This window comes from Leifsonia sp. Root112D2, from assembly GCF_001424905.1.
Lineage (GTDB): Bacteria > Actinomycetota > Actinomycetes > Actinomycetales > Microbacteriaceae > Root112D2.
In genome coordinates, this window is the sequence record NZ_LMCU01000001.1 from 1193177 (window position 1) to 1247232 (window position 54056).

63 protein-coding genes (1 of these 63 cut by a window edge) are annotated in these 54056 nt (G+C 64.5%); 39 read left to right on the forward strand and 24 right to left on the reverse strand.

The genetic code is table 11. The annotated features are described in order from the left end of the window. Positions 1 to 120 precede the first annotated feature (120 nt). From ASC63_RS05475 to ASC63_RS05500, 6 genes are all read left to right on the forward strand, one after another. Positions 121 to 1326, forward strand: a complete 1206-nt coding sequence (locus ASC63_RS05475; protein WP_055810627.1) for a CaiB/BaiF CoA transferase family protein — start codon at positions 121 to 123, stop codon at positions 1324 to 1326. Then, positions 1323 to 2468: an extracellular solute-binding protein gene (locus ASC63_RS05480; RefSeq protein ID WP_235491878.1), complete on the forward strand. Its 1146-nt coding sequence runs from the start codon at positions 1323 to 1325 to the stop codon at positions 2466 to 2468. The genes ASC63_RS05475 and ASC63_RS05480 overlap by 4 nt, the downstream gene beginning before the upstream one ends. Next, positions 2449 to 2910, forward strand: coding sequence for a MaoC family dehydratase (locus ASC63_RS05485; protein WP_235491883.1), 462 nt, complete (start codon positions 2449 to 2451; stop codon positions 2908 to 2910). The genes ASC63_RS05480 and ASC63_RS05485 overlap by 20 nt, the downstream gene beginning before the upstream one ends. Before the next feature lie 45 nt (positions 2911 to 2955). Next, positions 2956 to 3969, forward strand: a complete 1014-nt coding sequence (locus tag ASC63_RS05490; RefSeq protein ID WP_055810629.1) for a LacI family DNA-binding transcriptional regulator — start codon at positions 2956 to 2958, stop codon at positions 3967 to 3969. A 231-nt stretch (positions 3970 to 4200) separates the two neighbouring features. Then, complete coding sequence (locus tag ASC63_RS05495) at positions 4201 to 5196, forward strand: aldo/keto reductase (RefSeq protein ID WP_055810631.1); 996 nt, start codon at positions 4201 to 4203, stop codon at positions 5194 to 5196. Further along, the gene (locus ASC63_RS05500; RefSeq protein WP_055810633.1) at positions 5193 to 6512 is read left to right on the forward strand and encodes an L-fuconate dehydratase; all 1320 of its coding nucleotides are present in this window, start codon (positions 5193 to 5195) and stop codon (positions 6510 to 6512) included. Before ASC63_RS05495 ends, ASC63_RS05500 begins: the two co-directional genes overlap by 4 nt. On the opposite strand, the gene ASC63_RS05505 is transcribed toward ASC63_RS05500, so the two are convergent. After that, positions 6473 to 7243 (reverse strand): FadR/GntR family transcriptional regulator, encoded by a 771-nt coding sequence (locus tag ASC63_RS05505; RefSeq protein ID WP_055810635.1) that lies wholly within the window; start codon positions 7241 to 7243, stop codon positions 6473 to 6475. The two genes, ASC63_RS05500 and ASC63_RS05505, sit on opposite strands and share 40 nt — an antisense overlap. Before the next feature lie 76 nt (positions 7244 to 7319). Here ASC63_RS05505 and ASC63_RS05510 point away from each other — a divergent pair, with 76 nt between their 5' ends. From ASC63_RS05510 to ASC63_RS05535, 6 genes are all read left to right on the forward strand, one after another. After that, positions 7320 to 7661, forward strand: a complete 342-nt coding sequence (locus ASC63_RS05510) for an L-rhamnose mutarotase (RefSeq protein WP_055810637.1) — start codon at positions 7320 to 7322, stop codon at positions 7659 to 7661. Next, positions 7658 to 8539: an amidohydrolase family protein gene (locus tag ASC63_RS05515; RefSeq protein WP_055810640.1), complete on the forward strand. Its 882-nt coding sequence runs from the start codon at positions 7658 to 7660 to the stop codon at positions 8537 to 8539. Before ASC63_RS05510 ends, ASC63_RS05515 begins: the two co-directional genes overlap by 4 nt. Before the next feature lie 249 nt (positions 8540 to 8788). Further along, the gene (locus ASC63_RS05520; protein ID WP_055810643.1) at positions 8789 to 10126 is read left to right on the forward strand and encodes an ABC transporter substrate-binding protein; all 1338 of its coding nucleotides are present in this window, start codon (positions 8789 to 8791) and stop codon (positions 10124 to 10126) included. Positions 10127 to 10258: 132 nt separating this feature from the next. Next, a complete protein-coding gene (locus tag ASC63_RS05525; protein WP_055810644.1) occupies positions 10259 to 11218 on the forward strand; it encodes a carbohydrate ABC transporter permease in 960 nt (319 codons plus the stop codon). After that, entirely contained in the window at positions 11218 to 12171 is a 954-nt protein-coding gene (locus ASC63_RS05530) for a carbohydrate ABC transporter permease (protein ID WP_082487259.1), read from the forward strand. Before ASC63_RS05525 ends, ASC63_RS05530 begins: the two co-directional genes overlap by 1 nt. Positions 12172 to 12173: 2 nt before the next feature. Next, complete coding sequence (locus tag ASC63_RS05535) at positions 12174 to 13295, forward strand: Gfo/Idh/MocA family protein (RefSeq protein ID WP_235491885.1); 1122 nt, start codon at positions 12174 to 12176, stop codon at positions 13293 to 13295. Here ASC63_RS05535 and ASC63_RS05540 read toward each other — a convergent pair. The 3 genes from ASC63_RS05540 to ASC63_RS05550 all read right to left on the reverse strand — a co-directional run bounded on the left by ASC63_RS05540 (position 13292) and on the right by ASC63_RS05550 (position 16154). Beyond that, on the reverse strand, positions 13292 to 13960 hold the full coding sequence (locus ASC63_RS05540; RefSeq protein ID WP_200936896.1) for a GTP pyrophosphokinase: 669 nt from the start codon (positions 13958 to 13960) through the stop codon (positions 13292 to 13294). The two genes, ASC63_RS05535 and ASC63_RS05540, sit on opposite strands and share 4 nt — an antisense overlap. 191 nt (positions 13961 to 14151) lie before the next feature. Beyond that, a complete protein-coding gene (locus ASC63_RS05545) occupies positions 14152 to 15504 on the reverse strand; it encodes an MFS transporter (protein WP_055810646.1) in 1353 nt (450 codons plus the stop codon). A 74-nt stretch (positions 15505 to 15578) separates the two neighbouring features. After that, positions 15579 to 16154, reverse strand: a complete 576-nt coding sequence (locus ASC63_RS05550; protein WP_055810648.1) for a TetR/AcrR family transcriptional regulator — start codon at positions 16152 to 16154, stop codon at positions 15579 to 15581. A gap of 88 nt (positions 16155 to 16242) precedes the next feature. On the opposite strand from ASC63_RS05550, the gene ASC63_RS05555 reads away from it, so the two are divergent. The 9 genes from ASC63_RS05555 (at position 16243) to ASC63_RS05595 (ending at position 26554) form a co-directional block, all read left to right on the forward strand. Then, on the forward strand, positions 16243 to 17043 hold the full coding sequence (locus ASC63_RS05555) for an SDR family NAD(P)-dependent oxidoreductase (protein WP_055810650.1): 801 nt from the start codon (positions 16243 to 16245) through the stop codon (positions 17041 to 17043). Between the two features lie 88 nt (positions 17044 to 17131). After that, complete coding sequence (locus ASC63_RS05560) at positions 17132 to 18838, forward strand: cation:proton antiporter (protein ID WP_055810653.1); 1707 nt, start codon at positions 17132 to 17134, stop codon at positions 18836 to 18838. A 309-nt stretch (positions 18839 to 19147) separates the two neighbouring features. Beyond that, the gene (gene dnaK, locus ASC63_RS05565) at positions 19148 to 21022 is read left to right on the forward strand and encodes a molecular chaperone DnaK (protein ID WP_055810655.1); all 1875 of its coding nucleotides are present in this window, start codon (positions 19148 to 19150) and stop codon (positions 21020 to 21022) included. 2 nt (positions 21023 to 21024) lie between these two features. Beyond that, on the forward strand, positions 21025 to 21648 hold the full coding sequence (locus ASC63_RS05570) for a nucleotide exchange factor GrpE (protein WP_082487264.1): 624 nt from the start codon (positions 21025 to 21027) through the stop codon (positions 21646 to 21648). Positions 21649 to 21656: 8 nt separating this feature from the next. Continuing rightward, a complete protein-coding gene (locus ASC63_RS05575; RefSeq protein ID WP_055810657.1) occupies positions 21657 to 22652 on the forward strand; it encodes a DnaJ C-terminal domain-containing protein in 996 nt (331 codons plus the stop codon). 44 nt (positions 22653 to 22696) lie between these two features. After that, complete coding sequence (locus ASC63_RS05580; RefSeq protein ID WP_055814986.1) at positions 22697 to 23110, forward strand: heat shock protein transcriptional repressor HspR; 414 nt, start codon at positions 22697 to 22699, stop codon at positions 23108 to 23110. 72 nt (positions 23111 to 23182) lie between these two features. Continuing rightward, positions 23183 to 24565, forward strand: a complete 1383-nt coding sequence (locus ASC63_RS05585; RefSeq protein WP_082487267.1) for an LLM class flavin-dependent oxidoreductase — start codon at positions 23183 to 23185, stop codon at positions 24563 to 24565. Positions 24566 to 24719: 154 nt separating this feature from the next. Further along, positions 24720 to 25361, forward strand: coding sequence for a hypothetical protein (locus tag ASC63_RS16635; RefSeq protein ID WP_055810661.1), 642 nt, complete (start codon positions 24720 to 24722; stop codon positions 25359 to 25361). Continuing rightward, entirely contained in the window at positions 25358 to 26554 is a 1197-nt protein-coding gene (locus tag ASC63_RS05595) for a class I SAM-dependent methyltransferase (RefSeq protein WP_235491887.1), read from the forward strand. The genes ASC63_RS16635 and ASC63_RS05595 overlap by 4 nt, the downstream gene beginning before the upstream one ends. On the opposite strand, the gene ASC63_RS05600 is transcribed toward ASC63_RS05595, so the two are convergent. Continuing rightward, the gene (locus ASC63_RS05600) at positions 26526 to 27809 is read right to left on the reverse strand and encodes a glycosyltransferase 87 family protein (RefSeq protein ID WP_055810663.1); all 1284 of its coding nucleotides are present in this window, start codon (positions 27807 to 27809) and stop codon (positions 26526 to 26528) included. The genes ASC63_RS05595 and ASC63_RS05600 overlap by 29 nt on opposite strands. A gap of 265 nt (positions 27810 to 28074) precedes the next feature. Here ASC63_RS05600 and ASC63_RS05605 point away from each other — a divergent pair, with 265 nt between their 5' ends. After that, a complete protein-coding gene (locus ASC63_RS05605) occupies positions 28075 to 29580 on the forward strand; it encodes an MFS transporter (protein ID WP_055810664.1) in 1506 nt (501 codons plus the stop codon). A 118-nt stretch (positions 29581 to 29698) separates the two neighbouring features. After that, entirely contained in the window at positions 29699 to 30325 is a 627-nt protein-coding gene (locus tag ASC63_RS05610; RefSeq protein ID WP_055810666.1) for a PadR family transcriptional regulator, read from the forward strand. A gap of 63 nt (positions 30326 to 30388) precedes the next feature. On the opposite strand, the gene ASC63_RS05615 is transcribed toward ASC63_RS05610, so the two are convergent. Further along, a complete protein-coding gene (locus tag ASC63_RS05615) occupies positions 30389 to 30907 on the reverse strand; it encodes a hypothetical protein (protein ID WP_055810668.1) in 519 nt (172 codons plus the stop codon). Between the two features lie 276 nt (positions 30908 to 31183). Next, positions 31184 to 31450 (reverse strand): helix-turn-helix domain-containing protein, encoded by a 267-nt coding sequence (locus ASC63_RS05625; RefSeq protein ID WP_055810673.1) that lies wholly within the window; start codon positions 31448 to 31450, stop codon positions 31184 to 31186. Between the two features lie 64 nt (positions 31451 to 31514). Between ASC63_RS05625 and map the strand changes: the two genes are divergently transcribed. Next, positions 31515 to 32300: a type I methionyl aminopeptidase gene (gene map / locus ASC63_RS05630; RefSeq protein WP_055810676.1), complete on the forward strand. Its 786-nt coding sequence runs from the start codon at positions 31515 to 31517 to the stop codon at positions 32298 to 32300. Positions 32301 to 32302: 2 nt separating this feature from the next. On the opposite strand, the gene ASC63_RS05635 is transcribed toward map, so the two are convergent. Further along, positions 32303 to 32827: an SRPBCC family protein gene (locus tag ASC63_RS05635; protein ID WP_200936787.1), complete on the reverse strand. Its 525-nt coding sequence runs from the start codon at positions 32825 to 32827 to the stop codon at positions 32303 to 32305. Between the two features lie 109 nt (positions 32828 to 32936). On the opposite strand from ASC63_RS05635, the gene ASC63_RS05640 reads away from it, so the two are divergent. Beyond that, entirely contained in the window at positions 32937 to 33413 is a 477-nt protein-coding gene (locus ASC63_RS05640; RefSeq protein WP_055810678.1) for a winged helix-turn-helix transcriptional regulator, read from the forward strand. Between the two features lie 59 nt (positions 33414 to 33472). Here the strand turns inward: ASC63_RS05640 and ASC63_RS05645 are convergent, their stop codons facing one another. Continuing rightward, positions 33473 to 34021 (reverse strand): dihydrofolate reductase family protein, encoded by a 549-nt coding sequence (locus ASC63_RS05645; RefSeq protein WP_055810680.1) that lies wholly within the window; start codon positions 34019 to 34021, stop codon positions 33473 to 33475. Between the two features lie 141 nt (positions 34022 to 34162). Between ASC63_RS05645 and ASC63_RS05650 the strand changes: the two genes are divergently transcribed. Next, positions 34163 to 34450, forward strand: coding sequence for a hypothetical protein (locus ASC63_RS05650; protein ID WP_082487701.1), 288 nt, complete (start codon positions 34163 to 34165; stop codon positions 34448 to 34450). 31 nt (positions 34451 to 34481) lie between these two features. Here ASC63_RS05650 and ASC63_RS05655 read toward each other — a convergent pair whose 3' ends face one another. Beyond that, positions 34482 to 35060, reverse strand: a complete 579-nt coding sequence (locus ASC63_RS05655; protein WP_235491893.1) for a TetR/AcrR family transcriptional regulator — start codon at positions 35058 to 35060, stop codon at positions 34482 to 34484. 91 nt (positions 35061 to 35151) lie between these two features. On the opposite strand from ASC63_RS05655, the gene ASC63_RS05660 reads away from it, so the two are divergent. Further along, a complete protein-coding gene (locus ASC63_RS05660) occupies positions 35152 to 36123 on the forward strand; it encodes a zinc-binding dehydrogenase (RefSeq protein ID WP_055810686.1) in 972 nt (323 codons plus the stop codon). Positions 36124 to 36172: 49 nt separating this feature from the next. Here the strand turns inward: ASC63_RS05660 and ASC63_RS05665 are convergent, their stop codons facing one another. After that, positions 36173 to 36607 (reverse strand): pyridoxamine 5'-phosphate oxidase family protein, encoded by a 435-nt coding sequence (locus tag ASC63_RS05665; protein WP_055810688.1) that lies wholly within the window; start codon positions 36605 to 36607, stop codon positions 36173 to 36175. A gap of 139 nt (positions 36608 to 36746) precedes the next feature. Between ASC63_RS05665 and ASC63_RS05670 the strand changes: the two genes are divergently transcribed. Continuing rightward, complete coding sequence (locus ASC63_RS05670; RefSeq protein WP_055810690.1) at positions 36747 to 37352, forward strand: dihydrofolate reductase family protein; 606 nt, start codon at positions 36747 to 36749, stop codon at positions 37350 to 37352. Positions 37353 to 37395: 43 nt separating this feature from the next. On the opposite strand, the gene ASC63_RS05675 is transcribed toward ASC63_RS05670, so the two are convergent. Further along, a complete protein-coding gene (locus ASC63_RS05675) occupies positions 37396 to 37995 on the reverse strand; it encodes a TetR/AcrR family transcriptional regulator (RefSeq protein ID WP_157487586.1) in 600 nt (199 codons plus the stop codon). Between ASC63_RS05675 and ASC63_RS05680 the strand changes: the two genes are divergently transcribed. Further along, on the forward strand, positions 37964 to 39274 hold the full coding sequence (locus ASC63_RS05680) for an epoxide hydrolase family protein (RefSeq protein ID WP_235492291.1): 1311 nt from the start codon (positions 37964 to 37966) through the stop codon (positions 39272 to 39274). The two genes, ASC63_RS05675 and ASC63_RS05680, sit on opposite strands and share 32 nt — an antisense overlap. Before the next feature lie 35 nt (positions 39275 to 39309). Here the strand turns inward: ASC63_RS05680 and ASC63_RS05685 are convergent, their stop codons facing one another. Then, positions 39310 to 39891 (reverse strand): hypothetical protein, encoded by a 582-nt coding sequence (locus tag ASC63_RS05685; RefSeq protein ID WP_055810696.1) that lies wholly within the window; start codon positions 39889 to 39891, stop codon positions 39310 to 39312. A gap of 92 nt (positions 39892 to 39983) precedes the next feature. Between ASC63_RS05685 and ASC63_RS16235 the strand changes: the two genes are divergently transcribed. Beyond that, positions 39984 to 40181 carry a hypothetical protein gene (locus tag ASC63_RS16235; protein WP_157487587.1) on the forward strand — a complete coding sequence of 66 codons (198 nt, stop codon included), beginning with the start codon at positions 39984 to 39986 and terminating at the stop codon, positions 40179 to 40181. A gap of 78 nt (positions 40182 to 40259) precedes the next feature. Then, positions 40260 to 40460 carry a helix-turn-helix transcriptional regulator gene (locus tag ASC63_RS05690; protein ID WP_055810699.1) on the forward strand — a complete coding sequence of 67 codons (201 nt, stop codon included), beginning with the start codon at positions 40260 to 40262 and terminating at the stop codon, positions 40458 to 40460. Positions 40461 to 40624: 164 nt separating this feature from the next. On the opposite strand, the gene cmtR is transcribed toward ASC63_RS05690, so the two are convergent. The 3 genes from cmtR to ASC63_RS05700 form a co-directional block, all read right to left on the reverse strand. Then, the gene (gene cmtR / locus ASC63_RS16070) at positions 40625 to 40966 is read right to left on the reverse strand and encodes a Cd(II)/Pb(II)-sensing metalloregulatory transcriptional regulator CmtR (RefSeq protein ID WP_082487276.1); all 342 of its coding nucleotides are present in this window, start codon (positions 40964 to 40966) and stop codon (positions 40625 to 40627) included. Positions 40967 to 41029: 63 nt separating this feature from the next. After that, positions 41030 to 41662: an NAD(P)-dependent oxidoreductase gene (locus ASC63_RS05695; protein WP_055810701.1), complete on the reverse strand. Its 633-nt coding sequence runs from the start codon at positions 41660 to 41662 to the stop codon at positions 41030 to 41032. 167 nt (positions 41663 to 41829) lie between these two features. Then, complete coding sequence (locus ASC63_RS05700) at positions 41830 to 42273, reverse strand: MarR family winged helix-turn-helix transcriptional regulator (protein WP_055810703.1); 444 nt, start codon at positions 42271 to 42273, stop codon at positions 41830 to 41832. Between the two features lie 429 nt (positions 42274 to 42702). On the opposite strand from ASC63_RS05700, the gene ASC63_RS05705 reads away from it, so the two are divergent. Further along, on the forward strand, positions 42703 to 43467 hold the full coding sequence (locus tag ASC63_RS05705) for a hypothetical protein (protein ID WP_157487588.1): 765 nt from the start codon (positions 42703 to 42705) through the stop codon (positions 43465 to 43467). A gap of 106 nt (positions 43468 to 43573) precedes the next feature. Here the strand turns inward: ASC63_RS05705 and ASC63_RS05710 are convergent, their stop codons facing one another. Then, positions 43574 to 44224 carry an FMN-dependent NADH-azoreductase gene (locus ASC63_RS05710; RefSeq protein WP_055810707.1) on the reverse strand — a complete coding sequence of 217 codons (651 nt, stop codon included), beginning with the start codon at positions 44222 to 44224 and terminating at the stop codon, positions 43574 to 43576. 77 nt (positions 44225 to 44301) lie between these two features. On the opposite strand from ASC63_RS05710, the gene ASC63_RS05715 reads away from it, so the two are divergent. Continuing rightward, the gene (locus tag ASC63_RS05715) at positions 44302 to 44637 is read left to right on the forward strand and encodes a winged helix-turn-helix transcriptional regulator (RefSeq protein ID WP_055814992.1); all 336 of its coding nucleotides are present in this window, start codon (positions 44302 to 44304) and stop codon (positions 44635 to 44637) included. Positions 44638 to 44724: 87 nt separating this feature from the next. Here the strand turns inward: ASC63_RS05715 and ASC63_RS05720 are convergent, their stop codons facing one another. Further along, positions 44725 to 45180 (reverse strand): MarR family winged helix-turn-helix transcriptional regulator, encoded by a 456-nt coding sequence (locus ASC63_RS05720; RefSeq protein ID WP_157487589.1) that lies wholly within the window; start codon positions 45178 to 45180, stop codon positions 44725 to 44727. Positions 45181 to 45280: 100 nt separating this feature from the next. Here ASC63_RS05720 and ASC63_RS05725 point away from each other — a divergent pair, with 100 nt between their 5' ends. Then, positions 45281 to 46021: an SDR family NAD(P)-dependent oxidoreductase gene (locus ASC63_RS05725; RefSeq protein WP_055810711.1), complete on the forward strand. Its 741-nt coding sequence runs from the start codon at positions 45281 to 45283 to the stop codon at positions 46019 to 46021. Between the two features lie 24 nt (positions 46022 to 46045). Here ASC63_RS05725 and ASC63_RS05730 read toward each other — a convergent pair whose 3' ends face one another. The 5 genes from ASC63_RS05730 to ASC63_RS05750 all read right to left on the reverse strand — a co-directional run bounded on the left by ASC63_RS05730 (position 46046) and on the right by ASC63_RS05750 (position 49841). Further along, positions 46046 to 46237 (reverse strand): hypothetical protein, encoded by a 192-nt coding sequence (locus ASC63_RS05730; RefSeq protein ID WP_055810713.1) that lies wholly within the window; start codon positions 46235 to 46237, stop codon positions 46046 to 46048. Positions 46238 to 46490: 253 nt separating this feature from the next. Beyond that, positions 46491 to 47498 carry a cation diffusion facilitator family transporter gene (locus ASC63_RS05735; RefSeq protein ID WP_055810715.1) on the reverse strand — a complete coding sequence of 336 codons (1008 nt, stop codon included), beginning with the start codon at positions 47496 to 47498 and terminating at the stop codon, positions 46491 to 46493. Continuing rightward, a complete protein-coding gene (locus tag ASC63_RS05740) occupies positions 47495 to 47869 on the reverse strand; it encodes an ArsR/SmtB family transcription factor (protein WP_055814995.1) in 375 nt (124 codons plus the stop codon). Before ASC63_RS05740 ends, ASC63_RS05735 begins: the two co-directional genes overlap by 4 nt. Before the next feature lie 87 nt (positions 47870 to 47956). Continuing rightward, positions 47957 to 48625: an alpha/beta fold hydrolase gene (locus ASC63_RS05745; RefSeq protein WP_055814998.1), complete on the reverse strand. Its 669-nt coding sequence runs from the start codon at positions 48623 to 48625 to the stop codon at positions 47957 to 47959. A 571-nt stretch (positions 48626 to 49196) separates the two neighbouring features. Further along, a complete protein-coding gene (locus ASC63_RS05750) occupies positions 49197 to 49841 on the reverse strand; it encodes a cation diffusion facilitator family transporter (protein ID WP_162242877.1) in 645 nt (214 codons plus the stop codon). A gap of 504 nt (positions 49842 to 50345) precedes the next feature. Here ASC63_RS05750 and ASC63_RS05755 point away from each other — a divergent pair. Together ASC63_RS05755 and ASC63_RS05760 are read left to right on the forward strand one after the other, a co-directional pair. Continuing rightward, positions 50346 to 50768, forward strand: a complete 423-nt coding sequence (locus tag ASC63_RS05755) for a type II toxin-antitoxin system VapC family toxin (protein WP_055810719.1) — start codon at positions 50346 to 50348, stop codon at positions 50766 to 50768. 67 nt (positions 50769 to 50835) lie between these two features. Further along, on the forward strand, positions 50836 to 51063 hold the full coding sequence (locus ASC63_RS05760) for an RNA-binding S4 domain-containing protein (RefSeq protein ID WP_055810720.1): 228 nt from the start codon (positions 50836 to 50838) through the stop codon (positions 51061 to 51063). Positions 51064 to 51158: 95 nt separating this feature from the next. On the opposite strand, the gene ASC63_RS05765 is transcribed toward ASC63_RS05760, so the two are convergent. Further along, positions 51159 to 51752 carry a TetR/AcrR family transcriptional regulator gene (locus ASC63_RS05765; protein ID WP_055810722.1) on the reverse strand — a complete coding sequence of 198 codons (594 nt, stop codon included), beginning with the start codon at positions 51750 to 51752 and terminating at the stop codon, positions 51159 to 51161. A gap of 129 nt (positions 51753 to 51881) precedes the next feature. Between ASC63_RS05765 and ASC63_RS05770 the strand changes: the two genes are divergently transcribed. From ASC63_RS05770 to ASC63_RS05780, 3 genes are all read left to right on the forward strand, one after another. Beyond that, entirely contained in the window at positions 51882 to 52637 is a 756-nt protein-coding gene (locus ASC63_RS05770) for an MBL fold metallo-hydrolase (protein WP_055810724.1), read from the forward strand. A gap of 146 nt (positions 52638 to 52783) precedes the next feature. After that, a complete protein-coding gene (locus tag ASC63_RS05775) occupies positions 52784 to 53326 on the forward strand; it encodes a GNAT family N-acetyltransferase (protein ID WP_055810726.1) in 543 nt (180 codons plus the stop codon). A 225-nt stretch (positions 53327 to 53551) separates the two neighbouring features. Beyond that, a protein-coding gene (locus ASC63_RS05780; protein WP_200936789.1) for an ATP-dependent Clp protease ATP-binding subunit crosses the window boundary here: on the forward strand, positions 53552 to 54056 show its 5' portion. It continues 1661 nt past the right edge of the window; 505 of the gene's 2166 nt are visible here — the first part of the coding sequence; its start codon is at positions 53552 to 53554; the stop codon falls past the right edge of the window.

Below are 54056 nucleotides of genomic sequence, written 5' to 3' on the forward strand. Positions count from 1 at the left end.
TTGTCGGATGCGTCTCGGCACGAGTACCATGTGATCAAACGATTGCGCAATGATATCCGGGCAATTCCTCAGAGCAGGAACGTCGCAGTCGATTCCTCAGCGCACCAGACGGGACGGGCAATGACCGAAGAGTTGATTAGACCTCTCGAGGGCATTCTCGTTCTCGACTTCAGCCAGTTTCTGGCCGGACCCGTCGCTGCCATGCGGCTGGCCGACCTCGGTGCGCGGGTCATCAAGATCGAGCGACCGCAGGGCGGCGACATCGGGCGCACCCTGGCCTTCGCCGGGCGCAGTGCCGACGGCGACACCATCTCGTTCCACGCCATGAACCGCAACAAAGAGGGCATCACCGCCGATCTCAAGAACTCCGCCGACCTCGAACGGGTCGTCAGTCTCGTTGCGCAGGCCGATGTCATCATCCAGAACTTCCGCCCCGGGGTCATGGAGCGCATCGGCCTCGATTACGAGTCCGTGAAGGCCATCAATCCGCGCATCATCTACGGCAGCGCCAGCGGTTACGGCGATACGGGGCCGTGGAAGGACAGGCCCGGGCAAGACCTGCTCGCCCAGTCCATCTCGGGCATCCCCTGGCTCAGCGGCTCACATGACGACGGCCCGATACCCGTTGGCCTGTCGATAGCCGACCATTTGGCGAGCTGTCACATCGCGCAGGGCGTGACGGCACTGCTGCTGCGGCGCGAGCGCACAGGTCTGGGCGGGCACGCGCAGACCAGCCTGCTCGAGGCCATGCTCGACCTGCAGTTCGAGCTGCTGAGCACCCACCTCAACGACTCCACCGTCACGGTGCAGCGGGGCGGCTCGCACTCGGCTCACGCGTTTCTCTCGGCGCCGTACGGCACATATCCGACCGCCGACGGATACATCGCGCTCGCCATGAACCCCATCCCGGTCATCGGCGAGCTCCTCGACCTTCCCGCCCTCGTCGAATTCACCGATCCGGATGTCTGGTGGCAGCGTCAGGAGCAGATCGAGGCGCTGCTTGCGGCGCGGTTCCTGCTCGAGACCACCGAGCACTGGCTCGGCATTCTCGACGCGGCGGATGTCTGGTGCGCCCCGGTTCTCACCCTGGAAGAGCTCGTCGAGCACGAGGGATTCCGTGCGATAGGCATGACCCAACAGATTGTGCGCGACGCGCCACACACCGTGAACGGCGACGAGCTCAGCCTGACCACCACGCGCAGCCCCATTCGCATCGACGGTCACACGCTCACGAGCGTGAGGCCGGCTCCGAAGCTTGGCCAGCACAATGCCACGGTCTTCGCCGAATTCGGCCTCGATGGCGGTACCGGCGAGGTGCGATCGTGACGATTCTGCGCGGCATCACCTGGGAGCACTCCCGCGGCTATGACTGCATGGTTGCCTCCTCGGCCGAGTACGCCCGCCACGTCGCCGACGTCGAGATTCGCTGGGAGTTCCGTTCGCTGCAGCAGTTCGCGGATGCGCCGATCGAGACCCTCGCGGCCGATTACGATCTGCTCGTGCTCGACCACCCGCACATTCCGTTGGCCGCACAGCTCGGGGCGCTCGCCCCGCTCGACGGGGCCGGCTTCGACGACGAGCTGGCGCAGCTCGCCGCGCAGTCGCTGGGGCGGTCGCACGAAAGCTATGCGCACAACGGCCACCAGTACGCTCTGGCGAGCGACGCCGCTGCGCAGGTCGCCGTGTACCGGCCCGACCTCATAGCCGAGCCACCGCGCGACTGGGATGCGGTTCTCGCGTTGGCGAGGGAGGGTCGCGTGCTCTGGCCGGCCAAGCCCATCGACGCGTTCTCGAGCCTGGTCACGATGGCTGCCAACAACGGGCATCCGCCCGCCGCCGAGCCCGGCAGCTTTCTGGTCGAGGCCGACGCGGTGCCCGTGCTCGACCGCATGCATGAGCTTGCCGCGCACGTGCCCGCCGACAACCTGCTGCAGAACCCCATCGAGATCGCCGAACAGCTCGCCGGCGGCGACCGCTGGGTCTACGCTCCCCTGGCCTTCGGCTACACCAACTACTCGCGGGCGGGCTTCAGGCCCGGCCGCCTGAAATACACCGACATTCCCAGTGGGCCGATGGGTGTGGCCGGCTCGCTTCTGGGAGGCGCGGGGATCGCGGTGTCGGCGACGGCATCCGATCTGCACGCCGCACGCGCGTTCGCGCTGTGGGTTGCCTCGGGCGAGACCCAGCGTGGCGTGTATTTCGACGCCGGCGGGCAGCCGGGCAATGCCGCGGCGTGGACCGACGCGCGCCTCAACCACGAGACTCTCGACTTCTTCAGCGGCACGCGCGCCACGCTCGAGGGGGCATACCTGCGACCGCGATTCATCGGCTACATCGAGTTTCAGGATCGCGTCTCGCCGTGGGTGACCGCCGCGCTGCGGGGCGAACTCACCGATAGCGAGCTGGTACGACGCATGAACGATGCGGCGGCCGAACTACTGACGGGCAATGACCATGCAGACCACTGAACGCTGGTTCGAAGACTACGAGGTGGGAGAGAGCCGCCTGTCGACGGGGCGCACCATCACCGAGACCGACGTGGTCATGCACGCCGGCCAGACGGGCGACTTCTTTCCGCACCACATGGATGCCGAGTGGGCGGCAACCCAGCCCATCGGTGCCCGCATCGCGCACGGCACTCTCATCATGTCGGTGGCTGTGGGCATGACCGCGGGCGACATCAACCCGTGCTCCATGAGCTACGGCTACGATCGCGTGCGCTTCATCAAGCCCGTCTTCATCGGCGACACCATCACAGTGACGGCCGAGATCACCGAGAAGGCAGACCACGCGAAGCGACCGGATGCCTTCGGCTACGTTCACGAACGGGTCACCGTGACGAATCAGCGCCACGAGACGGTGCTTGTGCTCACCCACGTGTATCTCGTCAACAAGCGGGCGGCGCTCTGACGAGGAGTGCCGTGACAGCCGAACGCTGACGAATACACTGTGGCTATGGCCACCCTGAGCGATGTCGCGGCCTTGGCCGGCGTCTCCATCTCGGCGGTGTCGCGAGTGCTGAGCGATTCGCCAGCCACGCGGGTGCGCCCCGAGACGCGCGCGCGCATTCACGCCGCCGCCCTGCAGCTCGACTATCGCCCGAACTTTGCCGCACGGGCGCTCAAGCTCGCCCGCTCCAACGTCATAGCGCTCATCGTGCCCGACCTCACGAATGCCGTGTTCACCGAACTCATGCAGGGGGTTCAGCAGGGCGCGTTCGGCCGGGACTACATGGTGCTACTTGGGCGCGCCGAAGACATCCAGCCCGGTGGTGACACGATCGGTCGGCTGATCGGCGAGGGGCGCGTCGACGGCATGCTGGTGCAGCTGGGCACGGATGCCGACCGCGAGGGCATCGAGTCGGTGCTGAACGCGAAGGCCCCGGTGGTCTTCATCAATTCCATCGAGCCTGGGCACGTTGGAGCGGTGGCCCTTGATGACGATGCCGGCGCGCGCGTGGCCACCCGGCACCTCATCGAGCGCGGCCACACTCGCATCGCCCTGGCCGGGGGAACCGCTACCACGTTCACGGCACAGCGACGCGAACGCGGCTTTCGGGCGGCGATGGCGGACGCCGGTCTGCCGGTTGTCGAGGAATACGTCACGTCGTTCGGCTACCTGCCCGCCGACGGTCGGCGTGCCTTGCGCGAACTGATGGCGCTGCCGGAGCCGCCCACAGCCCTGTTCGTGGCGAATGTGAACGCGGCGATAGGCGCGCTCGCCGAGGCGCGCGCGCTGCACGTGCGCATTCCCGACGATCTCTCCGTGGTGGCCCTGCACGATGCCTGGACGGCCGAAAACACGTGGCCGCCGCTGACGACGGTGAAGATGCCGCTGCGGGAGTTGGGCGAGCGAGCCGTTGAGTCGCTGTATCTGCGCCTGAAAGGTGGGGAGGTCGACGATGTCGTCGTCGATGATCCCGCGCCCGAGCTCATTCTGCGCGAGTCGACGGCTGTCATCGACCGATAAGGCAGCCGCCGTGTCTTCGCTCTGTCGCGCGGCTCACCGCCGTGACGGCCATGATGCGGCCGTGAGGCGGCCGTGATGCGGAAGTGTCACGTGGTGACCGCGCGCGCAAATACACATGATCAATTTGCGTCAAATATCGGATTCGACGGGAATAAACCCGATAGATGATCGATTCTGTGCCGAATAGATCATATGTATATACTCAAGTGCGAAGAACGAGAGGGGTGGTGCATGCGCACAAATACGCTACGAGGGGGACTTGAGCTGAGTGCGCTCGGTCTCGGCGCCGCCCAATTCGGCAACCTGTATCGCGAAACCACCGAGCAGGAGGCGGCCGGAGCGGTCGATGCCGCCTGGGCCGGTGGCATCCGGTATTTCGACACCGCGCCGCATTATGGTCTCGGCCTCTCCGAGCGCCGTCTCGGCGCGCTGCTGCGCCAGAAGCCCCGCGATGAGTTCGTGCTCTCCACGAAGGTGGGCCGCCTGCTCGTACCGAACCCCGGTGGTGAAGACCAGCGTGACGACCAGGGGTTCGACGTGCCGGCCACGCAGATTCGCCGTTGGGATTTCAGCGCCGACGGCGTGCGTCGCTCGATCGACGAGAGCCTTGAGCGACTCGGCCTCGATCGCATAGACATCGCGTATCTGCACGACCCCGACGACTTCGGCGACCAGGCCATACGCGAGGCCATTCCGGCGCTCATCGAGCTGCGTGAGCAGGGCGTGATTGGCGCGGTCGGCGCGGGCATGAACCAGTGGGAGTTGCCGGCCCGGTTTGTACGCGAGACCGACATCGACCTGATCATGCTCGCGGGGCGCTTCACCCTGCTCGAGCAGGGTGCCCTCGACGAGCTGCTTCCCCTGGCCGAGAAGGGCAACGTGGGCATTGTGGTAGCGGGCGTGTACAACTCGGGTCTGCTCTCCTCGCCTCGTCCCGCTGCCGACGCCAAGTTCGACTATGAGCCGGCTCCTGCCGAGCTGATTCGACGGGCGAACGCCATTGCGGATGCCTGCGAACGGCACGGGGTCGACCTGCCGACCGCGGCACTCGCGTTCGTTTCGCGGCACCCGGCCGTGGCATCCGTGGTCGTCGGCGCACGCACCGGCGCGCAGGTGCGCAGCAACCTCGAACGATTCGAGACGCCCGTTCCGGCGGCGCTCTGGAGGGACCTCGAAGACGAGGGCCTTGTCTCACCACTCACCGCTGAACTCAGGAGAAACCTGTGACAACCATCACCTCCGTCGACGTCGTCGACGTGCGCTTTCCCACCTCGCTCAGCGCGGATGGCTCCGATGCCATGAACAAAGACGGCGACTACTCTGCCGCCTACGTGATTCTGCACACGGACGACCCGGCCGTGCGCGGCTACGGCTTCACCTTCACCATCGGGCGCGGCAACGACATCTGCGTTCTGGCCGCCGAGCAGCGGGCCAAACCGCTGATCGGCAGGAATGTCGAGGAGATCATCGCCGACCTCGGGGGCACGTATCGCGACCTCAAGTCCGATTCGCAGTTGCGTTGGCTCGGCCCGGAGAAGGGCGTCGAGCACCTGGCCATGGCCGCCGTGATGAACGCCGTCTGGGACATGGCCGCGCGCAAGGCGGGCAAGCCGCTGTGGCGCCTGCTGTCTGAGATGACCCCCGAGCAGCTCGTCGATGTCGCCGATCTGCAGTACCTGAGCGATGCGATCACGCGCGAGGAGGCGATAGCGATGCTGGCCGAGCTGCAGCCGACGCGCGAGACGCGCATTGCGGAGCTCGAGGCATCCGGCTACCCCTGCTATACGACCAGCGCCGGATGGCTCGGCTACTCCGACGAGAAGCTGCGCCGGCTGCTCATCGAGGCTGTCAATGAGGGCTACCGCCATGTGAAGCTCAAGGTGGGAGCCAATCGTGAGGACGACATTCGCCGCCTGCGTATCGCACGCGAGGTGATCGGCTGGGACGCCGATCTGATGATCGACGCCAATCAGGTATGGGATGTTCCTGAGGCCATCGAGTGGGTCGGTGCGCTGGCCGAGTTCAAGCCGCTGTGGATCGAGGAGCCGACAAGTCCGGATGATGTGCTCGGTCACGCCGCCGTGCGCAAGGCCGTGGCACCCATCGGGGTCGCCAGCGGTGAGCACGGCATGAACCGGGTGCTCTTCAAGCAGATGTTCCAGGCCGGGGCGCTGGACTTCTGCCAGCTCGATTCGGCCCGGCTGGCGAGCATCAACGAGATTCTCGCCGTGTACCTGATGGCGAAGAAGTTCGGTGTTCCTGTATGCCCGCACGCGGGCGGCGTCGGGCTCTGCGAGCTGGTGCAGCACCTGTCGATCTTCGACTACGTGGCCATCTCCGGCACGCTCGAGAACAGGGTCACTGAGTTCGTCGATCACCTGCACGAGCACTTTGTCGACCCGTGCATCGTGCGTGACGGGGCCTATGTGCTGCCGACACAGCCGGGCTACAGCGCCCAGATGTACGAGGCGTCTCTCGCCGAGTACGCATTTCCGAACGGTAGCTACTGGGCCTCGGTTGCGGCGGTCGCCTCGTCTGCGTGATCGTGGCTGAATTCCTCGACCGCGAGCAGATGGGTTCCCATTCGCAGGCGGGCGGCATCCGGATCGTGCGTCGCGAGGGCGTGCTGAATCGCGCGGTGCTCGGCGTGGGTGGCGCGCACGGCGCCCTCCTCGCTGATGGCACGCCACATGCGGGTGCGAATCGTGCGGCTGGCGAGGGCCTCGATGAGGGCCTCGAGAGCGGGGTTCTCGGACGCCCGCGCCACGATGCGGTGAAAGGCGATGTCGGCCTCCATGATGGCGTCGTGGTCGAGACCGTCGCTCTGGAACACCATCGGCTCGATCGAGGTAAGCACGGCGTCGGCCTCGGCAATGGCATCCGCGCCGATGTGCCGGGCCGCGAGCCCCGCCGCTTCCGTCTCGAGTACCCGTCGCACCGATTGCAGATGCGAACCGTTGTCGGGCGAGTGCAGATCGACCATGAAGCTCATGGGCGCGAGCAGCAGGCTCGGTTCCAGCGAGGTCACGTAGGTGCCGTCGCCTTGTCGGGTCTCGAGCACCCCCATGATGCAGAGCGCACGCACGCCCTCGCGCAGCGAGCCGCGCGAGACACCCAGGCTGATGGCCAGATCTTTCTCGATGGGCAGCCGGGCTCCCGCCGTCAGGGAGCCGCTGGTGATCATGCGTTTGATCTCATCGACAACCACGTCGGTCTGCGAGCGACCGTCACCGGTCGGGCTTGCGCTGACCCCGTTGTCTGCGTGACTATTCATCAGACCATTCTATTGCCCGGCGTGCGACCGCGTATTTCGCCGCGCACGCATCCACCACAAGACAGGAGCCGACCCCATGGAAACCGTTGCACTGCACACCAGGCTCGCGCTGGGGCGCGAGGCCGATTACGAGCGCATTCATGCGGTGGTGCCGCCTGAGCTCGACACGGCACTGCGCGCGGCCGGAGTGCACAACTGGCGCATCTGGCGATCGGGTCAGGAGCTGTTCCACCTGGTGGAGTGCGAGGACTACACGGCCATGCGGCTGTTCCTGCAGGAGCACCCGGCGAATGTCCCGTGGCAGGCGCGCATGGGCGAACTGCTGGAGATAGCGGATGACTACTCGGGCGACGATCACGGTATCGGGCTCGTCTGGCAGCTGCCCGAGACGCCGGCGCAAGGTGGGACAGGCGCATGACGATCATCGACGCACACCAGCACGTCTGGGATCCGACGCGGGCGCGATACGACTGGTTGACCGACGAGCTCGCGCCGATCAACCGAACCATCGGCTTCGACGAGTTGCTTCCCTCGCTTCGGCGCGCGGGCGTGCAGGCCACCGTTCTGGTGCAGTCGGCAGACAACGACGAAGACACCGAACTGATGCTGGAGACGGCGGCTGCGCATCCGGAGATCGCGGCGATAGTCGTATACGTGCCGCTCGACCGGCCCGAAGAGGCCGCAGGGCGCCTGGCCCAGCTGAGGCGCAACCCGCTGGTCGTCGGGGTGCGCAATCTGATCCACGACATTCCCGACCCTGACTGGCTCTTGCGGCCTGAGGTCGACGAAGGACTGGGCGTTCTGGAAGACGCCGGCGTCACCTTCGACCTGGTCTCCGTACTGCCGAGGCACCTGGAGCTGGTGCCGATACTCGTGAAGCGGCATCCGCGTTTGAAGATCGTGATTGATCACCTCTCGAAGCCGCCCATCGGGTTGCCGGAACGCGAGCCGTGGTGGCAGCTCATCGCGCGCGCTGCGGAGGCGCCGCTCGTGCACGCGAAGCTCTCGGGCCTGTATTCGGCGACGGCACTGAGCTCGTCGTGGACCCCGGATGCGGTGCGCCCCTTCTTTGACCGCGCGCTCGAGGTGTTCGGGGCGGATCGGCTGATGTATGGCGGCGACTGGCCGATCTCCGTGCTCTCGGGCGGGTACGACCGGGTCTGGGACGGGCTGTCTGTGCTCTTCAGTGAGCTTGATGTGCATGACCGGCAGGCGGTGCTCGGCGGCACGGCCGAGCGCTTCTATGGCATCTCCGCCGATCGACTCGGCGCGACAGCGGCGCCAGACGCTGAATAATCTAATCTCTGAGCGTGATATTCCGCGAAAATCGAGCTGAAGCCCAGCTTTTCTCTAATTTGGGCGCAATTCATCTGATCTATAGTATTATCGGTGGCAGCGGCACGTGATTTCACCGAAGAATGCTCAAACGTTTGCCTAATTTCTGCCAGAGGAATAACGTTTGAGCAGGAGTCCTCGTGCCACATTCACCAAGCGGCAGATATATGACGGCGTGTTCCTTGCGCCCGACGATCACAAGGAGTGTCAATGAAGACAAGAAAGATGTTGTCGGTGACGACAGCCATGGCGGCCGTGGCTCTCACGGCCATTGCCATGACCGGCTGTTCAAGTGGCGGAGGCGGGGGCTCGACCAAGGCCACTTCCGCCCAGACCGACTCGGGGGGCAAGATCACCGTGTGGGTCGACGCGCCACGTGTTCCCGCTGCCGATGCCTTCAAGAAGGCTCACCCCGAAATTCCGATCAACATCGTGCAGATCGACAGCACGGTCGGTGCGACCACGACTCAGCAGCACTTCGCACAGTTCGATGCCGCCAAGAAGGGCTGGCCTGACGCCATCTTCTTCCCGTCGAACGACGACGTCGCCTGGGCCGCCAAAACCGGCTACACGGCGAACATGAGCAAGGAGACACCGGACCTCGTTGCCGGTTACACCAAGACATCGCTTGCCTCGTGCTTCATTGATGGCGCCTACCGTTGCCTGCGCAACGACGCTGCGCCCGACGTCTTTTGGTACAACGCCACGCTGCTCAAGCAGTGGGGCTACACCGTGCCGACCACGTGGGCAGAGTACGAGAGCCTCGCGGTGAAGATCGCCAAGGATCACCCCGGTTACATCAGTGGATTCACGGGTGACGCATACGCGCCAAACCGCTACCTGTGGGCATCCGACTGCCCGACGAACGTCTCGGTCAACCCGACGACGGTGATGATCAACCTGAAGGATCCGAAGTGCACTCGCGCGTCGAGCCTGCTGACCAACCTGACAGCGGCCAAGGCCCTCTCGACCGCCGGCATCTTTGACGCCGACGCGGCGAAGGTCGGGCAGAAACTCGTGATGAGCCCCGGAGCTGTGTGGTGGGGAGACTATCTGTTCCAACAGACCTGGAAGCTGCCGAAGGGCACGATGCAGGCCACAACCGGCCTCACCTGGCCCGGAGAGACCAAGCCGATGATGGGTGATGAGGGCGGCGGACTCTGGGGAATGTCTTCGCACATCAAGGGCAAGGAGTTGGCGAACACCAAGATCTTCATGAAGTTCGTCGCGAGCGACCCGGCATGGCAGGTTGAGCTCTCAACCGGGCTCCCGGCCATCACCTCGCAGCAGCAGCCCTGGCTCGACAAGCAGGCCTCTGATGACTTCTACGCTGACACGGCGGCCACGCTGGCAACCTTCGTTCCCGCCATCGACACGGTTCCGACCGATTACGCCTACCTGCTGTACGACACCGGTGGAGAATGGACCTCCACCGTGGCGAAGGATCTCGCGGCCGGCTCGACATTCGAGAAGGCGTGGGCAGACTTCGGCACCGACCTGGTCGCCAAGGCCAAGGCCGTCGGATACACCGTGGTCACCTCGAAGTAGCCGGGCACTAAGCCCGTTCGGGTGCGAGGCCGTTCCTTTTCAGGGGCGGCCTCGCACCGGGGCGAAGCCATCGCGTCACCGTTCCCGACACCGTCTCGCGGCCAGCAAGCCGGCTCGACAAGAAAGTTCGACATGACCGTCACTGCAACCGCCACGCCTGGCACCGTGCGGCGGGCGCCCGGCGCCAGACACAACGCGACACGCGTGAAAGAGGCGGCGGGCGCCTGGACGCTCATGCTGCCCTACCTCGGGCTTCTGCTGATCGGCGGCATCATTCCGATCGCCTACGCCCTCTACATCAGTTTCCAGCAGAGCCCGACTCTGCTCGAGCCGAACAAGACCGGCTTCGGCGGTCTGCAGGCCTATGTCAAGGCCATCAGCGACTTTCGCTTCCTGCAGTCGTTCGGCAACATCTTCTCTGTACTGATCATCTGGATGCCGATCATGATCGTCGCGATCGTGGGCCTTGCGCTCCTGGTGCATGCGAGCCCGGGGCGATTCGGAAGCATCATGCGCTTCATCTACTACATCCCGGGCGCCCTGGGTGGCGTGGCGAACCTGATGCTCTGGGTGTACCTGTTGAACCCCTCGCAGTCCCCGATCTCGGGCTTCCTTCAGGGCATGGGCTTCTCGACCATCAAACAGGTGCTTGCCACGCACGGCAATCTTCCGGTGATTCTCGCCGCGATGCTGCTTCTGCAGGGCCTGGGCCAATGGATCATCACCGTCAACGGTGGCCTGAACAGCCTGCCGGATGACGTGCTCGAGGCCGCGAGCCTGGATGGCGCGAACGCCTGGCAACTCGCTTGGCGGGTGAAGCTGCCGATGATCAAGCAGTGGATCGGTTACGCGGCTCTGCTCAACCTCGCCTACGGCTTCCAGCTGTTCCTGGAGCCGTATCTGCTCAATCAGGTTGCGGCCGGGTCCCTGCCTTCCGAATATTCACCGACCCAACTCGGCTACTGGTTCGCCTTCGTCGGAAACGACTTCCCGGCGGCGGCGGCGATGAGTGTGATCATCGTGATTATCACGCTGGTGATCGGCCTCATCGTGGTCTTTCGCACCGGCCTGTTCAGCTCTGAGGAGAACTGATGACTACTGTGACGTCGAGAAACCGGGGGCGTTCGGTCTCGGGTGGTCTCAAGCCCCGCTGGGATGCCGGCCGCATTGCCCGTGTCTCCTTCATGACGTTCATCGCGCTCGTCTTCCTGTACCCGCTGGTGGGGTTCTTCGCCGTCGCCCTCCGCGGCGATGCTGGGGTCGCCGCCGGCACCGGCGGATTCCTCGGCCTCGGCGGAATCTCGTTCGAGGGCATCCAGCACAGCTGGCAGCAGATCATCTCCTACGGCGGTGCCGATACGCCTCACGTCTACCTCACGTGGATCGGCAACACCGTATTCGTCGCCGTGGTCGGCGGCGTGCTGGCCCTGCTCGCGGCATTACCCACCGGCTACGCGCTCGCGCGCTTACGGTTCCGTGGCAAGAAGCTCATTCTGATCATCACCCTTCTTGCCATGGTGATGCCGAACACGGTGCTGGTGATCCCGCTGTTCCTTGAGGTGAATGCCGTCAACGCGGTTGGGCAGCTGTGGCCGGTTGCGGTCATCATGGGCTTCTTCCCGTTCGGCGTGTACCTCTCCTACATCCACTTCCGCACGGCCATGCCCTATGAGTTGGTCGAGGCTGCACGCATTGACGGCTTGGGCGAGATCGCGATCTTCGCCCGCATCGCCATGCCGATCTCCAAGCAGGCGATAGCCCTTGTTGCCTTCTTCTCCTTTGTTGCGAACTGGACCAACTTCTTCCTTCCGCTTGCACTGCTCACCTCGAGCTTCGGAACGCAGACGATCTCGGTCGGCATCCAGAGCCTGATCAGCTCGAGTCCGCTGTTCAACCCGACGACGGCGGCCGGCCTGTCGGTGAAGCTCTACATGCCGGAACTGGCGATGGCGACGGCGCTCAGCACCGTTCCCCTGCTGATCGTCTTCATCATCGCGCAGCGGTTCCTCATTCGCGGTCAGACTCTCGGGGCGGTCAAGGGCTGATCGTGTCGCTTCCGGAGTTCTCGCCTGCGCAGGCGTACACACTGGCGCTACCACGACATCCGCGCCCCATTGTTGTTCTGGGCGCCGGCGGCATCGTGAGGGACGCGCACCTGCCGGCCTACAAAAAGGCCGGTCTGCTCGTTGTCTCCCTCTGCGACCGCGATGTCGAGCGGGCGCAGGCGCTCGCCGATGAGTATGGCGTCAAGAATGTCTTCTCCTCCATACCCGAGGCCGTCGCCGCGGCTCCCGATAATGCGGTCTTCGACATCGCGCTCGTTCCCGACCAATTCGCCGAGGCGCTCCGGGCGGTTCCCGACGGCAGCGCGGTGCTGCTGCAGAAACCCCTGGGTAGCACGCTCGACGAAGCCAGGGCGCTTGTCGAGATCTGCCATCGCAAGTCGCTTACCGCCGCGGTGAACACCCAGTTGCGGTTCGCACCACAGATCGCCGGTGCGCGGGCGCTGATCGCATCCGGCGCTCTCGGGGAGCTGTACGACCTCGAGATCCGAGTCTCTGTGAAGACGCCGTGGGAGATGTTCCCGTTCGTCTTCGGCATGGAGCGCCTCGAATTCACGATGCACAGCGTGCACTACTTCGATCTCGTGCGATCCTTTCTCGGCAACCCGAGCGGTGTCGATGCGGTGACGGTCGGGCATCCGCTGAAGCCGAACCTGGCGAGCACGCGTTCGACCATCATGTTTCGCTACGGCGATCGCCCGATTCGGGTCGCGATCTCTACGAACCACGACCACGACTATGGCTCCAGGTTCGAGGAGAGCTTCGTGAAGTGGGAGGGGACGAAGGGCGCCGTGCGGGCCCAACTCGGTCTTCTGCTCGACTACCCGAGGGGCGGGGCGGATGCGCTTGAGTACATACTGCGCGACGAAGCTGAGGCGGGCTGGCGCTCGATCCCCTTCGAAGGATCCTGGTTTCCGGATGCCTTCATCGGCTCGATGGGCGCGCTACAACGGTATCTCGAGGGTTCTGTGGACACCCTGCCGACCAGCGTCGATGACGTTCTCAACACGATGGCCGTGATCGAGGCCGCCTACCAATCTGCTGCGGGAACCGGCGTGCAGCCCGACTATGGTGCACCCGGCCGCGTCCCGAACTCGCGACGCTAGACCTCGTTGAAGCGCTGGCGCACCTCGTGCAGCTGCACGAGCGACTCGTCGTCGGGCACGAGCGGTGACGGGTTTCGAGGCGCTTCCGGCTTGGCACCGCGAATCTCGGAGTGCAGGCGCTCCATCGTGGTGTCGAGGCGCGCCGCCGTGTCAGCGGCATCCTTGAGACCGTCGAGCAACTCCTGCGGCACCACGCGGTCGTATTTGTAGTAGATCTTGTGCTCCAGGCTCGCCCAGAAGTCCATGGCGATGGTGCGAATCTGCACCTCGACGAGAACCGGTGTCGGTCCGCCGGAGAGAAAGACGGGAACCTCGACTATCGCGTGCAGGCTCTTGTAGCCGTTCGGCTTCGGCTGCGAGATGTAGTCCTTCATCGTCACGAGCCGGATGTCTGTCTGTGCGGTGATCAGATCGAACACGCGGTAGACATCCGAGACGAAGCTGCACGTGACGCGCACGCCGGCGATGTCGGTGATGGTCTCGCGAATCGCGTCGAAGGAGGGGTCGCAGCCCTTGCGGGAGATTTTCTCCACGATGCTTTCGGGCGTCTTCAGCCGGCTCGAGACGTGCTCGATCGGGTTGTAGGCGTGCAGTTCGCTGAACTCCTCGCGCAGGATCGAGATCTTGGTGTTGATCTCGTCGATGCCGAACTTGTACGGCATCATGAAGCGCGCAAAGTCGTCGCGCAGCGAGCGGATCTCGTCGAGGGCCGACTCGTCGACGTGACCGAGCGCGTGGGCCGCGCGATCCGTCAGCAGTTGTGATGCGGAGGAGGCGTCGTCGATGTGCGATGTGTCGATGCTCACGGCACCACCTTAGAACCCGGCCATGTGGATGCCGTGGGAATTCGAGCCGGCTATTCCCGGGCGGCGAGTTGGTTCTGTTTCGCCTGCACGGGCAGCAGCAGGAACAGGCCGATGGCCAGCACGAGCACGATTCCCAGCACGCCCCAGTACTGCGCGCCGCCGATGGAGACGAAGATCGCGAAGGCGAACGGTGCGAGAGCGGTGGCGGCCTTGCCGGTGGTGGCGTAGAGGCCGAAGACCTCGCCCTCACGCCCCGCCGGAATCACCCGGGCGAGGAAGGAGCGGCTCGCCGACTGTGCCGGGCCGACGAAGAGGCACAGGGCCAGGCCGAACGTCCAGAACACAATCTGCCCGCCGTCGTGGAAGACGAAGATGAGCGAGCCGCAGACGACCAGCCCGATCAGGGACGTCACGATCACGGGTTTCGGCCCAACCCGGTCATCGAGCGCCCCGACCGCGATAGTTGCGACGCCGGCCACGAGGTTCGCCGCTATGGCGAAGATGATCACCTGGCCGGCCGAGAATCCGAAGGTGCCGGCAGCAAGTACCCCGCCGAAGGTGAAGACGCCGGTCAGGCCGTCGCGGAAGATCGCGCTGGCGATGAGGAAGAACACCGTGTGCCGGCTGGTCTTCCACAGGCGGGCGATGTCTCGGCCGAGAATCGCGTAGGACTGGAAGAATCCGACGCGCTTTGTCGCGATATCCGCGCGCGGCCGATTCTCCGGCACCGACAGCAGCACGGGCAGCGCGAACAGGCCGAACCAGATCGCGGCAATGAGCATCGAGACCCGCACCGAGAGTCCGTTGGCGCTTGTCACGCCGAACAGACCGACGCTCGGGTTGATGAAACCGAAGTACACGATGAGCAACAGCACGATGCCGCCGATGTACCCCATGCCCCAGCCGAAGCCGCTCACCTTGCCGAGCGTGCGCGGCGTGGAGACCTGGGCGAGCATCGCGTTGTAGTTGACGCTGGCGAATTCGAATGCCACGGTTCCGGCGGCCAGCAGGATGAGGCCGAACAGGAGGAACGATGGCGACTTCTCCACGAAGAACATGAGCCCAAGGGCAATCACTACGAGGTAGGTGTTGACGGCCAGCCACAGCTTGCGGCGGCCGCCCTTGTCGGAGCGCTGTCCTGTGATCGGGGCCGTCAGCGCCACCAGCACCCCGGCGATGCCGAGTGCCCAGCCGAGTTGCGCAGAAACGACAGTGCTGCCACCGAACTCTTTGCTGTTGGTGAGGTACACGGTGAACACGAACGTGGTGGCCACCGCGTTGAACGACGCCGAACCCCAGTCCCAGAGGGCCCACGACAGAACGCGTCGTCGCGGCACCGGTGTTGTGGTCACGGATGTCTGCGGTGCGGCGACGCTGCCGGCAAGCCCCTGCTCTTCTGCCATGGCATCAGGCTAGCGGTGGGCGGTGAACAATCGGGGTATCGGCGCGGGCACGGCCGCAGGGCTTCACGCCGGCTTCAGCCGAGCAGCAAGCCATCGAGCAGAGCCCCCAGATACCTGTCGGCCGCGCTCTCCGAACTTCGCCCGGGCGCGAGCTTCGCGGCGTAGGCGATTCCGCAGATCAATGCCATCGCGTCGGCAGCGCTGATCGACGGTCGCAGGCTGCCGGTCTCGCCAACGTGTTGGAGCAATCGACCGAACTCGGCGAGCAGCGCCGCACGCGCCACCTGGGTCTCCTCGAGCGCCGGCTGAGGGGTCGCGGCGACGCTCGCGAACACCTCGTCGTCGATGTACACGGCGAGGGCGGAGCGCAGGAAGGCGCGGAAGGCGGGTACCGGATGCGGCGCCTCGGCGGCACGGCGGGCATCCGTCGTCATTGCACGAAACCGGTCGAGCACCAGTGTCTCGAGCAGTTCGTCGACGGTGGCGAAGTGGCGGTAGACCGTGCCGACGCCGACGTCGGCCTCGCGGGCAACTGCGTTCAGTTGCACGCTGTGGCCGTCGGCGACCATGCGGCGTGCTGCGTCGAGAATCTGGGCACGGTTGCGGGCCGCATCGCGACGAGGCGGCGCCTGGGGCGCATCGGCATTCATCACGCCATAGTAATGCTTTACTGATTAGATATCCGATCGGATAGAGTATCCGTTTTGTGATAGCGTCGACTCGTCGAAGGGACGAACGATGGCACATGCGCCACAGAATCACACGGATGCGACGCAGTTCACCGGCCGTACCGCTCTCGTCACGGGAGCGAGCTCGGGCATCGGTGCCGAGTTCGCCGCGCGTCTGGCCGAGCGAAGGGCGAATCTGGTGCTCGTGGCGCGCTCGCTCGAGGCGCTCGAGTCTGTGGCGGCGCAGCTGCGTTCGCGCTATCAGGTGCAGGTCACCACCATGCGGCTCGATCTCTCGGAGGCCACCGCTGCACAGGAGCTGTTCGAGCGGCTGGAGGCGTCCGCAATCGTGGTCGACGTGCTGGTCAACAACGCGGGGGTGAGCGGCGGTGGCCCGGTCTCCGCCGCAGATCCCGACGCTCTCGCCGCAATGATCGCCACGAACATCGGCGCGGTTGTCGGCATTACTTCCCGGCTGCTGCCGGGGATGATGACTCGCGGTCGCGGCGTCATCGTGAATATCGCGAGCACGGGTGCCTACCAGCCCGCGCCGTATCGAGCGGTGTATTCGGCCACGAAGGCGTTCGTGCTCTCGTTCACCCAGGCGCTCTGGTCCGAGACCGCGCAATCGGGTGTGCGCGTGCTCGCGGTCAGCCCGGGGCCCACCGAGACACCCATGAACAGTGGCGCGGTGCGTGGCAAGCGCACTCCGCGGCAGGTGGTGCAGACGGCGCTGAAGGCTCTGGACGGGAACGCCTCGTCGGTCGTCGATGGAGCGGCGAATGCCTTCTTCGCCAGGGTCTTCTCGAAGCGTTTTCCCGAGCGACTCGTGCTTGGCGCCGGCGAAAGACTTATGCGGCCGAAGCCCTGATCCTCACACGTCGCGCATCGCGCCGCTAGGTTGGACTCGTTAAACAGTGACGGTCGACGCTCAGCGCCGAAGCGTAAGGGGGAAGCCGATGACCATCCTGATAGTGATGGTCGTAGGTCTCCTTGCCGTCGCGGCAGCCGCAGCGTTCGCTCCCCGACTGCGCATCTCGGCACCGCTCATCCTGGTGGTTGCCGGCATCGGGGTCAGCTTTCTTCCGTTCATTCCGCCGATCGAAAGCCACCCCGAATGGGTGCTCGCCGGCATCCTGCCCCCGTTGCTCTACTCGGCATCGGTCTCCATGCCCACCATGAACTTTCGCCGCGAGTTCACGGCGATCGGCGGTCTCTCCGTGGCGCTGGTCGTCATTTCCTCGATCGTGCTCGGGCTGTTCTTCGCCTGGGTGATCCCGGGCCTCGGCCTGTGGTGGGGAATCGCCCTCGGCGCGATTGTGAGCCCCACGGATGCCGTCGCAACCTCGATAGTGAAGAAGGTCGGGGTCTCTGGCCGCGTCGTGGCCGTTCTGGAAGGCGAAAGCCTGCTCAACGACGCCACTGCGCTCGTGTTGCTGCGCACCGCCATCGCCGGTACCGCCGCGGCGGTGTCGTTCTGGGGAGTGCTCGGCAGCTTCGCGTACTCCGTTGCGGTCGCCGTCGTACTCGGTTTTGTCGTCGGCAAGCTCAACCTCTGGGTGCGTTCGAAGATCAGCGACGCCACCGTGAACACGGTACTGTCGTTCACCGTTCCGTTCCTGGCCTCGATTCCTGCGGAGCTTCTCGGCGCATCCGGGTTGGTGGCTGCGGTCGTAGCCGGTCTCATCACCGGTCGCGGTGCCGCTCGCAAGCTGCCGCCACAGCATCGGCTCTCCGACAGCCAGAACTGGCACGTCATCGAACTGATTCTTGAGGGTGCGGTTTTTCTCGTGATGGGCCTTGAGCTCTTCAACATCGTCAGTGAGGTGCAGAAGGAGCACGCCGGCATCGGAACGGCGGTCCTCATCGCCGCCGGTGCGCTCGTGCTCACCGTGCTCGTTCGTGCCGCCTATGTTGCGCCGCTGCTTTCTGGTCTGCGCCGCCGCGCCCGCCGCGGGCAGAAGATGAAGCCGAGGCTGGATGTCATGCAGGAGCGTTTCAACAGCTCCGAAGAGTCGCTCATCGTTCAAGACACGCGCGGCCCCGCACCCAGCCCGCGGCGCCTCGAAATGCTCAGAATCCGTGTGCGCCGTTCGATCGCGGACATCGACTATCTGGTCGCTGCTCCCCTCGGCTGGCGCGAAGGAGGCGTTCTGGTGTGGGCAGGGATGCGCGGTGCCGTCACCCTTGCGGCCGCCCAGACGCTACCGTTCGGCGAGACCCCGCATCGGGCATTGCTCATTCTGATCGCTTTCACCGTCGCCGCAGCATCACTGCTGTTGCAGGGGGGCACGCTCTCGGCCTTTGTCTCCTGGATCAAGCCGGCGCTTCCCGATGACGCGGCGAGTAAGGAGGAGCGCGGGCGCATCCTCGCCCTTCTCGCCGAGATCGAGCGCGACGTCACGACGTCGGTTGCGCAGCAGGCGGATGCCTCACCTACGGATGCCGCGGCCACCGCTGTCGCGCGCGCGGATGCCGCCGGCCCCGCTGACGACCACGTGGCGTGGAAGAAACGCACCCTCGATATCATTGCGGCCCAGCGCACCGCGTTGCTCGACGCCCGGGACGACGGCGCCTACTCCGCCGAGGTACTCAACAGCGCACTGACCAACCTCGATGCCGACCAGATCAGCATCGAGCTCAAGGGAGCCCCGCCCGAGTTGTAGTTGCGCGTGGGACAGGGGCGGACCGTGCCGGACTGGGCAGCGCTTCACGCTGGGCCGGAAATTTATCGACAAACCGGACGAATCCCGGGAAAAATCCGGTCTGTCGTCAAACTTCCGGTTGTGCGTTCGTGGTCGAGGGTCCGTGGAATGCACGGCCCCGCGGTGGGTTGAGCCAGGTCGACTCAAGTTTTGCGCGCTCGACTTGACAGCGAAAATGGCGGGTGGCAAACTTGAGTCTGCGAGACTCAAGTCTCACGAGAACTTGCCCCGCGGCATCCGCGGGACTGTAACAGAAGGAGAACATCGCGCATGTCACGTGCAGTAGGAATCGACCTCGGTACCACCAACTCCGTGGTCTCCGTGCTTGAGGGCGGCGAGCCCACCGTTATCGCCAACGCCGAAGGCTTCCGCACCACCCCGTCGGTCGTCGCATTCACGAAGGATGGCGAGGTGCTGGTCGGCGAGACCGCCAAGCGCCAGGCCGTCACGAACGTCGACCGCACCATCGCATCCGTCAAGCGCCACATGGGCACCGACTGGAACGTCGCCATCGACGACAAGAAGTACACCCCGCAGGAGATCTCGGCACGCATTCTGCAGAAGCTCAAGCGTGACGCCGAGCAGTACCTGGGCGACACGGTGACGGATGCCGTTGTCACGGTCCCGGCGTATTTCAACGACGCCGAGCGCCAGGCCACCAAGGAGGCCGGTGAGATCGCGGGCCTCAACGTGCTGCGCATCATCAACGAGCCCACCGCTGCCGCGCTCGCCTACGGCCTCGACAAGGGCAAGGAAGACGAGCTCATCCTGGTCTTCGACCTCGGCGGCGGCACCTTCGACGTCTCGCTGCTCGAGGTGGGCAAGGACGACGACTTCTCCACGATTCAGGTTCGCGCCACCAGCGGTGACAACCGCCTCGGCGGCGACGACTGGGACCAGCGCGTCGTCGAGCACCTGATCAAGAAGTTCAAGGACTCCACGGGCGTGGATGTCTCCAAGGACAAGATTGCGCTGCAGCGCCTCAAGGAGGCCGCCGAGCAGGCGAAGAAGGAGCTCTCGTCGAGCATGTCGACGAGCATCCAGCTGCCGTACCTCTCGCTCACCGAGAACGGCCCGGCGAACCTCGACGAAACGCTCACCCGCGCCCAGTTCGAGCAGATGACCGAAGACCTGCTGAACCGCACCAAGAAGCCGTTCCAGGACGTCATCAAGGAGGCCGGAATCAAGGTCGGCGACATCGCGCACGTGGTGCTCGTGGGTGGTTCCACCCGCATGCCCGCCGTGAGCGAGCTCGTCAAGAAGGAGACCGGCGGTCAGGACCCCAACAAGGGCGTGAACCCCGATGAGGTCGTCGCCGTGGGCGCCGCACTGCAGGCTGGCGTGCTGAAGGGCGAGCGCAAGGACGTTCTGCTCATCGACGTCACTCCGCTGAGTCTCGGCATCGAGACCAAGGGCGGCATCATGACCAAGCTCATCGAGCGCAACACGGCCATCCCCACCAAGCGCAGCGAGACGTTCACCACGGCGGATGACAACCAGCCGTCCGTCGCGATCCAGGTCTTCCAGGGCGAGCGCGAGTTCACGCGCGACAACAAGAACCTGGGCACCTTCGAGCTCACTGGTATCGCTCCCGCGCCCCGTGGCATCCCTCAGGTCGAGGTCACCTTCGACATCGACGCCAACGGCATCGTGCACGTGTCCGCCAAAGACAAGGGCACTGGCAAGGAGCAGTCGATGACCATCACCGGCGGCTCGTCGCTGGCGAAGGAAGACATCGAGCGCATGGTGCGCGAGGGCGAAGAGAACGCCGCCGAGGACAAGAAGCGCCGCGAGGCCGCCGAAACCCGCAACGGCGCCGAGCAGCTCGCGTACTCCATCGACAAGCTCATCAAGGAGAACGAAGACAAGCTGCCCGAGGACGTCAAGAACGAGGTTCAGGGCGATGTCGACGGGTTGAAGTCGGCGCTCGCCGGTGACGACGACGACGCGGTGAAGACCGCGTACGACAAGCTGGTCGAGAGCCAGGGCAAGCTCGGCGAGGCTATCTACGCCTCTGCTCAGGCGGATGCCGCATCCGGCGAAGCGGGCGAGGCCGGTGCCGAGGGCACCGAGTCCACCGAATCCGACGAGGATGTGGTCGACGCCGAGGTTGTGGACGACGAGCCCGAGTCCGAGGCCAAGTAACGATGGCCGCGAAGGATCAGAACCCCGAAAACGGCCCGAACGAGCCCAACGACGAGACGCCGGTCGAGGAGCCTTTGGGCCCTTCGGCGGGCTCAGGAACTGAAGTGCCCGAGGCCGCCGAAGACGGCTTCGAGGGACCGGACGTCGAAACCTCGCTTTCCGATGTCGACCTTGACTTCCTGTCGGGGCAGACATCCGCCGAGGAACTCGCTGCGGAGCGGCTCGCCGATCTGCAGCGGGTGACCGCCGAGTACGCGAACTACCGCAAGCGCACCGAGGCCAACCGCGAGGTGGAGCGTGAGCGCGCCGTCGGCGACACCGTCATGGCGCTGCTTCCCGTTCTCGACGACCTCGACCGTGCCGAGAAGCACGGCGATCTCGAGGGTGAGGGCCCGTTCGTGACGATCGCCGCCAAGCTGCGCGCAACCGTGGAGCGCCTCGGCGCCACACCGTTCGGCGCGGCCGGCGAACCGTTCGATCACAACATTCACGAGGCCGTCTTTCAGCAGCCGAACCCCGAGGTCACCGTTGAGACGATCGCCGAGGTCGTCGAGACCGGGTACACGCTCGGTTCCTCGCTGGTTCGGGTCGCGAAGGTCGTGGTTTTCACTCCGAGTAACGGCTAGGGGGCCCGATGGCTAGCCAGGATTGGTTCGACAAGGACTTCTACAAGGTGCTTGGAGTTTCCAAGGATGTGACGCCGGCCGAACTCAAGAAGGTCTATCGCAAGCTCGCCCGCAAGTATCACCCGGACTCTAACCCGGGTGATGCTGCGGCCGAGGCGAAGTTCAAGGAGATCAGCGAGGCGCACTCGGTGCTCGGCGACGCCGAGCAGCGCAAGGAATACGACCAGATTCGTGCCATGGGTTCCGGCGCGCGCTTCACCGCGCCCGGCGGTGCCCAGTCGGGTGGCTTCGATGACGTCTTCGGCGGCATGTTCGGCGCCGGTGGCGGCGGGCAACAGGGCTACTCGTTCCAGCAGGGTGGTGGTGGCGGCTTCGAGGACATCCTCGGCGGCATGTTTGGCAACGGGCGCTTCGGCTCCTCGAGCGGCGGCTTCCGCGGCGCATCGGGGCCGACCCGCGGGCGTGACGTGACGGCATCCACAACGCTGGATTTCGTCACAGCCACCAAGGGCGACACGATTCACCTGCAGACCTCGGATGGCCGGCCCATCAACGTGAAGGTTCCCGCCGGCGTCGCAGATGGTCAGAAGATCAAGTTGCGCGGCAAGGGGCAGGCGAGCCCGGACGGTGGGGCGCCGGGAGACATCGTGCTCACGGTGAGCGTGCGCAAGCATCCGGTGTTCGAGCGCGATGGGCTCAACCTGCGTGTGAACGTGCCGGTGACCTTCGCCGAGGCCGCGCTGGGCGCCACCATCGAGGTGCCCACGCTGGGTGGCGACCCCGTGCGGCTGCGCGTGGCACCGGGAACCCCGAGCGGGCGCGTGCTGCGCGTCAAGGGTCGGGGCGTCGCGACGACCAAGGGAACGGGTGACCTGCTGGCGATAGTGCAGGTCGCCGTGCCGTCGCATCTCTCCGGAGACGCCGAAGAAGCGCTGAAGGCCTTCGTGGCGAAGCTTCCGGATGAGAACCCGCGCGCCGATCTGTTGGCGAAGGCGCGAGGCTGAAAATGCCATTCGGTGACGGGCGCGGTGGCGTGAATGGCGGCGGCATGGACGAGAACTCGAAGGTGTTCGTGATCTCGATCGCGGCCGAGCTCTCGGGCATGCACCCGCAGACGCTGCGCCAGTACGACCGGCTCGGGCTCGTGAGCCCGGGCCGCACCTCGGGCAAGTCCCGGCGCTACTCGATGCGCGACATCGTGAGGCTGCGGGAGGTCGCTCGGCTGGGCGCGGAGGGCGTGAGCCTGGAGGGCATCCGGCGCGTGCTGGAGCTCGAAGACCAGGTGAGCGCGCTGTCGTCGCGCGTGCGTGAGCTCGAGGCGATGCTCGCCGACGAGCTGCTCAACCGGCCCGGTCGCCGCGTCTTCGCCGCCGACATCGAGGGCGACGTTATCTCGCTGAAGGCGGGCACGCGCGCCCGCCGCTCCAACCAGCTCGTCGTCTGGCGCCCGCTCGAGCGCTGAGCTCCACCGCGCATGTGACCGAATGTTTCGGAGCGGGGCGGCATATGACGACACAGCATGCACCATGGGTGTATGAGCCGTCAGATTCGCTTCAACGCCTTCGACATGAACTGTGTCGCCCACCAGTCCTCGGGCATGTGGCGGCATCCGGATGACCGTTCGGCTACCTATAAGGATCTCGAGTACTGGACCGAGCTGGCCAAGCTGCTCGAGCGTGGCAAATTCGACGGCATCTTCATCGCCGATGTGCTGGGAACCTACGACGTCTACGGCGGCACGAACGAGGGCGCGATCAAGCACGGCGCGCAGGTGCCCGTGAACGATCCGATGATGCTGATCTCGGCCATGGCGTACGTGACCGAGAACCTCGGGTTCGGGGTGACCGCGGGAACCGCCTACGAGCATCCCTACCCCTTCGCGCGCCGCATGTCGACGCTCGATCACCTCACCAAGGGTCGCATCGGCTGGAACGTCGTGACCGGCTACCTGCCGTCGGCGGCGCGCAACATGGGTCACGACGACCAGATGGAGCACGACGACCGCTACGACTACGCCGATGAGTACCTCGAGGTGCTCTACAAGCTGTGGGAGGGCTCGTGGGAAGACGACGCGGTCAAGCGCGATCGTGAGACCGGCGTGTTCACCGACCCGGCCAAGGTGCACGAGATCGGCCACAAGGGCAAGCACTTCACCGTGCCCGGCATCCATATCTCGGAGCCGTCGCCGCAGCGCTCGCCCGTGATCTACCAGGCCGGGGCATCCTCTCGGGGCATCGCCTTCGCGGCCGGCAACGCCGAGGCGATCTTCGTGGCCAACTCCACCAAGGAGGGCCTGAAAGAGACGGTGAAGAAGATTCGGGATGCGCTCGAGGCGGCCGGTCGCGACCGGTACTCGGCACGCATCTACACGCTGCTGACGGTGATCACCGACGAGACCTCGGAGAAGGCGCAGGCCAAGCTGCAGGACTACCTCAGCTACGCCAGCGCGGAGGGCGCCCTCGTGTTCATGTCCGGCTGGATGGGCGTGGATCTCTCCACCTACGCGCTGGACGAGCCGATCGGTCACGTCAAGAGCAACGCCATCCAGTCTGCGGTGGCGAATGTGCAGCGCGGCGCCGACGACGGCACGGAGTGGACGGTGGGCGACATCGGCACGCAGGGCGCCATTGGTGGCCTCGGCCCGTACATCGTCGGCAGCGGTGAGGAGATTGCCGACACCCTGCAGGAGTGGGTGGAAGACACCGACGTCGACGGCTTCAACCTGGCCTACGCCATCACCCCGGGCACCTTCGAAGACATCGTGAAATACGTGATTCCGGTGTTGCAGGCGCGGGGCGTGTACCCCACCGAGTACGTCGAGGGCACGCTGCGCAACAAGCTGCACGGTCACGGTGACCGCCTGCCCGACGACCACCGTGGCGCTCAGTACCGTTTCGGTGCGCGCGCCGAGAGCTGACCGATTCGCGGGCATCCGTTTCACTCGTTGTCCTGTCGCTGAGGGGCGAACTTTGGCCCCTTAAATCGCGATCTGAGGGGCCAAAGTTCGCCCCTCAGTGAGGCGGCGTGCGAGAAGAACGACTCGAGCGGCTTATGGCTGACAGGATGGGGGCATGACGAACCCGCCGCCGTATGGCTATGCCCCCGTCGCGCCGCCTGCCCCGCGGCCACCGCTGACGAGGCGGCAAAGGCGTGGCGCATTCGTTGCCGGTGCCGTCGCTCTGCTCCTGCTGCAGCTCGGCTTCACCGTGGCCGTGTTTCCCGTCGTTTTCGTGGGTGTTGTGCTGCTCGCCTTCACCATTACGAATTCTCTTGCCAGCCGACCAGCGGATGCGAGTTCCTGGGATCGCTTCTGGGTGGACACTCATATCGACCCCGCGCCGTGGATTCCGTGGCTGATCGCGGTGGCTGTGGCGGGCATCCTGATCATGGTTCTCGCCGTGCTGGTCAGCGGGTGGATCCTGCGCGCGCATGGAGTGAGCCGGCCGCGTGGCGTCACCTGGAGCGGCATCGGTATCGGCATCGTGGGGCAATGGATCGTGGGCGGGATTCTCGGGGTCATCGCGAATCTGGCAAGCCTGGGCCTGCAACAGATCAGCGGTGGAATCGGCTCGCTCGGCGGCGGCGCGGCGATCGTGGCCATCGGGAGCCTGGTGGCGGCTATCCCCGTCGGCGCACTCACGTGGTGGTGGATGGCGCACGCGTTCCGCGCCCCGGCTGCTGCAGCCGCGGCACCTCTCGGGCAATCGGCGTGACCGGCTTCTCTTTCGACGCGCTGCGGCGCCGCCCCGACGTCGAGGCGCCGAATCTCTTCGCGACGGATGCCGCCGACCGGCTCATTCTCGAAACGGCGGCGACCGCGCTCGCCGGCATCGCAGAAGGCGAGCTCGTCGTGATCGGCGACCACTACGGGGCTCTCACGCTCGGGGCGGCCGCGCTGCACTCGGCGCGGGGCATCCGGGTGCATCAGGATGCGCTCTCGGGCGAGCGTGCGCTGGCGCTGAACGCCGCCGATGCGGGTCTCACCGATGCGTATAGTTCGCTGCCGCTCGGAGCCGAACTGCTGAGCGGTGCGCGCGTTGTGCTCATGCAGCTGCCGCGCAGTCTCGCCGCGCTCGACGAGATCGCCGCACTCATCGCCGAGCACGCGGCACCGGATGTCACGGTGTACGCCGGCGGCATGCTCAAGCACCTGACGCGCGCCATGAACGAAGTTCTCGGCCGGCACTTCGGTGAGGTGCGGGCCGGGCTGGCACGGCAAAAGGCGCGCGTGCTGACGGTACGGCGCTGGTCGAGTAGTGAGGCGAGAAACGAGCGCAGCGCGAGACCCGAGCAAGGTCTCGATACGCTCGCTGGCGCTCGCTACTCGACCAGCGGCGAGGCGTGGCCCGCCCGCGAGTTTCACGACGACATCGGCATCTGGGTCTGCGCGCACGGCGGCGCGTTCGCCGGCACGAAGCTCGACATCGGCACGCGGTTTTTGCTCGACTTTCTGCCGCAGGCGAAGCCGAGCGCGGCATCCGCCATCGATCTGGGGTGCGGAACCGGTGTGATAGCCGCCGCGCTCGCGGGGGCGCGGCCGGGCATCCGTGTATTCGCGACCGACCAATCGGCAGCCGCCGTCGCATCCGCTCGCGCCACAATGGAGGCCAACGGCGTGGCCGACCGCGTGACGGTGGTGCGCGATGACGCTCTCGCCAGCCAGGCGGATGCCTCTGCCGAGCTCATTCTGCTGAACCCGCCCTTCCACGTGGGCGCCTCGGTGCATGCCGGCGCCGCGCTGCGCCTGTTCGACGATGCCGCCCGCGTTCTCGCGCCCGGCGGCGAGCTGTGGACGGTCTTCAACACGCACCTCGCCTATCGCAAAGCGCTCACCCGCATTGTCGGGCCAACGCGTGAGGTCGGGCGCAACGCGAAGTTCACCGTAACGGTGTCGACGCGCGCGTGAGCCGCACCAGCCTCCAGATCGCCCAGCCAAGCAGCATTATCAGCAGCAGATTGCGTGCGAGCAGCACTGAGGCGGCCAGGGCGTCGCCATTGGTGAGGGGCACGTACAGGATTGGAAAGACGAGGGTCGTGAGCGCAGCGATGGCGATCATGAGTATCGCCGGAACGCGCCACTGCCGCACGTGCCAGACAAGGCCGACGGCGATCGGCGGCACCAGCCAGAGCATGTACTGCGGCGACCCCACCTTGTTGAACACGATGAGCGCGGCGGTGAGTGCGAGCGCGGCTACGAGCAGCACGCGACGCGAGTCTTTGGAGCGCCGGTGGGCCATCACGGCGAGAATCAGGATGCCGAGCACGGCAACGAGCATCGCCGGAGTCATGCAGGCCGCCACGACGCTGTCGCCCGGGCCGTAGACCTCCTGCGTCGCGATGGAGCGGTTCAGCCAGATGGAGGCGGCGGGTATTCCGAAGACGGTCATCCAGACCCACGGCGTGGCCACGGGCGCCTCGAGCTGGATGGCCCGATCGGACTGTTCCGTGGCGAAGCTGGCGATGTGCGCGCCCCCGCCGAACGCGATCACCACCGCGACGACGACAGCGGTGAGGGCGGCGGCCGCTGCGGCGACGACCCAGCGCCGTCGCGCGGTGACGAACACGGCGAGCAGTACCGCGGCCGGCCACACCTTGATCCAGGTGGCCGCCGCGAGGATGACACCGGCGACAGCGGGGCAGCGGGCAAGCATGACAAGCGCGATCACGACCATCGGTGCGGTCAGGCCATCGAGGCGCAGCGGGTCGACCGGGCTGAGCACGACAACGAGAAGCAACCACCACCAGGCGGCGAGATACCGCGCCCGCGTGTGGGGGCCGCGCGCAAGCATCCAGGTCGCAAGGCCGTTGAGGGCTGTCGTGAGCAGTACCCAGATGAGTTCGAAGAGAAGTGGGCCGGCGAGTTCGGCGACAATCACCGGCACAACGGCGCCGACGGGGTAGACCCACGACTCGGAGACTCCGGGCCAGTGGCCGGCGCCCAGCGCGCCCTCGGCCCAGCGTCGGTACAGCGAAAGATCGCCCAGCGGATGCCCGTTCAGCATGCTCGGCAACAGCGCGGCGAAGAGTGCCAGGTGCGCCACGACGAAGCCGAGCAGCAACATGCGCGGCCGCTCCCACCAGACGCGCGTGGTCGCCGGGGCGGCAGTGTCGGCCCGTTCGGAGGCCACGGTATCGAGAAGCGTGTCGGTACCGTTGCTCATGGGCCGCCCCTCCGACCGCCCGACGCAGCCCCTTCCTCAACATTACGAGCCTTGTGCCGAATCCGCACCTTGCCCCAAGGGCGCAGCTGCCTGAGGTGACGAGTATCGACCTTCGCTCGCGAACGAAGGTCGATACGTGTCACCTCAGGGTGTGCCGGCGCACGTTTTCCAACCTTTGATCGATTCGCACGCCGAACGCGCATCCGTAGGCTGAAGACGAAGGAGCGGCCCCGCCATTCATCGGCCGCGCACGGGGAGAATGACAATGGCACAGACTCAGAACGACGGAATCGTCGCCGTCGACACCGCACCCCAGACGGGCCGTCGCCGCTGGATCGGTCTCGGCGTGCTGGCGGCCGCGCTCTCGATGATCGTGCTCGATGGCACCATCGTGGGTGTCGCACTACCGGTGCTGATCGACAAACTCAAGCTCGACCTCAGCGAAGCGCAGTGGGTCAACGGCATTTACTCCGTCGTTTTCGCGGCGCTGCTGCTGACAGCCGGCCGGCTCGGTGACAGGCTCGGGCGGCGCCGGATGCTCGTGGTCGGCATCCTGATATTCATGGCGGGAAGCCTGCTGGCCGCGCTGTCGGGCGACGCCGGCGCGCTGATTCTCGCCCGTGTTGTGCAGGGCGTCGGCGGCGCGCTCATTCTGCCGACGACGCTGTCCAGTGTCAACGCGACCTTTCGTGGCCGCGACCGTGCTGTCGCTTTCGGCATCTGGGGCGCCGTTATCTCGGGCATGGCCGCATTCGGCCCCTTGCTCGGCGGCTGGCTGACCACCGCATTCGGCTGGCAGTGGATCTTCGTGGTCAACCTGCCGCTGGGCGCGATCATCCTCGTCGGCGCATTCCTCACCGTCACCGACACTCGGGCGGTGATTACCTCCCGCGGCCTCGATGTCGACGGTCTGCTGCTGAGCGCTATCGGCTTCGGCGGTCTCGTCTTCGCCATGATCGAAGGGCGCGCGCTGGGGTGGTGGAAACCAACCGCAGAGTTCAGCATCTTCGGATGGGTGTGGCCGGCATCCGCCCCCGTCTCGCCCGTTCCGGTGGCCGGGGCGATAGGTGTTGCCGCCATTGCGCTGTTCATTCTGTGGGAGCGGCACCGCGGCCATAACGGGCGCTCCGCCATTCTGGATCTTTCGCTGTTCACGGTGCCGACCTTTACCTGGGGCAACCTGACGGCGCTGTGCGTGGCGATAGGCGAATTCGGTCTGCTGTTCGTGCTTCCACTGTTCATCGTCAACGCGATGGAGCTCACAACTCTCGGGGCAGGTCTCGTGCTGGCGGCGATGGGTGTCGGGGCCTTCTTCTCGGGCTCGATGGCGCGGCATCTCGCCGAGCGAATGGGTGCGCCGAACGTCGTGCTGCTCGGTCTCGGAATCGAGGTTGTCGGCGTGACCGCCACGGCACTGCTGCTCAGTGCGAGCGGCTCCCCCTGGGTTCTCGCGTTGCTGCTGGTGGTCTATGGGCTCGGTCTCGGTCTCGCATCCGCCCAGCTGACCGGAACGGTGCTCGCCGACATTCCGACCGAGCAGTCGGGGCAGGGTTCGGCGACGCAGAGCACGGTGCGCCAAGTGGGGTCAGCTCTCGGCACGGCGCTCATCGGTGGGGTCCTCGCCGCGGGACTTTCCGGCACCGGGCCCGAGGCGTTGTCAGCCGGCATGGCGGATGCCTCGCGCACCTCGCTCTTCGTAGCCGCCGGTTTTCTTGCCCTCGGCTTTCTCTTCGCGCTGCGCCTGCGGTCGCGCTCGCGGAGGCGCCCCTGACTCGCTGCCTTTTTCCGCAGATCGCGATTGACAAACGATAAGTAGCGATATATCGTTGGCATATCGCAGAAGATCTGCGATGGCTCGCATGTGGCGAGCACACGAAAGGACACTGCGAATGAAATACGCACACAACAGAAACCCACGCAACCAACACCATGCAGAGGCCGCTTCGGCTTTCGTACGGTTCCACCACGACCCCTCGGGCGAGCGTCATGGCCGCGGACGCGGCTTCGGTGGCCCGGGCTTCGGTGGCTTCGGCCCGGCCGGCTTCGATCCGCGAAACTTCGGGCCCCGCGGCCAGCGCCGCGCCAATCGCGGCGACGTTCGGGCGGCGATTCTCTCGCTTCTCGAGACCGGTTCGTCAAGCGGCTACGGCCTGATCAAAGCCATCGCCGAGAAGACCGGTGGCGCCTGGCGCCCCAGCCCCGGATCGGTCTACCCGACCCTGCAGCAGTTGGTCGATGAAGAGCTCATCGTGGCGACTGGCGACGACCGACGCACCGAGTACGAACTGTCAGAGACGGGTCGCAGCTACGTCGAGGAACACGCGGAGGAGCTTGCGCAGGCCTGGCAGTCGAATCCGGGCCCCACGAAGGCGGATGCCGCTTTCTACGAAAGCGTAGGAAAGCTGATGGGCGTGGTCCACCAGTTCCGGCTCTCGGCAACCGAGCAGCAGCGCACCGCCGCGATCGACAAGATCGATGACCTGCGCCGTTCGCTCTACCTGATTCTCGCCGACTAAACGAGTTCAGACCAGATGGCGCCTCGGCCGCGATTGCTATCGCGCCGGGGCGCTTGTCTCGTGTCAGGCGCCTTCGGGTGGGTTGACCAGTAGGCTCACGCGATCGGAGAGGTAGCTCTCGAGGTCTGTCGCGTCGTCATCGGGGGCCGAGCGGCTCCAGCGCACGAGCGCGCTGTCGCCGCGGAGGAACAGTGGGCCGCGGCTCGAGCGCAGTTGCGTGGCATCCAGCTCGATGACGGTCGCATCGAAATTGACAGTCTCGCCCTGCGCAAAGCCGCCCTTGAACGCCGCCGCGCGGTATCCGCGTCGCTGTTCGGCCGAGAGTGACTGATAGTTGGGCCGAACGGGCTCGGTGACCCGGGTGATCGAGCCCGTGGCGTAAACGGTCGCATCGCGCTCGAGCAACAGCACGCCGAGCCGCCACACGCGGCCGAGCGGGAGCATCACGGCCGGACGGGTGAACCCGAGCCGACGCCGTGGCGACACGAAGCGGGCGATGGCCTCGTCGCGGGCGCCAGCGTGATCGAGCACAACGACTGCTCTGCTGAGCATTTCGCGGATGCCGGCGACAGGGTCGTTCATAGCGAGAAGTTTACGGTTGGTTTCGCTCTTCGCTCATTGCTCGGGTGCAGGCGCATCCCGGCGATGAGTAGTCCCACAAGGCGCCGCGCGTCATAGCGGGGGTTCGTGCCCGCGCCGACACAGAGGTTGGCGACGCCGCGCAGCAGAGCGAAGGCATCCATATCGGGCAGTATCTCGCCAGCCTTCACGGCTGTGTCGCGCAGTTCGGAACACACCGCTCGGCCCAATCTCGAGCCGCGCCTGGAGCAGAGCGCTCATGCACGAAGGCTGCGGAATCTATGAGGCGATTGCGGTCTCGTCAGGCGTGATTCGAGCTGCGACGAGTTCGTCTGTGCTGATATCGAGCGCGCCGCAGATCTGCGCGACGGTAAAGAACTCGGGCGAGGGGCTGCGTCCGGTCTCGATCTTGCGAAGCGCCTCGACCGAGACGCCGGCGGCGGATGCGACCTCGACCATCGTGCGCGCGCCGCGCGCGTTTCGCAGGGCCCTGCCGAGCATCCGCCCGCGCTCGATTTGTTCAGCAGTCAACGGGATTCGCACCATGGCACCAATAATAGTACCGGTATAATCATACCGACGCCCCGGGGTCAGGCAGGAAGGTACATAAATGATCGAGCTGCACACGAAGGCAGAAATCGAAGCGATGAAACCCGCTGGTGAGTTCGTGGCCAACACGCTTACCGCTCTGAAAGAGGCCTCGCGGGTTGGAGTCAGCCTGCTCGAACTGGATGCGATCGCGCACGACATGATCCGCAAGCGTGGCGCCGAATCGTGCTATCTGGACTACGCGCCGTCGTTCGGTTCCGGGCCTTTCGGCTACGTGCTGTGCACCTCTGTCAACGACGCCGTGCTGCACGGAAAACCAACCCCGTACCGACTGGGCGACGGGGATCTGCTCAGCCTCGACTTCGCCGTCAGCGTTGATGGGTGGGTCGCGGACTCCGCCATCAGCTTTGCCGTCGGCACGGCGCGCCAAGAGGATCTCGAGCTGATTCGGCTCACCGAGGACGCGCTCGATGCCGCGATTGCCGTCGCACGCGTCGGCAACAAGATCGGCGATATCTCGCACGCCATCGGCGCCGTGGCACACGCGGCGGGCGTCCCGGTCAACCTCGAGTTCGGCGGGCACGGCGTCGGCCGCACGATGCACGGCGACCCGCACGTGGCCAACGACGGCCGCCCCGGCCGCGGCTACCCGCTGAGGCCCGGCCTGGTGATCGCGCTCGAGCCCTGGTTCATGCGCGGAACAGACAAGCTGCGCACCGATGCGGATGGCTGGACCTTGCGCAGCTCAGATGGAAGCAGAACGGCGCACTCGGAGCACACGATAGCCATCACCGAGAGGGGGCCGATCGTCTTGACCGGTCGCGCCCGGCCTGAGGGTCACGACTAGCGTCAGCCCGCGTTGTTTGCGAGTGCGGCTGCCTCGGCCACCTGCTGGTGCAGCTCTGCGTGATCGTCCGGGGTCAGCGCTTCGTCGCCATCGAATGAGTACGGCTGGCCCGTTCCGGTCTCGATGAACGCTTTGAGGCTGCCGTTGACGAACATGCCCCACGCGTTCGAGCACAGCTCGTAGCACTCGTCCTCAGGCTTGAGGCCGTCGTGGGTGAAGGTGATCCGCGTTCCCTGGTCGGTCGCATCAATGTCGAACCGAGCCGTGGTGCCCGTCCACTCCTGCTTGTCGGTTACGAAGTCGAGATAGCTGCCGGTGACGAGCCACGCGATATGGATCTTCGGGGCGAGTTCGGTGACGCGAAATCCGCTGTAGTGCAACCCGGGAACGAGATAGACGAACTCATCACCGACCGCGGTCGTCGAACCAGTGATTCGTCCCCACCACGCGGGAACGTCGTTAATCGCATCGAACGCTTCTTGTGGCGTGGCATCCACCGTGATCGACGTCGTGTAGTTCGCGGCCATTTCTCTGCTCCTTTGCGTGCCCCCGTCGAAGGGAGGGATTCATGAACTTGCATGATGCAAGCCACTGTAACTCCAGTTGCTTGCTTCATGCAAGTGATAGAGTCGAGCCATGTTGGGCAAGACGTACGACACTCAGGTGTGCTCGATCGCGCGATCACTCGAACTCGTCGGCGAGCGATGGAGTCTGCTCATCATCCGCGACGCCCTGTTCGCCCGGGTGACACGCTTCGGCGACTTTCAACACAATCTCGGAATAGCGACCAATGTGCTCACGTCGCGACTGGAGTCGTTCGTGGCGGGCGGCATTATGGAGCGCGAAGGTTCAGCCGACTACATCCTCACCGCCAAAGGCCGCGCACTCGCTGTCGCGCTGATTGCCCTTACCGAGTGGGGCGATACGTGGGCCTCTCCCATCGAACCGCCGATCCTGTACCGGCACGCCGCCTGTGAGGACGGCGCTGTGCACGCGGTCGTTGCATGCGAGGCGTGCGGCATCGTGCCCGAGGAGGAGGTCGCTATTCGCATCGGGCCGGGCATGCCCGCCGAGTACCTCGCGCAGCGACGCGGAGGAAATCGTTCACGCTGATCGAACCCTTTCGAGTAGCCAAGCAACGCTGCCATGTCGTTCAGATGCCCGGACGGTTCTCACGAAAGCGGAGCCGACAGAACGCGGTACGTCGTTTGCACCATTCCGCCGGCGAGCACGTTGGTGCGAATGTGCTCGAGAGCGATGTCGGCTGAGAGTGGCCCGAAAAGTGGAACACCGCGCCCAATGAGCACCGGCACGCGAGACAAGGTCAGCTCAGTGATAAGCCCTGCTTCAAGGAAGGCGCGCGTCGTCTGGCCTCCGTCGACATAGACGCGCCGATAACCGGCATCGCTCAATGCCTGCACCGCGACGGTGAAGGTGGAGTGCACCGTGATGCGCTCGTCGACGTCGGCGGCGAGGGAGCTGCTCAACACGTGCACCGGGCGACCCAGGTACGGCCACTCGGGCTGGTGCGCGATGGCTTCGTAGGTACCCCTGCCCATCACCAGGGCGTCGACGCTCTGCATGAAGGGAGTGAAACCTGCGTCGCCGGCCGCCTCCCCGCGGCTGATGAGCCAGGACAGGTCGCCGTCTGGGCGGGCGATGAAATCGTCCACGCTGAGGCCAAGAAACACGCATCCTTCAAAGGGGAGATGAGGCTTCATGTCTCCGATGCTGCCGCAGACCCCCGACAATCGCAGGGTGCCACTTCGAGACTGCCGCCGGGCCAGAGGGGTGTGCGTTTGTACGATCCGCCGTGGGCTCTGTGCTGGGTCGTACGCAACGGATGCCTGGAGGCGGTGCTCATGTCGACAATCATGCGGTTCGACCATGTCGGTGTCACCGTTCAAAACCTCGATCACGTGACGGCATTCTTCGTCGGGCTTGGCCTCGAAGTCGACGAGCTCGAGGCGCACGTCGATCGGCTGGCTGCGGCGGGCTACGGGCTGGTCGGTGGCATCGGCCAGTATGAAGGCGTCTGGCGCATGGCCTACGTGCGTGGTCCGGAGGGAATCATCGTGGCGCTCGCTGAGCGGCTCGCGATCAGGGGTTCCTCCCTCATCAATGCTGTCAATCAAGCACGCGACCAGTAGCATCCATCGGTCGGCCGCGAAGCCACATGCCTCAGGCTGGTGGCGTGCGCGTGGGTTGGGCTTGGAACGCATCGATCGCTAGCCTCGCGAATCGGCGCGCGGCGGCGGCCCTGGCCTCAGGGCGACCGCTGGCCAGTCCCCGTCCTGCTCGAAGCATGAGTGTGAGGTCGTCGATGTGAAAGTCGCATCTGAGTTGGCCGCTTTGTTGAGCGCGACGCGCAAGCCGATCAAGCATGCGAAGGAGTTCGCGTCGATGCTCGGTGATGATCTCGCTCACGGAGTTCGATGACGTAAACGCGTCGACGAAGCCTCTGTTCTGCACGTTGAGGGAGGTGAGACGCTCCACGACGGAGATGAAGCCGCGCCACGCATCCGGGTTGGCGCAACCTTCTGTCACGATGGCGCGGCATGCCTGCAGTTCGACGGAGAACGCTTCGTCGATCAGCGCTTGCTTTGTCGGGAAGCGTCGATAGAGCGTGGCTGGCCCGACTCCGGCTCGGCGGGCGATTTCGCGCATTCCCACGTCGAGGCCGGTCTCTGCGAACACGGCGGATGCGGCGGCCAGGATCTGGTCGCGATTCTCTTGTGCGTCGGTTCGCAGATGAGGCAATTGTGGCTCCATCAATCTCACTTTCTATAAGTGGACGGATGCGTCCACTACCGTTACCAGAATACGGCACCCCGATCAGAAGCAGGAGAACATGCAAGCAATCAGAATCCAGGAATTCGGCGATCCGAGTGGAATGCACACCGTTGACGCCCCGGCACCGGTGGCCGACGCCTCGCAGGTTCTCATTCAGACCGAAGCGATCGGCGTAGGGGGCGTGGATGCGGTGATCCGGCGCGGCACCCTGGGCTCATCGTTCGCGCCGGGGCTGATTCCCGGGAGCGAGGTCGCCGGAGTCGTCGTCGCAGCCGGCGCCGACGTCGATGCGGCGTGGATAGGCCGACGCGTATGGGCGTTCACGGGCACCAGTGGTGGTTATGCCGAACAGGCCGTTGCGCAGGTTGACGACCTCATCCCGATTCCGGTCGGATTGTCGAGCGTTGACGCGGTGACACTCGGCAGCGCGGGCACCGTGGCCCACTTCGCCCTCCAGCACGCGCATCTCGCGGCCGGGGAGAGCGTTCTCGTGCGAGGAGCTGCCGGCAGCATCGGCATCGCGACGGTCGAACTCGCCGCGCAGGCCGGCGCACGCGCCATTGCGGTGACGACGTCATCTGCCGAGCGGGGCCAACGCCTCGTCGCCCTGGGTGCCACCGATGTTCTGGATCGCTCCGCAACGGGCGATCCGGATGCGCCACTCATGTTCGACGTGATCATCGACATCATCGGCGGACCCGAGTTGTCGATATTTCTCGATCGCCTCGCGCCCAACGGAAGGCTGGTTCTGGTCGGCGCGGTCGCGGGCTTCCCGCCCGCTGACTTCGGCATGTCTCTCATGCGCGCGTTCCAACAGTCTCGTTCGTTCTCCACCTTCAGCCTCGCGACCATCCCCGTCGATGTGCGCAACCAGGTGAGGGCAGCGCAGTTCCAGGCGGCCGCCGAGGGCAAAATCACCCCGGTCGTGCACAGCATCCGGCCGTTGGATCAAGCGGCGGATGCCCACCGCGAGATGGACAGCGGCAGCGTCTTTGGCCGAATCGTGCTTGTTCCAAACGGAGCCCAGTAGTCGGTCGATCTGCGCGCGCAGGATCTCAATCCGAAGCGGGCGTGACCGGTCATTCGTTCCAGGTGGCCTCGGTGACGGCAGGCGGATCGGTGGATGCGTCGTAGACGCGAACCCAGCTCGGGCGGATGCCGACAACAGCAAAGCCGTCTGCCAGCGCGCGCGATCCCGGAAATTGCTCGGCGTAGGCGGCAGCGAGGCGCCCTCGCTCGACGGTGGCAGATGCCTGCAGTGCGATTCCTTCGATCTGCACGCTCACATCGCCGCCTGTTCCCACGACGACGGCGATGCGGTCGCAGGAGCGAAGGTTCTCGATTTTGCGGGAGCTGACCGGGCTGTCGAAGATCAGCGTGCCGTCATCGAGCGCGGCCAGGCCGACAAGTGCAGCCTGCGGCCACGACTTCGCAGAGATCGTGGCAATGACGCCGCGCTGCTCTCGTCGCACGAACTCCGCCACCGACAGGGGATCGCCCGGATCTATTGTCATGAAGGCAGGGTATCCGACGGGTGAACACCCCGTGGCCTGCACCTTCCCGCGATCGATTCGCCACTTCAGTTCTTCATGGGTGCCGGGTAGAGTTCGGGTCACTGCATGCACATCGCAATCACCTGCGAAAGGGTCGCGGATGCCAGACACCACGTGTCATATGTCGATTTCGCTCGATGGATTTGTTGCCGGGCCGCACCAGAGTCGCGAGGATCCGCTCGGGAAGCGCGGGATAGAACTCCATCGCTGGCACCTCGGCGACGAACACGCCACTGAGACAGACGACGCCGCGACCGTTTGGCTCATGCGCCCACGCGGCGCCTACGTGATGGGCCGCAACATGTTCGGGCCGATCCGCGGCGAGTGGGAGGAGGACTGGCGCGGGTGGTGGGGATCCGAGCCGCCCTATCACGCACCGGTGTTCGTGCTCACCCATCACGCGCACGAGCCGATCGAGATGGAGGGCGGCACGACGTTCTACTTCGTCACCGACGGCTTCGACGCCGCTTACACGCGGGCGTGTGAGACGGCGGGTGGCAATGGGGTGGACATCGCGGGTGGCGCATCCACGGTTCGACAGGCGCTTATTGCAGGGGTCATTGACGAACTCACTCTCGACATTGCCCCGGTGCTACTGGGCTCCGGCGAGCGAATCTTCGATGGCGTCGAGTCGTTCGGGTTCGAGCCTGTCGAGGTATTGCACTCACCACTGGCTACGCACATCCGCTACCGCAAGTCCAGCTGAAGGCCGGTCTTCGACGCCTCCGCCACGCGTCCGGTTTCGCTGGTCACGGCTGCCCGTCTACGAGCGCCGTTGCGCGTGCTTCGGCAACTCCCAAGATGAGCAGGCTCGTTATTGTTGCCGCGCGGGCGTTGATGGTGGCATCGGAAAGGCCGGTTTCCACGAGAGCGAATACGGCGGAAAACGCGACCTGGCTGAGAACCTGCGCGGGTAGGTGTCGTGCAAATACCTCGCACTCCTGACCTCGTTTCACGAGGTCGGCAAGGGCCTTATCGACTGGCCGCAGCAGAGCGTGAATTTCCTCGCCGTACTCGCCGCGCCGAAGCACCACCAGCACTCGGTAACGCCGCGCCAGTGGCCACAGGCGAGCAATGAAATCGACCCACACCACTTCGGCTGATCCCTCCGAGGCGTTGACCTCGGTGAGAACGGCGGCGATTTCGCTCACTACCCCTTGCGTGAGGGTGTGCACGAGGTCGGCGCGGGAGGGGAAGTGGCCGTAGACGGTGCGACGCACCACGCCCGCAGCCGAGGCGATGTCGCCCATGCCTGCATCCGGGTTGCGCCCCAAAACGTCGAGTGCAACGTCGAGGATGCGATTGCGCGTGTCGTTCATGGAGCGCGCCCGGGCCGATTCAATGTCCACGGTCAAAGTATTGCACATGGGTGTGCAATGGGTTAGATTGCACAGCAGTGTGCATTGCACATTGATGTGCAACGAAGTGCTGCACTGTAGAGCGAAAGATCAGGAGAACAAGGCAATGACCGCATCGACGTCCGCGTCCTCAGCCGCGATCCGTCCATTCACCGTCTCGATCTCAGACGCCGAGATCGAGGACCTGAAGCAGAGACTGGCCAGAACTCGATGGCCGAATCCGCAAACCGTCCCCGACTGGTCACAGGGCGTGCGCCTGGAGAATGCCAAAGCGTTGATCAACTACTGGCAGCGAGAGTACGACTGGCGCCGCTTTGAGTCGGTGCTCAATGGTTTTCCACAGTTCCTGACTGAGATCGACGGGCTGGATATTCACTTCATCCATGTCAAGTCAAAGAATCCGAATGCGATGCCCCTCATCTTGACCCACGGATGGCCCGGCTCGATCGTCGAATTCGTCAAGCTGATCGGCCCGCTGACTGACCCGGTGGCGTTTGGAGGAAACATCGAAGATTCCTTTGACGTTGTCGTACCGTCGCTTCCCGGATTCGGTTTCTCCGGAAAGCCGACCGAGACGGGATGGACCGCTTCACGGATCGCAACCGCGTGGGCGGAACTCATGAGGCGTCTTGGCTACACGAAGTGGTCCGCTCACGGCGGCGATTGGGGCGCGGTCGTCACTACCGCGCTTGGTGCCACGCGGCCTGACGGCCTTCTCGGAATTCACGTGAACTCCCCATACGCTTTTCCCGCCCAGATACCTGACACGCTGTCGCCTGAAGAGCGCTACGCCGTAGACACCCTCGCCCTCTATACCGGCGATATGGGCGGAGCAAATCACCTTCAAGGCACAAAGCCAGAGACCATCGGATTCGCCCTGGCGGATTCGCCGGCCGGCCAGGCGGCCTGGATCTACGACAAGTTTCAGTCCAAGACCGACAACAACGGGCTCGCCGAGGATGCTCTCAGCACCGATGACATGCTGGACGCGATATCGCTCTACTGGTTCACAAACACTGCCGCGTCGTCCGCCCGCATCTACTGGGAGAACAAGGCGGCAAGCATGGCTGGTCCGAAGCTCACGCTGCCCGTCGCCGTGACGGTGTTCCCCCGCGACATCCCACGACTGCCGCGAAGCTGGATCGAAGACACCTACTCCGACTTGATTCACTACGGCGAGGCCGATAAGGGCGGTCACTTCGCAGCGCTCGAGCAGCCCGAGATCCTGGTCAGCGAAATCCGCACCGGTCTCAGGAGCCTCCGCTCCTAGAGCGAACGAACGAATGACTCACTCCGCAGGGGTGCTCAGGGAACCCAGAATCCGAGGGTGCAGAGCAGCCGTGTCTCGTCGTCGGCGTCGGCCGGCGGTTCGATCGCTGGTGGGAATACGCCGAAGCCGCGCCACTCCTCCGCGTTGGGGACCGCGTGCTCGTTCATTCCGGCGATGATCTCGGGCGAGAGGTGGAAGGGGATGCCGAGGTACTTCGCGATCGACCATGCCTGGAACGCGCGGTAAAGCGCCAGGTGCACCAGACCCTCCTGCGCCGAGTAGTCGCCGTACTGGAAGCGGAAGGTGGCGTCAGGGTTGACGCCCGCGCGTACGGCCGCTGTCGCGATGTCGTTGAGAGCGTCGTATGCGGCGATCGGATCTTCGCCGAGCAGATCGCGCTCGCGCAAGTCGTCGCCGTCGGCGATCGAGTCACCGGCGAGTACTCCCGGGATCCACGCTTCGTCGTACGCGTGAGCCTTCAGGATGTCGCGGATGGTCGGGTTGGGAGTTCGCGACCATTCGGCCGGAGCGGACTTGTCGAGATCGTCGGATGTGACGCGGTCGATGACGCTACGAAGAGCGGCATCCGAGGCGAGGAACAGCTGGTTGGTTTCCATTGTGGAATCGTACCGACGGCGTACGACATTTCCTTGGCGGTCGATGACAAGGAAGCTTGACATGGTTCTGTCGCCGCACGTAAAATTGTGGAATGACAAGTGACCTTGACTCCGGTGGGGAATCAGCGACCGAGCTGCGCCGCAGGCGCGTCTTTCGCGTGCGGATGTGGGTGGGAACCGGCTGCTACCTGCTCGCGAACTTCGCGCTTTACCAATGGGGTCACGGGAGCAGCCCGTGGCGTCTTGTCTGGGCGGGGCACTCTCAGCTCTGCGGGGTTCAACGTGCCTAACGGCGGATGGCCCGTGGCCCTCATCGGGATCGTGGCCTGGGAGTTCACCAATCTCCTGACCAAGGCGCTCAAGGCCTAATGGAGAATTTGATCCGTTCGGAACGCGAACAGCGGGGATGGACCCAGGCAGTGCTCGCCGAGCGACTGCAGGTATCGCGGCAGACCGTCGTCGCCCTTGAAACCGGAAAGTACGATCCATCGCTCCCGCTGGCATTCCGTATCTCCAGCCTCTTCGAAAAACCCATCGAAGGCCTCTTCATGCCGGCACCCAAACCCTGAATCAGGGATCACTACTGTGAAGAGACGTCTCGCGGCGTGGTCACCTCGCGAGACGTCTCCGAGGCTTAGCAGCAGGTGCAGCCGTCAGCGCATTCGGCGGTGCAGCAATCTGCGTCGCAACAGTCAGTCATTGGACTCTCCTTTCGCGGTTGTGGGCGGCCCGGCTAGCAACAGCCGGGAACGGCGCAGGAGTCGTTGAGGCACGGCGAGCCTTCATCCACGGCAAGAACCACGGTCAAGAGGCCCGAAATGGCGTTTGCCACGTGTGCGTCAGCGATCTCGTATCGGGTCTGTCGTCCTTCTGGTGCCGCCACGATGATGCCGCAGCCGCGTAGACAGCTCAGGTGATTGGAAACGTTGGAACGAGTAAGACCCAAGGTTTCGGCGAGCTGGCCGGTGTATCCCGGTGCTTCCAGCAGATTCAGGAGGATTCGTGAACGGGTCGGATCCGCCATGGCGCGACCGAGCCGGTTCATGATGTCGAGCCGTGAAGCTAATGTCAGCATGCACTGACTATACAGCCATGGCTGACTTATTCTGGCGCGTGCAGATGGACCTGTGTCGGAGAGCTATTTGGTGTCGGTGACAACAACGACCTGACGCATGAAGGTCTCTTCCACGGCGGAGCGAAGGAGGAAGTCGGCGACGTTTGCGCGAGAGGTTGAGGGGAAGAGCGGCAGCTTTGTGACCTCCTCGAGCACGGTGGCTGAGTAGCGGGTGCGGTCTCGGTCGTTCAACGCTCCGGGGTATTCGAGGGTCCACTTCAGATCGCTGGCTCGCAGCAGCACTTCCGACGCGGCTTTGTCTGCGTAGCTTTTGCGGAGCACAGTGCGGAATATGGGCGCGACGAGGAACGATGCTTTGGCGAGGGAGTCGCCGACACCGAACGCAGACACGATGACGACACGGTCAACGCCAGATGTTTTCGCGGATGCGATGACCGCACGCACGGTGTCCGTGATCAGGGTTGGGGTTTCGCGAACGTTTCTCACTCCGAGGGTGCTGATGACCGCGTCGTGACCGGTGGCTGCCGTCGCGATCACGGTGGCATCGGTGACGTCACCGATGACAATGTGAGCGCGCGGGTCAACGGTGGCATTGGCGCTGCGAACAAGGGCTGTGACCTGGTGCCCCTCGTCGAGTGCCTTTGTGATGAAAAGAACGCCGGTGCGGGCGGTTGCCCCAAGAACAAGAAACTTCATGACGTTCGTCTTCTCTTTCGATTGCGGTCCACATCGACACGATGGTGTCGGGTAAATGGTTATATTAGTCAATAAAGCTGACTAATGTCAAACTGGATTCGATGTCCGACAGTCCCGGCGGCTCGGGTGAATGGGAATGCGGTAAGGACGGCTCAGCGTGGTCGGCTTCACCGCACGTACGGGTCGGTGATCTCGCGGAGCTGTAGCAGGATCTCGTGCAACAACGTGAAGTTGCGGGTGCCCAGGTAGGCCTTCCACTCCGAGAGGATGTCGTCGAGTGTCGCGCGGGCGACCTCGAGTGCCTTCTGCCCACGTCCCTCGATCACGATCAGTCTGGCGCGGCCATCCGTGGGATCGGGGACGCGACGAACATAGCCCAGGCGTTCCAACTGATCGACCATCACGCCGGCGCTCTGTTTGGTCATCTGCGCCTGGGCAGCAAGGTCGGTCAGGCGCGAACCGTCTGCGGCGACGCGTTGAAACACGCGGCATTGAGCGAGTGTCCAGTCGTCGAACCCGGCATCCTGCATGGCTCGGAACATTCGGTCCTCGGAGTACCGGTACGGGATGAACAACGACACCCCGAGATTGACCTGCTGCTCGTCTTCCATGCCGCTCCCGCCGCCATCCGCCCTTTTCGATTTCACTGCCTATGGTAATGATTAGTGACTATACTCACAACCGCGCCACGCGTCGATAGCGCCTACTTAGACCAAACCTCGCCGTCGCGATCGGGGCATGCGTCATCGCGGCTGCCGCGTCAGCTATCGCCGCGACCATGAGGATCCGATCAGTTCGCTCACGGACTTCGCTTGCGCAATAGATATCGAGGAATATTCATCCTTGTCCGGAACCCCGCTCCCGGAGTACATTGCCGGTAATACGCGCCCCCACTCATGCCGACGCGCAGCGGAAGTGCACGCTGGGGTGCCTCCCGGATCCCGATGCTCGAGATCGCCATTTCCTGCGCTGTTGCACGGGCGGCACATCCTCCCAGCTCATTTCGAACAAAAGGTCGGTTGATGAGGATGAACATTCGGTTGAAGATATTGGGGATCGCTGTGGTCGCGGGGGCAATGATGTTCACCGCGGGACCGGCGCTGGCGGCGCCGATTCACGGCAACGCATCCATCACATGCGCCAACGGCGCAATCGCGTCGGGCGCATATCGCAACATCACCGTGACCGGAGCGTGCAGCGTTTCGGCCGGAGCGGTGATCAGTGTCAGCGGTAACATCACCGTGACAAGGGGTGCGGTGCTGGATGCGCAGAGCGCAGCATCCACCATCACCGTGCGCGGCAACGTGACTGCGCTGTCGAGCGCACTGCTCGGGTTGGGCTGCCAGCCGGCCTCGTACGTCGGTAATTCGGGGCACGCGTGCACCGTCGACCCGCTCGACCACTCCACGATTGCCGTGAACGGCAATGTCACTGCGCTGAACACGGGCACGGTGCTGCTGAACGGAATAACGGTGCGCGGAAACATCACCGCGCTCGGTGGCGGCTCGGAGATTCCGTGGTCCATCAAGAACAACACGATCGGTCGCAACGTCTCCGTGGCCGGGCAGACCACGAACTGGCTGGGCGTATTGTTCAACGACATTGGCGGGAATGCGACGCTACTGCACATCGCCGTGACCGATACCGACCCCGGCGCACACGGAGCGTTCGTTGTGCAGAACCGTATTCGGAGAAATCTGGTCTGCCTCGGCGTGACCCCCACCGTGACCGGAGGGCTCTTCCCCGGTGAGCCTCTCAACACCGTAGGAGGCCGGGCGCTGGGTCAGTGTGCAGCTCTGGCGTGAGCGCGAGTGTGAGGCAGAGGGGCACCACGGTCGGCGATTGCCAGGCATCTGCGAATGGCCTCGGCGATCTCACGGAGCGGGATGCCCCTCGTTCTCACCCCTGGCGTTAGCTCACCAGCGAACGCCGCTTCGCAGCGAGGGCGCGCCCGTGCTCGACCGCTAGTTGCTCGGCGGCAGCCTTGATTTCAGCGGCCTGCTCGGTGAACTGATCCATCGCAGGATTGACGCCGACGAGTGTGAACGGGCGCTGCACAACGAGCAGGTCTGCACCCCAGACCTCGCCGATCACGCGGCTGAGCCACGGGGTGGAGTGGTCCCACCCTTCCTTGGGGGTGCCGGGGTTGTAGTTGCCGCCGAGCACCGTCGCGAGCACAACGGGCTTGTCTTTGAGAGCGCCTCCGGCGATGCGGGGGTCGGTGTAGGTGACGTCATACCAGCTCTTGACGTGGGCCGCGACTCCCCAGTTGTAGAGCGGGATCGCCAGCAGCAGGGCATCCGCGTTGATCAGTTCGTCGGCCAGTGCGGCGGCACGGGCGTGGGCGTCGCGCTGGGCTGGAGTGCGGTCTTCCTCGGCGACGAAGCCGCTGGTCACGACGTCGCGCCAGAGTGTGGCAGGCAGCGGATCGCTGCCAAGATCGCGACGGGTGATGACGGAGTCGGGATGCTCGGCGGACCACTCCGCTTCGACCAGGTCGGCGAGGGCACGGCTCTGGGATGTGGCGGGCATGATGCTGGCATCGAGGCGGAATAAGGACATTAGCACTCTCCTATAAAATGATGGACTAAGGAAAACAAAGTTACCGGGGAAACAATAGCACAGCTATGATTGGTGTCATGCCCGAGCTTGAGACCGATACGCGTGTCTGTGATTCCGCGATCACTCTTGCCTTTACCGTCTTGGGAAAGCGATGGAACGGGATGATTCTCGGAGTTCTGGGCGGCGGGAGTGCGTCGTTTGTCGGGCTGCGCAAGGCCGTCAGCGGCATCAGTGACACCGTGCTTTCGGAGCGACTGTCAGAGCTGACCGAACTCGGACTTGTGCGCCGAGATGTCAGGGAAGGTCCACCGATATCGGTCAGCTACGAACTCACGCCTTCGGGCGTCGAAATCGTGCCGACCATCCAGGAGCTCGGCGTGTGGGCCATGCGTAATCTGCAGCCTCGCGACTAGAGGGCTCCATGAACAGCCGGGTGGCCGCCACTTGATGGGAACAGCCACGCCTCAGATTGACTCGAACGCATGCCCGGCAGAGCAAAACTATGCGGGTAGGCCTGGGTGGGCGTCAAGTATCTTTCCCAGGAGGGTTTGCAACTGCGCCACTTCCGCTGCCGTAAGAGGTGCCGCGAGTTCAGCCTGCACCGTGTCGGTGGCGGCCTGAAGCTCATCGAGGTATCGCCGGCCGAGCGGGGTGATCGCGACGGTGTTGCGGCGTCGGTCGGTCGCGTCTGTCGCGCGTTGAATCTGGCCGCCGTCGTCGAGCCGGGTCACGATCCCGTTGATGGTATTGCGGTCCAGACCGAGCTGTCGGCCGAGATCTGCCTGGCTGATCGGGCCACGCTCTTCGAGTGCGGCCAGAACGGCGAAGTCGGCGCGCCCGGTCGCCGGCATCCGCGTTCCGGTGAGCCGGGAACCGAGGATGTTCACCCGATTGGCCTGCCAACTGATCAGGGCCCGCAACCGAGCGGGTGGCGTTGTTGTCTCGTTGTCGCTCACCCCATCATGTTAACCGTTGTTCCCAACAACGAATAGATGTTATCGTTGGCTCACACAACGTTGTTAAAGCCAACGAATCCAATCAAGGTTGGGAGACCTCATGAATGACACGACATTGACAACCCCGCAACTGACGGGTCACCGGGTGCTGGTGCCGGGCGGCACCGGCGCGGTCGGCGAGGGCGTCGTGCGGGCGTTCCTCGAGGCAGGCGCTGAGGTGATCGTGCCGACCCGGTCCAAGGAGCGCTCGGCAGAGTTTCGGGCGGTGCTGGGCCAGGCGGCGAACGAGCACCTGCACCTCGTGGTGCATGACTACACCAGCTTCGTCGGCGCGCAGGATCTCGTCGAACAGGTCGTGCATTTCCGCGGCGGACTGGATTCCGTGGTCGCGCCGATCGGCGGCTGGTGGCAGGGCAGAACTCTTGCCGAGATCACCGAGCAGGATTGGCAATCGGCGTTCACCGGTCTGGCGACCACGCACATGGCGGTGCTGCGCGCGGCGCTGCCGCATCTGAGCGATGCGGGTGCGTACTCGGTGGTCGTCGGCGACTCTGCGACGTGGCCGGTCCCGGGCAGCGGACTGGTGAGTATGGAGCAAGCGGCGTTGCTGATGATGCAGCGTGTTGCCGCTGCCGAGAGTGGCTCTTCGAGGCGGGTGTTCTCCCTGGTGCTCGGACCGGTCACCACCCGTCTTGCCGCCGGTTCCGTTGACGCCAAAGACGTCGGCACGGTAGCGGTCGCGATCTCGGCCGGCACCGCCCCGAGCGCCTCAATTGCGCTGCACGACCAGGACGAGGTGCAGGTCGCGCTCTCTCAGCTGGTCAAGCAGAAGCACCGATGACGCTCATCACCACCGCCGGAAAGGTCAGCGCAGGCCAACACGCAGGCACTCGCCCGGTGTCCCCTTCGGGAAAGCGAACCCCATCACGCTCTCGTCGAGCGAGAACGCGACGTAGACCATCTGACCGACGCGGTACTTCAACCGCCCGCGCACGGAGGCCTGGCAGGAGCGCTCCAACTCTGCGCCCAGCGCTCGAATGTCGTCGATGACCGCCATGTCTCAGAGTCTGTAGGGTGTGTTCGACACGGAGCCAGCCGCGATCGGCAGGCAGACCGTTGTGCGATCAAGCTTCACAGCCGCACTTCTTGAGGCCTTCACGTAGCCGCGCGCTAGACGCGCTCGACCGCCCTCGTGACGGGATCCGTCCTTGACTTCGGCATCCACACATTGAACGCCTTTCACCCTTGCAACGAACGACTCCGATCGGATTCGACACCCTCTGGCGACCGCGGTGTTCTCGGATGGCGCGTTATGTGTGGGTGCTTGTCACCGTGAATGCGTCGAGGTTTCGGAGTTCGTCTTTGATGTGCTCTGCGGCGTGGTCAGCAATGTGCTGAGCCTCGTGAAGGGAGTCGGTCTTCACAGTGATGGTCGCTGCGCCCTGAAGGCGATGTCCCACCCAGCGCAGCTGGATGGACGACACGGCGATGACGCCAGCGGTGTGTTCGAGGGCGTGCTCCGCCCGATGCACCAGCCCTGGCTCGACGGCGTCCATCAGACGCGCACCAATGCTTTTCACGGTGCCCCAGAGCAAGACGAGGATTGATGCGGCGATCAGCAGCCCGATGATCGGGTCCGCCAACGGAAAGCCGAGCATGACGCCGATGGCACCGATGACGACAGACAGGGAGGTGAACCCGTCAATGCGTGCGTGAACGCCATCGGCGACGAGGGCGGCCGAGCCGATCTTCTGACCGATGCGGATGCGATAAATCGCAACGGCCTCGTTGCCAGCGAAACCGATGACACCGGCGATGACAATCAGCCAGGCGTTCTGGATGGGTTGCGGGTGGATGAAGCGGCTGATCGCTTCCCAACCGGCGATGATCGCTGACAAGGCGACGACGGCCACAATGAACAGCCCGGCCAAGTCCTCGGCGCGGCCGTATCCGAAGGTGTAGCGGTGGGTAGCGACGCGTCGGCCAAGGACGAACGCGATCCATAACGGGAGGGCAGTCAGTGCGTCAGAGAAGTTGTGGATCGTATCGGCCAGCAGGGCAACCGAGCCGGTGACCAGTACCAAAAGGAACTGCAGCACGGTCGTGCCCAGCAACACGAACAGGCTGATCTTCAGCGCCCGCACCCCGGCCGTGCTTGCCTCCAGAGCATCATCAATCGAGTCCGCCGAGTCATGGGTGTGCGGCACGAACAGGTCGTAGAGGAAGCCGCGGAGCCCGCCATGCGGATGACCGTGGTCGTGGTCGTGGCTGTGCTCATGGCCAGACTGCTCATGGTCGTGGTGGTGTGCCGCCGTCACGCGGAAGCACCGACTTGCGCATGGTGGTGACGGGGGAGCGACCCGTTCGAGACAGAATGCTCAGCTTGCTTAATTGCGTCTTTGACCAGGTCGGCGCCATGTTCGTCGACGAGTCGATAGAAGACTCGAGTGCCGTCTTGTCTGGTCGTGACCATTCGTGCCATTCGAAGCTTCGCTAAGTGTTGGGAAACCGCGGGAGGAGTTTTGTCGACGATATCCGCCAAGTGATTAACCGACAGCTCTTCCGCGTTTCGCAAGGCCATGATGATGCGCACCCGGGTGGCATCGGCGAGCATGGCGAAAACTTCCACGGCGAGCTCGACGTACGGTGAATCAGGATCAAGCCCGCAAAGCTGCGTATCTGCGTCCATGCGCATATTATTGCACAGCCCTATCACGCCAGCGCTCGCATCCACGGAGGCCCTGGTACCGACGCGGGGTGCGTGTTAGACATGTGATCAACGGTGCAGGAGGTAATCGGCCACACCGTGCGGGTTCGACAGTGCGAGGAGATGACCGCCGGGCACGACATCCGGGTCCAGGCCGAGGCGCTCGCGCGCGACGGCACGCTGGAAATCGAGCGGGAAGAACCGGTCTCCCTCACCGCTGAGCACCCGAATCGGGGTGGTTGGCCAATCCACGAAATCACATGTCGACGCGAAGACGGCGTTGGCCTCTAGCCGCTGATGCGTTGCTCCATCCGCCACCACCTCTGGTGGAACGTCATGGAGAAAGTAGGTGTCCATGTCGAACTCAGTGTTGTAGCCGCCCGCCAGAGCGGCTTTCTCGCGCGCGTCGAGCCAGCCCGTGTCATCCCACCAGGCGCCAGGAGTCTCGCCCGGGTTGGGGATCATCGCGTTCACGAAAACAAGCTCGCGCACGGCGGCTTGGGTGCACACAAGTGGCGCAGTGAACCCGCCGAGCGATTGCGCAACGAGAACCACGTCATCACGCTCGCGGCTGGCCGCAACTACCAGGCGCGCGTATTCGGCCAGACCTGCGTTTTCATCGTCGCCGGGCAGGTCGACCGCGACTACGTCGTGCCCGGCCGCTTGCAGTAGAGGGATTACGCGACTCCAATACCAGGCCGCACCGCCCGCGCCGGGCACCAGCACGAAGCTGCTCATGAGGCCTCGCATACAACGCCTGCATTCCGGCAGGCGTCAAGGGCCGAACTGGGATCACCGAGAATCAGACGAATGCGTAAAACCGATGTCATTCCCACATTCTCACGCAGATCGCCGCGCATCCTTCGGATCGTCAGCTTGTGGCGACGTGGGCGGGCGGCATCGAGGGACCGGTCATCGACGCGGGTTGTGGTCCGGGCCAGTGGACAAACTTCCTCGCGGAGCTCGCTTGGTACTCGCTCATCCACCATTCGCCCAGCACGATCAGCGTTCCGCTGTTGGAGTTCAGCCGTGCACTTCGCTGTCGTTCAGGCGTACCGGTGGCCAGTCAGCGACCTCAGCGATGAACTGGTCGCAGCGGGCTTCGACGTGGTCGAAACGCACGTGAGAAAGACCACGGGGCAACGATCTCAAGGGGCGATTCGCGCTCGACTCCGCGGTGCTCGATAGCCGGAACGTCTAGTAGGTGGAGTAGATGATGTCTGCTCGTTTTCGAGGAGCAAAATCATCTTGAAATTCGCGTTCGTTCGGCACCCAGACGCCGTGCCACAGAGCATCATCGTGTGAGGACTCAGTCGTCGTCGAAGTCGACGCGTTTTCCGCGGAGGGCCGCGATCGCTGTGACAACGAGCTGGACCGCTGCGATCGCGATCAGCACCGATACCAGCATGGCCAGCACGGGATCGAGCCAATAGAGGCCGTTCGTGACCAGAATGATTGCCCCGGCTATGGCGATCGCCGCCGCGGTGGTCGCATCCGCGAGAGAATCGATCAGGACCGATCGCATGTGCAGGTCTTCGCCCGCGGCAGAGCGGCCAAGCACGAACGCGCCCGTGAGCATCACCGCCAGGGTAACGAGGCTGACGATCACCATCGGCAGGCCGTCAACCGGCGGCGAGCCCTCGTGCAATCGGGAGATTGCCTCGATCGTGACCATCACGGTAACGATCAGCAGAAGGGTGGCGTTCACGAGCGCTGCGATGGCGATCGGTCGCTGCGCATGCGGGGGGTCAGGGTCGCGGTCACGAAGAGTGATGGCAATGAGGCCAAGCACCAGAGCAAGACAGTCCGCCACAGTATCGCCGGCGGCGGCAAGCACACTCACCGAGTGCGCGAGCAGGCCCGCGACAATCAATCCGGCTATCAGTGCCACGTTGAGGCCGAGAACGATCAGAATCCGGCGACGCTGACTCCATCTTGGCGCGTGAGATGCCACAGGATCGTACCCACCGCGGTTCGAAGCATCCGACACGCAGAACATTGTTTCATCCCGCTCCGCGGCCAACGAGCGTCAACTGGCTTCCCGACGATGATCGCCGGGCACAGCGACCGGCTCCAGGCCGTGTTGTCCCACTGGACGCGCTGCCAGACGGTGTGGCGCAGTTGCGGCGAATGATCGAAGAATCGTCGGCCAACTTCTTCAGCTCTCCCGAGTACGCCGGTGCGCCGGTCGGTGATCGGAGAAGATGGGATTGTGTGCGACGAGGCTATTCGCTCGGTGATTTCTCGCACGATGGCCTCCCTTGTATCGGCCATGGGCCGCTCTAGGCAAACGGTCCGTCGAGGAAACAACCGATCCTGAACGCGCCCAGGATGCCCGCAAACGGATCGGTTATCGGGACCCAGCGGGTAGGGACAGATCTCTCGTGGGCCAAGGGACTGTTCTGCGGTCGGCAACCTTCCGGTGGTGCTGATGGTTGGAATCGAGCACTATTGACGGATGACCCGAATCGTCATCGATGCGCAGATCTGCGTGGCCCTCATCCGGCACGACGTCGTTCTTTCTGCTGAGCATCAACTCGTGGCACCAGCTGTCCTCCGGTCAGACGTCTTGAACGTGCTGTTCGGCGAGGTTCGAGCAGGGCGCCTGAGCGAGAACCAGGGACGACTTGAGTTGGACCAGTTTGCTGAGTTGAAGATTCGACTTCTCGGCGACCGGGTCTCACGGGCGACCGCTTGGAAGATCGCCCGCGACCTCGGATGGGCCGATCCTCGACCGGCTGAATACCTCGCAGTTGCTCGCCTTCAAGCGGATCTGCTGGTCACAGATGACCCGCACCTCCTCACCGGTGCCAAGGGCATCACCCCCGTCGCAAACCGTGATGCCCTCAACCAGCCCCCGCAACTCAAGATTTCCGACTAGCGGATCCGCCTGCGGGCGTGCGACCGACCGTCAGAGCGGCCAACGCCTGGTCGACTAACATTCGAGGATGATGAATCCGGGTGCGATCGACGATGTCCCGGTCGGGGGTGAGGTCATTCGCCTCGGGCAGTTCCTGAAGTTCGCTGGACTGCTCGACTCCGGTGGCAACGTGAAAGAGGCCATTATCGATGGCCTTGTGGCCGTGAACGGCGAGGTCGATCTTCGACGCGGACGGCAGCTTCAGCTCGGAGACATCGTCAGCTTCGACGGACGCAGGGCTCGCGTCTGTCCCTGAGGGTGCGGATGCGCACGGAGGCGGCGTGCTCTCCGCTCCCAGACATCAGGTGACGCTGTTCTTCCGGGGCCCGGCGGTCGGCTTCGCCGTAGCGATCAGAGCGCTGCCAACTGCTTGAACGCGGCGTGTGCCTCGGCGCCAAGCCGGCTGGGACTCGTCGCCCGACGTCGGGCGATCTGATAGCAGGCCAGCGCGACCTGGCTGGCGAACATCGCTGTGGGCTCGCTCGTGCCACGCCCCACGAGAATTTGAGTAAATCGATCGGCGATCAGCTGCGTCTTCAGGGCATCGTGTGCGCGCAATTCAAGGTGCTTCTCGACCAGCTCGTAGTGGAGCGCATACCCGTCGATGTTGTCGCTTGCGTAGTCACAAAGTGCGACGACGATAGTCCGCAGCTGCTCAACGGCCTCCGCAGCGGTGCGGGCGGGGCCTGCGGACTCGCTCGCGGCGAACTGGGTGATCCGCGCGAGAATCTCCTCCTGGTGGGCGAACACAACCTCGGCCTTGTCGCCGAAATATCGAAAGAACGTCGTGCGTCCAACATCCGCTCGGGCAGCGATGTCTGTCACGGAAACATCGTCGAAGCCTTTCGCGGCGAAGAGCTCGTCCGCGGCTTCGACAATGCGCTGCTGTATGAGCCGCCGCTTGCGCTCCCGGAGGGATTCGAGAGCGGGGACGGATTGCGGCACGGTTCGAGACTACACGCAAAAGGTACTTGACACCGTAAGGAACTCAGTATGTTATGGTACTGAGTACCAATCATGATTCATGAAAAGGGGTCTGCTCATGCTGACCATCCAGAACCGTAAGGAACCGTCATGACCGAGTCGCTCGCCATCACCCGCGTCACCCACAGCTGTCACCTGATCGAGATCGGGGAACTGACGGTACTCACGGACCCGTGGTTCTCGCAGAAGACCTTCTATCACCCCGGCGAGCCAATCGCCTTCCAACCGGAAGAACTGCCACACCTCGATGCTGTCGTGATCAGCCATGAGCATTACGACCACTGCGACCTCGATGCGTTCAAGCGTTACCCGCACAAGGACGTACCGATGATCGTCGCCGGACCTGTTGTCGAGAAGGCCAGGAAGGTCGGCTTCACAAACGTCACCCCACTTGAGGCGTGGGAGAGCACGAACGTCGGCGACCTGACTTTCAACGCGGCCCCCGGCGAGCACGGCGTTTACGAAGTCACGTACGTGATCACGGGCGGCGGCCGCAGCGTCTACTTCGCCGGCGACACGCTCCTCACCCCTGAACTGCGCACCTTAGGCGACCGTTTCGGTCCCCTCGACGTCACCCTGCTCCCGGTCAACGGCCTCCATATACGGATGGCGGGAAACAAACAGGTCGTCATGAACGCCGACGAAGCCGCCGAACTCACCTCAGTCCTGCGCCCCAAACTGGCAATCCCGCAGCACTACGCCTTCACGGCCGGCCCCATCGGCGACCGCCTCATCCTCAAAAGCGACAAAGACCCGACCCTCTACGTCGACGCGGCCCGCCGTCACGCCCCAGAGGTTCCCGTCACGGTGATCAAACCAGGGGAGCGTCTTGTCGTTGCGGCGTGAAGGAGCCGAGAGATGTCCACGGATCCCATCGAAGCCTGTAACCGACCTCGGCAAATGAGCTGGACGTGAGACGGGAGCCGCAGTCGGGCACTCGGCAGCAGTAAACGACACCGGCGTCGATTTCTTCGATCGGTAGCATTCTGTGTATGTCCAACTCCCAGACCGTCACGCTTCGTCCTCGTTCTGAAGAGGATTCCGAGCTGTTGTTCGAAATCGCTGCCGACTTGAGCACGTGGGAGGAGCGCAACCCGTCGACGCCTGCCCCGCTGAGTCGAGGTGCATTTGAGGCTCGGCTGGCTCAAGCGGATGCCGACGCAGCGGCCAAGAGCGTGCGTTTCGTTATAGACGTTGACGGTGCCGCGGTCGGGAGTGTCTCGCTCTTCGAATTCGACGAGCTGGCCCGACATGCAGAAGTCGGCATCGCTTTGACCGCTGAAGCTCGTGGGAAGGGCATCGGCACGGCGGCGCTCTCGCAGATCGTCGAGTTCGCATTCGTGCGCTGCAATCTGCGCCGGGTACACCTGCAGGTGATTGCGTCAAACCTCGGCGCGATCCGTGCCTACGAAAAGTCGGGTTTCATGATCGAAGGCCGTCAGCGCCAGCATGCCTGGGTGCGCGGAGAATATGAAGACATCGTCGTGATGGGTATCCTCCGCTCTGAGTGGGCGCCCTCAGTGTTCACCGGATAGGACGTGCGTGCGACCGAAGTGGATGCCTGAGTGGCCGGTCACCGTAGACCATCCGCAAGTCGAACCGCATCCACGTCAACGCCAGATGCCGGTCCATTCGCAAGGCGTCGCCGTCTGGTAATCGCGCAGTTCGGCAAGGAGCCCGGGTAGCGGGAATACGCATCTGCGCTATAAACTTGAGTCAGCAAGACTCAACTTTGTACGGGCGGTCTCGGGAGGGAATCAGTGGCAAACATGCAGGGCGCTCCTGCGAGCGACGAGAAGCAGAAGAGCGCGCTCGAACAGTACGGCATCAATCTCACCGATATTGCCAAGAGTGGCAAGCTCGACCCGGTAATCGGTCGGGATGCCGAGATTCGCCGCGTCAGTCAGGTGCTGACCCGGCGCACCAAGAACAACCCCGTGCTCATCGGGGAGCCCGGCGTCGGCAAGACCGCCGTGGTGGAAGGCCTTGCCCAGCGCATCGTCGCGGGCGACGTGGCCGAATCGCTCAAGGGCAAGCAGCTGGTCAGTCTCGACCTCTCCGCGTTGGTGGCCGGGGCCATGTATCGCGGCCAGTTCGAAGAGCGGCTCAAGGCCGTGCTCAAGGAGATCAACGACTCCGACGGCGAGATCATCACCTTCATCGACGAACTGCACACCCTGATGGGCGCGGGCGGCGGCGAGGGCTCGGTCGCGGCATCCAACATGCTCAAGCCCATGCTGGCGCGCGGCGAACTGCGCCTCATCG

What these genes read in the sequence shown, in the direction of transcription:
- cmtR (WP_082487276.1), bottom strand. Translation starts at nt 40,966, where the DNA reads ATGCTGACATTAGCTTCACGGCTCGACATCATGAACCGGCTCGGTCGC.
- ASC63_RS05740 (WP_055814995.1), bottom strand. Translation starts at nt 47,869, where the DNA reads ATGGACGCAGATACGCAGCTTTGCGGGCTTGATCCTGATTCACCGTAC.
- ASC63_RS05490 (WP_055810629.1), top strand. Translation starts at nt 2,956, where the DNA reads ATGGCCACCCTGAGCGATGTCGCGGCCTTGGCCGGCGTCTCCATCTCG.
- ASC63_RS05610 (WP_055810666.1), top strand. Translation starts at nt 29,699, where the DNA reads ATGAAATACGCACACAACAGAAACCCACGCAACCAACACCATGCAGAG.
- ASC63_RS05505 (WP_055810635.1), bottom strand. Translation starts at nt 7,243, where the DNA reads ATGAATAGTCACGCAGACAACGGGGTCAGCGCAAGCCCGACCGGTGAC.
- ASC63_RS05670 (WP_055810690.1), top strand. Translation starts at nt 36,747, where the DNA reads ATGCCAGACACCACGTGTCATATGTCGATTTCGCTCGATGGATTTGTT.
- ASC63_RS05540 (WP_200936896.1), bottom strand. Translation starts at nt 13,960, where the DNA reads ATGATGCCGTACAAGTTCGGCATCGACGAGATCAACACCAAGATCTCG.
- ASC63_RS05570 (WP_082487264.1), top strand. Translation starts at nt 21,025, where the DNA reads ATGGCCGCGAAGGATCAGAACCCCGAAAACGGCCCGAACGAGCCCAAC.
- map (WP_055810676.1), top strand. Translation starts at nt 31,515, where the DNA reads ATGATCGAGCTGCACACGAAGGCAGAAATCGAAGCGATGAAACCCGCT.
- ASC63_RS05615 (WP_055810668.1), bottom strand. Translation starts at nt 30,907, where the DNA reads ATGAACGACCCTGTCGCCGGCATCCGCGAAATGCTCAGCAGAGCAGTC.
- ASC63_RS05580 (WP_055814986.1), top strand. Translation starts at nt 22,697, where the DNA reads ATGGACGAGAACTCGAAGGTGTTCGTGATCTCGATCGCGGCCGAGCTC.
- ASC63_RS05515 (WP_055810640.1), top strand. Translation starts at nt 7,658, where the DNA reads ATGACGATCATCGACGCACACCAGCACGTCTGGGATCCGACGCGGGCG.
- ASC63_RS05690 (WP_055810699.1), top strand. Translation starts at nt 40,260, where the DNA reads ATGGAGAATTTGATCCGTTCGGAACGCGAACAGCGGGGATGGACCCAG.
- ASC63_RS05660 (WP_055810686.1), top strand. Translation starts at nt 35,152, where the DNA reads ATGCAAGCAATCAGAATCCAGGAATTCGGCGATCCGAGTGGAATGCAC.
- ASC63_RS05475 (WP_055810627.1), top strand. Translation starts at nt 121, where the DNA reads ATGACCGAAGAGTTGATTAGACCTCTCGAGGGCATTCTCGTTCTCGAC.
- ASC63_RS05485 (WP_235491883.1), top strand. Translation starts at nt 2,449, where the DNA reads ATGACCATGCAGACCACTGAACGCTGGTTCGAAGACTACGAGGTGGGA.
- ASC63_RS05645 (WP_055810680.1), bottom strand. Translation starts at nt 34,021, where the DNA reads ATGAAGCCTCATCTCCCCTTTGAAGGATGCGTGTTTCTTGGCCTCAGC.
- ASC63_RS05510 (WP_055810637.1), top strand. Translation starts at nt 7,320, where the DNA reads ATGGAAACCGTTGCACTGCACACCAGGCTCGCGCTGGGGCGCGAGGCC.
- ASC63_RS05710 (WP_055810707.1), bottom strand. Translation starts at nt 44,224, where the DNA reads ATGTCCTTATTCCGCCTCGATGCCAGCATCATGCCCGCCACATCCCAG.
- ASC63_RS05555 (WP_055810650.1), top strand. Translation starts at nt 16,243, where the DNA reads ATGGCACATGCGCCACAGAATCACACGGATGCGACGCAGTTCACCGGC.
- ASC63_RS05640 (WP_055810678.1), top strand. Translation starts at nt 32,937, where the DNA reads ATGTTGGGCAAGACGTACGACACTCAGGTGTGCTCGATCGCGCGATCA.
- ASC63_RS16235 (WP_157487587.1), top strand. Translation starts at nt 39,984, where the DNA reads ATGACAAGTGACCTTGACTCCGGTGGGGAATCAGCGACCGAGCTGCGC.
- ASC63_RS05775 (WP_055810726.1), top strand. Translation starts at nt 52,784, where the DNA reads ATGTCCAACTCCCAGACCGTCACGCTTCGTCCTCGTTCTGAAGAGGAT.
- ASC63_RS05520 (WP_055810643.1), top strand. Translation starts at nt 8,789, where the DNA reads ATGAAGACAAGAAAGATGTTGTCGGTGACGACAGCCATGGCGGCCGTG.
- ASC63_RS16635 (WP_055810661.1), top strand. Translation starts at nt 24,720, where the DNA reads ATGACGAACCCGCCGCCGTATGGCTATGCCCCCGTCGCGCCGCCTGCC.
- ASC63_RS05525 (WP_055810644.1), top strand. Translation starts at nt 10,259, where the DNA reads ATGACCGTCACTGCAACCGCCACGCCTGGCACCGTGCGGCGGGCGCCC.
- ASC63_RS05605 (WP_055810664.1), top strand. Translation starts at nt 28,075, where the DNA reads ATGGCACAGACTCAGAACGACGGAATCGTCGCCGTCGACACCGCACCC.
- ASC63_RS05600 (WP_055810663.1), bottom strand. Translation starts at nt 27,809, where the DNA reads ATGAGCAACGGTACCGACACGCTTCTCGATACCGTGGCCTCCGAACGG.
- ASC63_RS05575 (WP_055810657.1), top strand. Translation starts at nt 21,657, where the DNA reads ATGGCTAGCCAGGATTGGTTCGACAAGGACTTCTACAAGGTGCTTGGA.
- ASC63_RS05745 (WP_055814998.1), bottom strand. Translation starts at nt 48,625, where the DNA reads ATGAGCAGCTTCGTGCTGGTGCCCGGCGCGGGCGGTGCGGCCTGGTAT.
- ASC63_RS05625 (WP_055810673.1), bottom strand. Translation starts at nt 31,450, where the DNA reads ATGGTGCGAATCCCGTTGACTGCTGAACAAATCGAGCGCGGGCGGATG.
- ASC63_RS05680 (WP_235492291.1), top strand. Translation starts at nt 37,964, where the DNA reads ATGGAGCGCGCCCGGGCCGATTCAATGTCCACGGTCAAAGTATTGCAC.
- ASC63_RS05700 (WP_055810703.1), bottom strand. Translation starts at nt 42,273, where the DNA reads ATGGAAGACGAGCAGCAGGTCAATCTCGGGGTGTCGTTGTTCATCCCG.
- ASC63_RS05760 (WP_055810720.1), top strand. Translation starts at nt 50,836, where the DNA reads ATGATGAATCCGGGTGCGATCGACGATGTCCCGGTCGGGGGTGAGGTC.
- ASC63_RS05545 (WP_055810646.1), bottom strand. Translation starts at nt 15,504, where the DNA reads ATGGCAGAAGAGCAGGGGCTTGCCGGCAGCGTCGCCGCACCGCAGACA.
- ASC63_RS05770 (WP_055810724.1), top strand. Translation starts at nt 51,882, where the DNA reads ATGACCGAGTCGCTCGCCATCACCCGCGTCACCCACAGCTGTCACCTG.
- ASC63_RS05730 (WP_055810713.1), bottom strand. Translation starts at nt 46,237, where the DNA reads ATGGCGGTCATCGACGACATTCGAGCGCTGGGCGCAGAGTTGGAGCGC.
- ASC63_RS05695 (WP_055810701.1), bottom strand. Translation starts at nt 41,662, where the DNA reads ATGAAGTTTCTTGTTCTTGGGGCAACCGCCCGCACCGGCGTTCTTTTC.
- ASC63_RS05560 (WP_055810653.1), top strand. Translation starts at nt 17,132, where the DNA reads ATGACCATCCTGATAGTGATGGTCGTAGGTCTCCTTGCCGTCGCGGCA.
- ASC63_RS05725 (WP_055810711.1), top strand. Translation starts at nt 45,281, where the DNA reads ATGAATGACACGACATTGACAACCCCGCAACTGACGGGTCACCGGGTG.
- ASC63_RS05550 (WP_055810648.1), bottom strand. Translation starts at nt 16,154, where the DNA reads ATGAATGCCGATGCGCCCCAGGCGCCGCCTCGTCGCGATGCGGCCCGC.
- ASC63_RS05585 (WP_082487267.1), top strand. Translation starts at nt 23,183, where the DNA reads ATGAGCCGTCAGATTCGCTTCAACGCCTTCGACATGAACTGTGTCGCC.
- ASC63_RS05715 (WP_055814992.1), top strand. Translation starts at nt 44,302, where the DNA reads ATGCCCGAGCTTGAGACCGATACGCGTGTCTGTGATTCCGCGATCACT.
- ASC63_RS05635 (WP_200936787.1), bottom strand. Translation starts at nt 32,827, where the DNA reads ATGGCCGCGAACTACACGACGTCGATCACGGTGGATGCCACGCCACAA.
- ASC63_RS05495 (WP_055810631.1), top strand. Translation starts at nt 4,201, where the DNA reads ATGCGCACAAATACGCTACGAGGGGGACTTGAGCTGAGTGCGCTCGGT.
- ASC63_RS05685 (WP_055810696.1), bottom strand. Translation starts at nt 39,891, where the DNA reads ATGGAAACCAACCAGCTGTTCCTCGCCTCGGATGCCGCTCTTCGTAGC.
- ASC63_RS05665 (WP_055810688.1), bottom strand. Translation starts at nt 36,607, where the DNA reads ATGACAATAGATCCGGGCGATCCCCTGTCGGTGGCGGAGTTCGTGCGA.
- ASC63_RS05530 (WP_082487259.1), top strand. Translation starts at nt 11,218, where the DNA reads ATGACTACTGTGACGTCGAGAAACCGGGGGCGTTCGGTCTCGGGTGGT.
- ASC63_RS05650 (WP_082487701.1), top strand. Translation starts at nt 34,163, where the DNA reads ATGTCGACAATCATGCGGTTCGACCATGTCGGTGTCACCGTTCAAAAC.
- dnaK (WP_055810655.1), top strand. Translation starts at nt 19,148, where the DNA reads ATGTCACGTGCAGTAGGAATCGACCTCGGTACCACCAACTCCGTGGTC.
- ASC63_RS05755 (WP_055810719.1), top strand. Translation starts at nt 50,346, where the DNA reads ATGACCCGAATCGTCATCGATGCGCAGATCTGCGTGGCCCTCATCCGG.